Source organism: Salmonella sp. FC25216, assembly GCF_057751355.1.
In genome coordinates, this window is sequence record NZ_JBDGON010000003.1 from 344,975 (window position 1) to 401,684 (window position 56,710).

The following is a 56,710-nucleotide window of genomic DNA, read 5'->3' on the forward strand; positions in this document are numbered from 1 at the left end:
CACAGGACTTGATGATGGCATTACGAATGATATCGATCGTCGAGATCCCCATCAGAATTTTTTGGCACAGTATCCGCTCATAAGGCTCAGGAGTATCCATCACCACGTCAGACGCATTAGCGCCAGATTCTGCTGGCGGCGGTATTTTTACAACATTATTATTCCAGTGGCGCAAGCCTAATACTTTTTTAAACATATACCATTCTCCTTATTATATGTGGACATCCTGATCTATGCCTGGATAAAGTATTATCAACTCATGCTAACATAATGAAAAATCGGATGTCATCTGCCATAATCGTCCGTTCTATAGAATAAGACAAAACGTCCACTAAACTTAAATAATTACAGAGTAAATTATTCAACAATGCCATTAACAGCGATACTACAAGTAGCTTTACTTTACACAAAAATATCGCTTACAAGGCAAAAAAGGAGGCATAAATAATAATTAACAGCATTTATTTCTGTTTATTTACAGGTTTATCTAAGAATTACAGATAGGGTTTAAACACAAATTTTTGGAATAGAAAAATAACCTAACGTAAACTTTTTATATGACTAATAATGTCATTTGAACTCGTCAATATATTGTGTTGTCCGTTTATCAGCTAAACAGGCATGACCTAAATCCAAAGGGATGGGGGCGGCGTAATCGGCCGCAAAAAATACCGATTAGACGAAAATCAGGAAACGTATGCGCCAACGCGGCTAGCGTCGCCGCCTGCGCCAGAAAAGTTAAGAATAATTTGTGTTATTATTTCTCATATGTTACCAGTAAATGACGAGCTGATAGCCGTTCGTTGGTAAACACAGCAGGCGGGATATCGGCACCAACGCCGATATCCCGACGAGAATGACCCCGTTACGCTTTGATGACGATTAACGGTTCAATATCGCTCTCTTTTTTAATGACTAATGAATCATCGCCGCGCAGGCACGTACCGCCGTAGTTACCGCCCACGGTAAACGTACAGACCTGAATATACTTCCCGGCGACCTTCGGCAGGCACCACAACTGCTGATAGATATTTTTCTGCGTGGCGAACTTGCCGCTGGTTTTATCCAGGAGTTCTTCCTGATGGCTCACCAGATCAATATTACTACCGCAACGTCCGGCAATCGGTTTTACCGCATAGCCGGTCTGCACCAGCTCATCGTTAACGGTAAAATCCGTGTCGAGCAGATAGCGATGATGCGGGAAGAGCGACCACAGGATAGGCAGGATCGCTTTGTTACCCGGGATAACCGTCCACAGCGGTTCAAACACCAACACTTCCGGGCGCAGTAATACATCAATCAGCCGGACTTCATTTTCCGGGTGCCCGGTACGAATAGGCACTGCGGCGTACTCCGTCTCGCTGACTTCGCGTATCTGCTCCATCGCCGTTTCCCACGCCCAGGTTTTCCAGACACAATTAACCAGCCGTCCGTCGCCATCGATCAACTGCCCGGCTTCATCCCAACGCAACTCGCCCAGCCCGCGGAGAATTTTGCTCGCGAAACCGGCCTGATACAGCGCCTGCTGCATAAACTGCGCGTGATAGTCCTCCTCGATATCATCATCCTGCATGATATGGACAAAAGGACGCGCTTTACTGTGTTTCCAGGCACCTGCCAGCTCATTAATTAAGCCCTCCGCCGGGTTATGCCCCTTACCGGTATAGCCCTGCTCAGCCCATTTTTCGAGAATTAATCCCGCTTCGGTATGGCATGATGCGGAATCGGCATTGTATTCATAGACTTTCAGCCCACGTTCATCCATGCAGAAATCCATACGACCGGTGATCATATGATGACGACGGCGCTGCCAGGAGAGACGCAGGCGCGGCCAAAGAATTTTAGGGATATCGAATAGCGCCAGCAGATTATCGTCTTTTAAGACTTTGTCTGTGGCGTGCAGGTACATCAAATGCAACTCATTGGTCGCTTTGATAAGCTCCTGTTCGGCGCTCTCGGTGATCGTAAAATACTGGTACGGGTCCTGATTGATAACGTGTCCGTTCGCCTGTACATAGGCTTTTTGTAACGGATCGCGCTCATCCAGCCACTGACCGTCAAACTGACCTTTCTCTGGCAGCCTTGCGCCGCGAATCGCCAGCGACTGATTAGCGATGTCAGGCTGTGACAAACTGTATTGCGTGTCGTCGGTCTGGATCATCCAGCCTAAAATCGTCGTGTCATCAAAAGTGTCGCGCAGGGTGTAACACCCGTTTTCTACTACCATTTCCAGTTCGCGAGTCCATTGCTGCCCTGGCGGCAATGGCGTGTGGACAACGTTTTGCTCAGCAATACGAATTTTGTTATCCAGGAGTTGGGTGATAATCGCGACGTGACCGGTTTCGTTAAACTCGCCGCCCTTTTGCCAGATGAGCAGCGCCCCGGCCTCCGGCGCGCGCGGCGAACCGTTCGGGAAGGCCTGCAATGGCAAAATATTGTCATTCACGACCTCGCGCAGAAAACGCAGCGAGAAGATTTCCCAGGCCATGCCAACGTCAGTAAAAACAACGCCATAATTCAGAAAGAGAAAACGGCGGGCAAATTCCACGCACTGCCATTTATGCCCCATGTATTCATCGTCGATGTAGCTACGAAAAGCTGCGTCGTCGTCGTCCCGCGGATCGAGGGAACTGTAATCTGAAGAGTAGATCGCTACGCCGCCGGGGGCATAGCCCAATAATGTCCCGAAGGGGGCATCCTGACTGGTGGTTCCTTTGCTCATGCACCTTACCTCAAAACAATACCGCCTGAGCAGCCTGGCGTGATTTCGCTCTGATTGTCTGCTCTGTGACACTAACCGGACAGAGGTCGACATAATCATACACCTCAATAAGGCACACTGAGGCCAGAAGGTTAAAATTTCACTCGCCGGAATGTCCCAATCGGTTAAATGTCCGGTTAGCAAACTGCTACACTGCTTCAACACCACCACTCTGAAGGCAGGTCAATATGGCAGATAATACTTATCAACCCGCAAAAGTCTGGACGTGGGATAAATCCGGCGGCGGCGCGTTCGCTAACATTAATCGCCCGGTTTCCGGCCCGACGCACGACAAAACGCTGCCCGTCGGCAAACATCCGTTACAGCTCTACTCGCTGGGAACGCCTAACGGCCAGAAAGTGACCATTATGCTGGAAGAACTCCTGGCACAGGGTGTAAGCGGCACCGAATATGACGCCTGGTTGATTCGCATCGGTGAGGGCGATCAGTTCTCCAGCGGCTTTGTTGACATCAATCCGAACTCAAAAATCCCAGCGCTGCGCGATAACTCACACAACCCGCCAATTCGGGTTTTTGAGTCGGGCGCGATTCTTGTTTATCTGGCGGATAAGTTTGGCCATTTCCTGCCGCAGGATCTGGCTAAGCGCACAGAAACCCTTAACTGGTTGTTCTGGCTACAGGGCGCGGCGCCGTTTCTCGGCGGCGGTTTCGGTCATTTCTATCATTATGCGCCGGTAAAAATTGAGTACGCCATTAATCGCTTCACCATGGAAGCCAAGCGTCTGCTGGACGTGCTGGATAAGCAGTTAGCTCACAACCCGTATGTCGCGGGAGAGGAGTACACCATTGCCGATATGGCAATCTGGCCGTGGTTTGGCAACGTGGTGCTGGGGAATGTCTATGATGCAGCGGAGTTTCTGGATGCCGGCAGTTATCAAAACGTGCAACGCTGGGCGAAACAAGTAGCCGAACGTCCGGCGGTAAAGCGGGGGCGCATCGTCAACCGGACCAACGGACCGTTGAACGAACAGCTTCACGAACGCCATGACGCCAGCGACTTTGATACCAATACCGAAGACAAACGTCAGAGCTAAGCCATGATGCCGGATCAGATTTTAATGTCGCCATCCGGCATTGTATTGCCTGATAGCCTTCGCTTATCAACCCTGCGCGTTTGTGATATTCGGCGTTTAACTAAACCCATGTTGCATGAGAATTAACCTCGCTCGTGGCGACAGCAAAAAGTCGGCAAGCGTTTTTCCCTGCTCGCTCAGGCAGGCAAAGCCATATTCAGCCACGGGATTATAAGGTTCCGGGATATCAACCACTCGCAGCGAATTAACCCGCCGCAGACGGGGAGCATAGCTGGCATAGCCGATAAAGATATCGGTGTAATCATGATTGATGAGCCATTCCGCCGCCAGCCGGCCCGCCGGTAACGGCAAAGTCTGCCTGCCGCCAACCAACGCTACCGCGCGTTTTCGGACCACTTCGCCCTCGTTGCCCATACGCGAAAAAAGCTGCTGCGTATAATCGCCGGAAGGATCGCAACCTGCTGTTGATGTACCGATCCGCAGATCCCGCCGGGTTAATAGCGACAGCCAGTCCTCGCCTTCACGCATCGCCTGCGCCCGCACGCTCAGACACAAACGGTTCGTCGTAAAACGCGCGATCCGCAGCGCCCGCCCGGTCTCCAGCAGCGCCTGCGGATGCGCCAGGTTCGCCGAAGCAAAAAAGTCGCACGCTTCGCCCGCTTCGATACGTTCACGTAACAGCCCCGCCGGACCGAAATCACATACCGCATCCGCCTGAAACGCTGCCATTAGCTGCGGCCAGACGGCACGCAAACTCCCCGCTGCCAGTATTCGCATCACTGGACGCCCTGATAGTCAGTACGGTAAAAACGTTGATACCAGTCGTTAGCAGCCTTTTGCATGTCAATATCGTGGAATTTTTCCGGATAGAGCTTTTTCGCCATCCACAGTTCGCCGATTCCCACCGCCTCCGGCATCGGATATCCCCAGGCTTTGGCATAATCCGGCATCAGGTAAACCCGATGATACTTCACCGCGTCAATGACCTGCCACTGGGGACTTTGCAGGATCTCATTGACGACCTTTGGATAGCGATTCTGGACAAAGATCACCTGCGGATCCCAGGCGATCACCTGCTCCAGTGTTATCTGCTTAAACCCCTTCACGGTGGATGCCGCCACATTGAGCGCCCCCGCATGGGCCATCATCAGACCGGTATATTTACCGGAACCGTAAGTGGTCAGTTCCGGATTCGCCATATAGGCGCGAACCCGCTTATTTTCAGGAACCGACTGCAAACGGTCACTGACCATCTTGCGACCTTTCTCCATCGCCTCAATCAGCGCTTTCGCCTCCTGCGGTTTATTGACGATATCGCCAATCAGCGCGATTCCTTCACGCAGTCCGCGATCGTAAGCCTGCTCCTCATCCGCTATGGTCGGGTTCATTTTAGCCTGCTCGCCAGCAACATCATGGCGCAGCGAAATCGCCACCACCGGAATACCAAGACGGCTGATCTTGTCGATCATCTCCTGCGGAGCGTAATTCGTGACAAACACCACCTGCGGGTGCAGCGCCACCAGTTTTTCAGGATCAACGTGCGTTAGATCGCCCAGCGAGGCTTTTTGCGCCAGTTCCGGCGCCAGACGCGCATAGCCGTCGCCTAATTGCTGTTTCCAGTTCGCCATGACCCCAACGATTTTGTCAGTGGCATTCATTTGTACAAGGAGATTGAGCGTTTGATGCTGGAGCACCACCACTCTGTCCACGGTATCCGGAACCGTGACCTGGCGGCCAATTTGATCGGTAAAAGTACGCGCCGCCTGTGACATTAACGGCCAGCAAAAAAGCAACGCCAGCAGAGAGAGCTGGCGCAAAGATTTATTCATAGGTTTCGCCCCACAATCGATATATAAATAATTATACAACGATTATAGAGCGATATAATAGAGGTGATTAAGGGATCACGCGCTGGTGATGTCATACTCCATGCGGCGCAGCGCATCTAACGTGGCTTTCGCTTCGTCTTCGTCAATGATGCTCATCGCAAAACCAACGTGTACCAATACCCATTGCCCTACCAGCTCGGCTGGCTTACCTTCACAAATCAGAGCAATATTAACATCACGTTTGATGCCACACACTTCCACCTGCGCAAGCTGGTGAATATCATCACCGACGGCCAGCACCTGACCGGGGACGCCAATACACATAATTAACCACCTGAAATAAAATGCGGGTTATTCGACCTCAATACTTTTTACTTTCAACGAATCACCGGTATCCACCCGCAGGCGATCGCCATGGCAATGCGGACATTGCGCGTCATGCCTGAGAATTTCCACCACCTGACTGCAATCCCAGCACCAGGCCTGGGCCGGTCTGTAGTCGATGTGCAATTCGCACCCTTGCGCTAAAGTCCCCTGGCAGGCGATGTCAAAGCTGAAACGAACCGCGCGCTCTTCAACGCACGAAAGCGCGCCTATCTCCAGCCATACGCCGGTAACGCGCGCCACACCGTGCTGTTCTGCCTGCTGTTGGATAATTTCAACGGCGCTTTGGCAAAGGGACAGCTCATGCATTCTCACAGCTCCGACGGCCAAACAGCAACGCACGTCGGCTTGTCTGCGGCGCATCAGGATTGCTTACCGGTAGGGATAACAGCATTCGCGCGCAGTCATCCGCCAGCCGGACGCCCTCTTCCGGCGACAGACTACGGGAAAGCGGCGACATCAACGAGCAGGCGAGATATTGCGAAATGCCTTCCAGTTCGCCAACGGTAAAGGTCATCGTGCCATAAGGCAGTTGCAGACCGAGTTTTTCACCGATGGTACGCACCGGCCAGATCTGGTCCGGGCCAGGGAAGATTAACGCGCTCAACATCCACGGCGTAATTACCACGCCCGTCCATTGCCCTTCAAACAACGTAAAATCAGAGACATGCACCGGCATATTCGGATGCAGAAACGAAAGATCGTGCATCGAACGATGGGCTATCTCTTCAAACGCCGCCTGAACCCGGGCGACGGGCGCCGTGTCGAATCCCGAAAACGCTTCAGACATGCGCCGTCTCCTTAGGAATTGCTTCCACGCCGGATTCACGCAGCGCGGCAAGAACCTGCTCAAGCGCAGGTTCAATCATCGCTTCTACGGTTGGCGTTAAGCCGATGTGCGGTTCCAGCGACTGTGGAATAACGCCGACCAGGGTCAGTTTCTTCGGAAACTCGCCGGTAAAGCGGAGGGCCGACAATACGTCGGCCAGTCCAAGCTGATGGGGGGAAATTTTGTTGGTGAACAGCGCCGGAACTTCATCGTCGCGCAGTACCATAATGGTTCCCGGCGCGTTCTTTTTCGACACGATGGCGTCGGCAATGATCAAATGATCCCGACTCGCCATATCGCCAAGAAGTTCCATTCCCGCCGTACCGCCATCCAGAATCTCAACGAAATCCGGCAGGGTGTATCGTTGCTCTAACGTTTCAACAATACGCACCCCGATGGCTTCATCGGTCAGCAAAATATTGCCGACCCCTAAGACTAATATCCGCATTACAAAACCTTCACCGAGACGACTTCATTGCCATCGACGTCCACCACGTGCACCGCGCACGCCATGCAAGGGTCGAAGGAGTGAATCGTACGTACCACTTCCAGCGGCTTAGCCGGATCGGCGATCGGCGTGCCGACCAGCGACTGTTCGTACGGCCCCACGTCATCGTTGAAGTTACGCGGACCTGAGTTCCAGGTCGATGGCACCACCGCCTGATAGTTACTGATAATGCCGTCTTTAATCACCATCCAGTGAGACAGCATACCGCGCGGCGCCTCCAGGAAACCCACGCCTTTGAACTCGCCTGTCGCCGGAATGTTCGGCTTCACAAAAGTGGTGTAATCGCCTTTGCCGATATTCACAATCAGCGCATTGTATTGATCCTGCAAGACGTTTTGCAGTTCACAACAGTGAACGGTACGCCCGATGATACGACCCAGCGTAGAGTGAAGTTGCGCCATTTCCAGCGTTTTGCCGGTCAGCTTCTGATAAAGCGCAATGATTTCATTGAGCTTAGTCTGCGTGGATTCACGACCGGCGGCCAGTTTACACAGCATGTTCGCCAGCGGCCCGACTTCTACGGTTTTGCCGTAGAATGTCGGCGACTTGACCCATGAGTATTTACCGTCATCCGACCAACCGTCGTAAGCCGGAATGGTGGTGCCTTCCCACGGCGCCTGCGGCGCTTCATCTTTATACCAGGCGTGCTTCGCGCTCTCCTGAATACCTTTAATCAGGAACTCATCGGAGTGAGAGGTGATCGGACGGTATGTCGACAGATCGGCATTGGTAATGTAACCGCCCGGGAACAGGAAACTGCCGTTTTTACCGTCGGTCGGAAATTCCGGCGCGCTCAGGTAGTTCACCGCACCTTTGCCGCGCTCCAGCCATTCCGGATAGTAGGCCGCGATGACCGCGGTATCCACTTTATACACCTGCTCGACAAAATCGCTCAGCTTATCGATAAACGATTTGATATACATCAGGCGTTCAAGGTTCAGCGTAGCGATGCTGTCGAGATTGATCGGGTTCGCCACCCCACCGACTGCCAGGTTCTGGATATGCGGCGATTTACCGCCCAGCAACGCCACCACGCGGTTAGCGTCACGCTGACATTCCAGCGCCTGTAGATAGTGGGCGACCGCAATCAGGTTGACCTCCGGCGGTAACTGCATTGCCGGGTGTCCCCAGTAGCCATTGGCGAAAATACCCAACTGACCGCTGGCGACAAGATCCTTGATCTTGTTCTGAACTTTCGTGAACTCTTGCGCGCTGTTCAGGTGCCAGCTCGACACGCCATCCAGCATCGCGGAAGCTTTTGCCGGATCGGCTTTCAGCGCAGAGGTAATGTCCACCCAGTCCAGCGCAGAGAGCTGGTAGAAATGGACAATGTGGTCATGGGTGGTATGCGCCGCCAGAATAATATTACGGATATACTGCGCGTTGACGGGAACATCGATATTCAGCGCGCTTTCCGCCGCACGAACGGAGGAAATTGCGTGGGTTGTCGTACAAACGCCGCAAATACGCTGCACAATCATCCACGCATCGCGCGGATCGCGGTTCTTCACGATCTCTTCCATACCGCGCCACATGGTGCCGGACGCCCATGCTTTGGATACGACGCCGTTCTCAATTTCGCAGTCAATGCGTAAATGCCCCTCAATACGGGTTACCGGATCAATAGTAATTCTCTGGCTCATGCTTTGCTCGCCTCATGACGATTATGATCGTTTTGTTTTAAAGGAGGAAGTATCGGCAGTAGACGAATGAGTACGATGTATGCACAAATCTCAATAGCCACAAAACCAATAGAAATCAACAGTTCTTCCCAGGTCGGGAAGTAGTGGTAGCCGCCGCCCGGGTTGAATGCCACCAGCGAATAGGTCAGACGCCACGTCGCGCAGCCCAACAGCGCGCTCAGCGCCGACAGGTACAGCATACGAGAGTCATTACGCAGTTTCGCCACACGCAGCACCACTAACGGGAAGACCATCAGGACGACTTCAATCCAGAACATGGCGGAGTAAAAATCGCCGGCAAACGCATAGGACAGTTTATCGCGATAAATCAGTTCGCCAAAGCGCAGGACGACGAAAATCGCCAACAGCACGCTGATGGTATTTGTCAGCTTAATAAACAAATTTTTCTCGTCAGGACCGTTTCCTTTCAGACCTGCCTGAACCAACGAACCCTCAAATATGACAATGGAGAAGCCCATGATAAACGCGGTCAGAACCGAGAACAGCGGCAGCATTTCATAGCTTTGCCATAGCGGATGCACTTTATAACCCGCCGAGATCATCAATGACCCCATTGAGGACTGGTGCATCGTCGGCAGCAGAGCGCCCAGTGCGATAATAAAGAACATCACCTTGTTCAGACGCTTGAGCGACACTTTCCAGCCCAGACGTTCAAACAGGGCAGGCGCAAACTCCAGCGCCATCACACCGATGTAGATAGTCATACAGACCGCCGTCTCAAACAGTACCGAGTTCACGTTGAAGTGACCCGGAATGTAGAAATACGGCAGGTTCCAGTAACGACCAACGTCGATAGTGATCGACAGGCCACCCAGCGAGTAGCCAAACAGGCTTGCCAGCAACGCCGGGCGCACCAACGGATGGTATTGCCCACGGTTAAAGACATACACCGCCCATGCCAACGCCCAACCGCCGCAGGCAAAGCCGGTGCCGATCAACAGGTCAAAGGCAATCCAGACGCCCCACGGGAAACCACCGTTCAGGTCGGAAACGGAACCCAACCCGAAGACCAGACGCTTCACGATAAGAAGCATACACAGGACGATTAACGGCCCAAAGATAATGACCGGCTTACTGATGATTTTCCCGCCCAGCGGTTTTGGATCATGACTCATGATCGTCTCCTCCATCGTGATGGTCGTTTTTGCTATTACGACGAACCAGCACGGTTAAGCCCGCCAGCGCAGCCAGGGGTAGTATCATGCCTTTATAAAGCGTGTGTTGAACATGCTCGGAGCGCGCGCCGGTTGCAAGGTCATCCAGCTTCGGCAGATCCAGATCTTCATAAGGAACGCCTGTCAGCACCAGCACCTGTGTACCGCCGCCCTCTTTTTCACCATAGAGATGCGGGTAGTATTTAGGCACTGTATGCAGATAGGTGTCGTCCGTTTTCAACGTCTGGCGCGGATAGTGATATTCACTGCCTGGTTTGAGAGCCAGACGTTTTTTCGCTTCTGCCATCAGCTCTTCACGAGTACCGAAAATGACGGCCCCTGCCGGACAAACTTCCACACACCCCGGCAGACCGCCTTTATCCAGACGCTCAACGCCTTTCTGGTTACACAACTCACACTTGTGAAGCGCGCCAAACGGGTTGTTGTAGTCGTACTTAGGTACGTTGTACGGACAGGCGACCATACAGTAACGGCAGCCGGTGCAGACATCTTTGTCATAGTGGACGATGCCGGTTTTCGGATCTTTTTTCAGCGCCGACACCGGACAAACGGAAACGCAGTTAGGATCGACGCAGTGCATACACTGTTTCTTGATGTAGGCGTAGCCGTTCTCTTCCTGATCTTTGTTCACGCCCGTGCCGCTGCGCCATACCTGGATAATGTTATTGGTATACGGCGATAGCTTGTCGTTGTTCGACCAGGTCTGCTCCCCCTCCGGGTTACGCGCCGGGAAGTTGATATCCTGACATTTTGTGACGCAGGCCTGACAGCCCACGCACAGAGTGGAGTCGTACAGCATTCCCAACGAACCTGGAATCGGCGGACGGTTTTCTGCAGCCGCATGGCTGACGGAGGGCGCGGCGCCCAACAGCAATGCTCCACCGGAGGCTGCTTTAATAAAGTCACGTCTGTTCACGGTTATTCTCCCCGTGAGTCAGCGTTATCTTTCTTTTGCTGACGCCCCAGTTCACGTACCGCCATCACGCTGACGCCGGCAACCAGACCTACTACGCCGCCAAGCAGACCGACGGCACCCGCAGAGATGTTGCCGCCTTCTTTCATATTGACGTCAGGTTTCTCTGAACGCGGAGTTTGGTTTTCGACATGAGCAAGCTGGTGAATGCCCTTATGGAACCCGATACCTTCTTCGTTACAGCCATAGCAAGGATGACCGATCGCCACTGGCCAGACGCCGCCGACGTCGCAGAACTGTAACGTAGAACAGTTGCCCCAGGTTTCCGGCCCTTTACAGCCAAGATGGTAGAGACACCAGCCCTGACGGTGGCCTTCGTCGCCAAATTCTTTGGCAAAACGGCCTGCGTCGAAGTGCGGACGACGTTCGCAATGCTCATGAATCAGACGGCCATAGGCAAAGGTTGGACGATTTTTCGCATCCAGCTTCGGCGGCGTGCCGTAAGTGATGATATGCGCGACGGTCGCCAGGAAGTTATGCGGGTTTGGCGGGCAACCAGGAATATTGATAACCGTTTTGCCTGGTAAGACTTCCTGCAGGCTGACAGCGCCGGTTGGGTTTACGCCAGCCGCAGCAACGCCGCCCCATGCCGAGCAGGAACCGATTGCGATAATTGCGGCTGCGCCGTCGGCGGCTTTGCGGATGTGATCCACAATCGGCTCGCCGGCAACCATGCAGTAGATACCGTTATCTTTTAATGGGATAGAACCATCCACCACCAGAACATATTGCCCTTTATACTTTTCCAGAGCGTGATGTTTGTTTTCTTCGACCTGGTGGCCGAACGCGGCGGAAAGTACCTCGTGGTATTCCAGAGAGATGGTCTCCAGAACGAGATTTTCGACGGTTGGGTGTGTAGCACGAAGCAGTGATTCGGTACAACCGGTACACTCCTGAGCGCCAATCCAGATAACGGGCGGACGCTGTGGATTGGATACCGACTCTGCCATTTCTGCGGCGGCTTTGCTACTGAGCCCCATAGTAGCGGCCAGTGCTGCACAAAGCTTCATGAAATCACGACGGTTAATGCCGTGAGAAGTGATGAGAGTATTATCTCCAGTCATTTTATAGTTATTCCGTTACGAAGACCTGGCTTTTATTTTGCACTGTTCGCGAAGAAGTTATTGCGATCGGTGCGCCATTTACCACACTTTTTTTATGGTTATGTGCGCCATAATACTTCGACGGAACAGTAAAACGAAGGGAAGAGGCAATAGTGTAATTAATTAAAGCAAGATAATACCCCTGTTGGATCAACCTTCGAGTCGATAACCTGCCATAAAGAAGCGAATTGCCATCCCGGAATGATTCTCTTTAAAGAAATCCATCACCATTTCTTTATCCAGACCATAGCGACGCGTCAGAATTCCGGCCTCCCACGCGCTAAGTTGGCGATCGCCGGTCTTTTCGAACATACGGTGCGTAAAACCTAATATAAAGCCACGTTTATAATCAGAACAGAAATTCACCGCATTATGCGCGCTATATGCATATGGCGCGTTCAACCCGGCCATTAACCCTTTCCCAAAATGATTATTCATCTGACCTCCCCAGTCGCTATATAATAAATTATATAGCTACTAATTAAATGAAGGCCAGCGCATTACGCGCTTTTTTGCTTCACATCAGAAAGCTACCCATTCATCAGTAGCCTGCGCGGAAGCTGATGCCGTTCTCTGAATGCCAAGCGCCGCTTTCGCCGTTGCGCGCTGTTGCGGTTCACCAGCAGAAAGCCGGAACTGCTGTACAGAGCGTTGCAAATCCTCCGTCTGCCGCTCCAGCGCCGCCGCCGCCGCGGAAACCTGCTCCACCAGCGCGGCGTTTTGTTGCGTAACGCTATCCATTTGCGTAATCGCCACGCCAACCTGAGAGATACCTTTACTTTGCTCTTCGGAGGCGGACGCGATCTGTTTCATTATCGTCGTCACTTCTGTGACGCCGCGCAGGATAGCGTCCATCGTCGCTCCGGTCTCTTTAACCAGCTCCGCACCCTGCTCTACGCGGCGTACCGATTCGCCAATTAATGCTTCAATTTCTTTCGCCGCCCCCGCGCTGCGGCTGGCCAGATTACGCACCTCACCAGCGACCACCGCGAAGCCGCGTCCCTGTTCGCCCGCTCTGGCCGCTTCTACCGCTGCGTTCAAGGCCAGAATATTGGTCTGGAAAGCAATGCTATTAATCACCGTAGTAATTTCGGCGATCTGCTGCGAACTGGCGGAAATACCATCCATCGTTTCCACCACATCGGAAACCAGCTCACCGCCTTTTCCTGCCGTTACCGAGGCGGCATCCGCAAGTTGGCTGGCCTGGCGGGCGTGGTCGGCATTCAGTTTCACCGTTGCGGTAAGCTGTTCCATACTGGCGGCGGTCTCTTCCAACGCGGCGGCCTGTTCTTCCGTTCGGGAGGAGAGATCATTATTGCCGGTAGAAATTTCCGTCGCGCCGCGCCAGATATTGTCGCTTCCGGCGCGAATCGTACTCACAGCTTCCCGTAAACTGTCCTGCATCGCGCGCAGTAGCGGCACCAACCGACCTACGCAGTTACGCCCTAACGTTTCAATCGGCTGGCTAAGATCGCCTTGCGCGATGCGCTGAAATTGCTGACGGATGCGCTCCAGCGGTTTCACCATCATTGCAACCAGATAGCGATCGGTAAAAATCAGGATGCCAATACCCAGAATCACCGCCGTGATAAGCAGGATGCGGATGGTATAGGTTTTACCATCGACCATCACGCGGGTGTTATCCAGCATGGCGCCAGCTTCATGATTAAACCGTTCCGCGCTGGCGCCGAACGCGCGGCTGAGTGCAGGCGTGACCGTACTGGCATGTTCGCTCCAGGCGGTCAGCGATCCTTGCTGCGCCAGTTGCATTTGAGGAATAACGCCTTTCTCCAGCAAGGCCTGCCAGTTGGACAACACCGCCATTGAGATATCAGGGTTCATCGGCCCTGGCGATAACGTTTTCATCTCCTCCAGCTTCTGACGCATATTCTCGAGCGACTGCTGAGCGGGCGCAAAATCGGGCGTGCCGCCGCCGATTTTTACATCCATCGCGCGGCTAAGGCGGGTAACAAAGCGGAAATATTGATCGTTACCCTGGCTTAGCACTGTCATTTGCCGCACAAGATGTCGGTCAATATCATTTCCTTCCGAAACTTCGGATAATGCATGGACGCTGTATAACCCCACCCCCGACCAGAGTAGACAAAAAAGCCCCAGTATCGTCAGCATGACCATACGAATAGTAAAGTTTTGCAGCAAACGCATATGAATTTCCTTGCTGAATATAAGAGATTCGTCATCAGACGATGACGTACTCTCGTTATCGGCAAGGCGCGGAGAATATATAATGCATTCTCCATTTTTTTACAGTTATCGCCGTTTACGCGCGCACAGATGTTATATATCTGTGAACACAGAGAAAATCTTTCAGTGTTATTACTTAGCAAATGTATGGATGTAGTAGAAATATTGCGTAAGGCAGAAGGGACACGATTATCCGCCGTTAAAGAAGCGGCGTTTTACAGCCGGGCTCAGCGTCCTTTGCCCGACTGCTCCGCCGTTGACAACGGCTCAATGGTTATGCCGCGTCAACCTGTCAAGATAGCCCATCACGAACGCCGACAGGACAAAGGTTAGATGGATGATGACGTACCACATTAATTTGTTATCCGGGACGTTTTTCGCATCCATAAACACGCGTAACAGGTGAATGGAAGAGATAGCAACTATCGATGCCGCCACCTTATTTTTTAGCGAAGTCGCATCCATTTTCCCCAGCCAGTTCAGTTTCTCTTTGCCCGCCGAGATATCCAACTGAGAGACAAAATTTTCATACCCGGAGAACATGACCATTACCAGCAACCCGCCGACCAGCGTCATATCAACCAGCGATAACAGTACCAGGATCAGATCGGCCTCCGCCAGGGCAAAAACATTCGGCAGAACGTGTAGAATTTCCTGGAAAAACTTTAACGCTAAAGCGATCAGCGCCAAAGAGAGGCCAAAATACACCGGCGCGAGCAGCCAGCGAGACGCATACATTACATTTTCAAGAAAGCGTTCCATAGGGACCTGTCAGGTAACTAAAACCAGCAACAGTATATCTCAACCATGCAACATCAGATCAACATGCCAGTTAAATCTCATCCGGTTTAACCTGTGGGCGCTGATATTCAGGCCATACCAGCGCTACCAACGCCGGGTAGGCTTCAAGACTGAACTCCCGAAAACACTGACGTAAATTAAGGACGTCCAAATCCGAATACGGCACCTTTTCACCGTTCAGACAACGCTTCTTAATATTGTCGTAATACTTATAAACGGCAGAGTTAAGGTCGCTGCAACGGCGTTGAGCGTCAAATAATCCGGGCGTTTCATTCAACTCAGTCATTGTCATTCGTTTTATCGTTGCATGAAGGAAATCGATATATTCATGGTTAACGCGCCAGTACCATACCGGCGTTATCGAATTCATTAATACTGAAAAATGATCTTCACCCTCTTCCTTTGTCATGGGTTCAGTTTGATTTAAATTTACGGCTTTTCCACCAGGACGTTTTTTATTAACCTCCCACATCAGGAAGAGTATCGCGCCAGTCAGTAATAGCAATATAATAACAGAATAAAAAATACTGTTCATAGCAGGCTCCATTTTTTTTGATTTTAAAATTACACCATGTTATTGTCAACGAAACCTACACTATTAAAAATAGTATACCGCTGATCGTAAAGGATATTTAGTCATGCTTCCTGAGCATCTGGTTTCCTCTCATTTTCGCCTGTCATTGCCGCCCCCTGAAGCCACAGAAAACAGTAAAAATTTGGCTCAGGGAAAGACAAAACTCAGCGATTACGAGCCCGATATTTTAATTAGCGCTAACGCTGCCGGGCAACCCAGAAACGTATTATTTGAAGAACGCGACCGTCATATTAAAGAACGTCTGTATTGTGTGGCTAAAATTGAAACGTTTGCCCGTCTGATAAACGCACTACAGGCTGAAGGCGATATTGACGCCCAAACGCTAAGTAAAATACTGACGGATAAAACCGCAATGATAAATGAAAAAGGCAATGCCATTTGGCTTAATTTAATCACTCGCGAGACCAATACGCCGCTATTTTATTCACTGGAAGATAAAGATGAAAGAGGTCGAAGATAATAACGTTTATTTGGCTTTAGATAACCATAAAAGCGATGAATTTATCTTAAAGCAAAATCTTGCAGCACTAATCGCCAGTAAAAATGCCACTCTGGAAAAGGTAACGCAAGAAGTGGTATCCATACCGGCGGCGTTAGTGCGCCTGAAGTGGCAAAACCGACGGGAGATTTATGCATTACAGGTCAAAGAGGAGATTTATGGCGCGACCATCAATGCCATTATCGAGCAGCATCCTGAATTACGAGACAAAATTATGTCTCGTCTTGAAAGTGACTGGCAGCATCTGCTGGCTCGCGAGACGGCAACCTTACGTCTGACGCGTAAGCTTTCCGATGGCGACTACCGGACGCGCAACGTCGCCACCGTCGCACGGCAAGAAAAATAACCGTCATGGCTAGTTAACTCTGTTGTGAATACGGGCGAAGCATAAGGATCGTTCTGATTATCCCTCTTACGGTAGTAAAAGTGTCTACGCTTAAAAGGTGTTCAACCTGAAGGGAGAAGCTCAATGTCTCATCTATACGACCCTACCACGCAGTATTATACCGGCGAGTATCCTAAGCAAAAACAGCCGGCGCCCGGCGTCCAGGCGAAAATGACGCCTGTTCCTGACTGCGGCGAAAAAAGTTATGTCGGCAGTGGTCGCCTTAAAGATCGTAAGGCGCTGGTGACAGGGGGCGACTCCGGGATTGGGCGCGCTGCCGCCATCGCTTACGCGCGTGAAGGCGCAGATGTCGCGATCAACTATCTACCGGCGGAAGAAGAGGACGCCCAGCAGGTTAAAACGCTGATTGAGGAGTGCGGCCGTAAAGCGGTGTTACTGCCAGGCGATCTTAGCGACGAATCTTTCGCCCGTTCGCTGGTCCATAAGGCGCGTGAAGCGCTGGGTGGGCTGGACATTCTGGCGCTGGTAGCCGGTAAACAGACAGCAATCCCGGAGATAAAAGATCTGACCAGTGAGCAATTTCAGCAAACCTTCGCCGTTAACGTTTTTGCCCTGTTCTGGATAACCCAGGAAGCGATTCCGCTGCTGCCAAAAGGCGCCAGTATTATCACGACGTCGTCTATCCAGGCGTATCAGCCCAGTCCGCACCTGCTGGATTATGCGGCAACCAAGGCGGCAATCCTCAATTACAGCCGCGGCCTGGCGAAACAGGTGGCGGAAAAAGGAATTCGCGTGAATATTGTCGCGCCTGGCCCTATCTGGACAGCGCTGCAAATTTCTGGCGGCCAAACACAGGATAAAATTCCGCAGTTTGGCCAGCAGACGCCAATGAAGCGGGCCGGTCAACCGGCAGAGCTGGCCCCGGTGTATGTCTATCTGGCAAGTCAGGAATCAAGTTACGTTACCGCAGAAGTGCACGGCGTGTGCGGCGGGGAACATTTAGGCTAACGAATGGAGTAGATTAAGCTGGCGCAATTCTGTTAAGCAGAGCGCCATCTTAGGCAATAAAAAGCCGGGTAGCGGCTTCGCCTTACCCGGCCTACAGCGTCAGCAGAATACTTATTTCGCTTTTGCGGTCTCTTCGCCGACCAGACCAATCTTGAGATAGCCCGCCTGATGCAGCATATCCATCACTTTCATCAGGGTTTCATAATCTACGGTTTTATCCGCGCGGAAGAAAATCGTAGTATCCTTTTTCCCTTCCGTCAGGGCCGTTAGCTCGGCAATCATCGTATCATCCGTCACCGGATCGTTACCGATAAACATGGTGTTATCCGCTTTCACCGACAGATAAATCGGTTTTTCCGGGCGCGGCTGCGGCGTACTGGTAGAAGCGGGCAGATTCACCTTGACATCCACCGTCGCCAGCGGCGCAGCCACCATAAAGATAATCAACAGAACCAACATGACATCGATAAACGGCGTCACGTTGATTTCATGCATTTCACCGTTGTCATCCAGGTTTTCGTTAAGACGCATTGCCATGACGCATTACCCTACCCGTAATTTCTGCGCGGCGCGTACCGGCTGCGCGCAGGCGCTCGCATTCAGATCGAGATCGCGGCTTTGCAGCAGCAATACCTGCGCCGCTACGTCGCCCAGCGTTGCTTTGTAACTGCCTATCTGACGTGCGAAGATGTTGTAAATGACGACCGCCGGGATCGCGGCTACCAGCCCAATCGCCGTCGCCAGCAGCGCTTCCGCAATACCAGGAGCGACCACCGCCAGGTTGGTAGTCTGCGTTTGCGCAATACCGATGAAGCTATTCATAATGCCCCATACGGTACCAAACAACCCGACGAAGGGGGAAATGGCGCCGATCGTCGCCAGATAACCGTTGCCTCGTCCCATGTAGCGGCCAACCGCCGCGACGCGACGTTCCAGACGGAAGCCGGTACGTTCTTTAATCCCTTCGTTATCTTCGCTGCCCTGAGAGAGTTCCAGCTCATTCTGCGCTTCATTGATGAGCTGCGCGCTGAGGCTTTTTGCGCTGAAACCTGCCGCAATATCGGAAGCCTGATCTAAGGAGCGCGCATCGGCTAATTGCAGTTGTTCACGCTTTAAGCGGCGCTTTTGAGTGAAAAATTCAACGCTTTTACTGAAGAAGATAGCCCAGGTGACGACCGACGCCAGAATCAGACCAATCATCACGCACTTCACGACAATATCGGCGTGCTGATACATACCCCAGACGGAAAGATCCGTCTGCATCAAATTATTACCCACTCTGTATCTCCAGGACGCAAATCACAAAATCTGAGCATAATAATATCAAAACGACGTCGAATTGATAGTCGTTCTCATTACTATTTACATACTGCCGCACCTTTGATGCTTTTTCTTTGCGCTTACGCAGTAAAAAAGTCACCTGTTTTTATTTTGGCAAAATTTTCATCTGTATCACACGTAGCCAGGATGCAGATTGTTATATTCATGCTAGTTTAGACATCCAGACGGTTAAAATCAGGAAGCGCAACATGACGGATAAACAGTTGGATACCAAACTGGTAAACGCAGGACGCAGCAAAAAATACACGCTTGGCTCAGTGAATAGTGTGATTCAACGCGCTTCTTCACTGGTATTTGACACCGTCGAGGCCAAAAAACACGCCACCCGCAATCGCGCCAACGGCGAATTATTTTACGGACGTCGGGGAACGCTGACCCACTTTTCGCTCCAGGAAGCCATGTGTGAACTGGAAGGTGGCGCCGGATGCGCGCTCTTCCCGTGCGGCGCGGCGGCGGTCGCCAACACCATTCTGGCATTCGTTGAACAGGGCGACCACGTCCTGATGACTAACACAGCCTATGAACCCAGCCAGGATTTCTGCAGCAAAATTCTCGGCAAACTGGGCGTGACGACAAGCTGGTTCGACCCGCTCATCGGCGCGGATATCATGCAACATATTCAGCCGAACACGAAAGTCGTATTTCTGGAATCCCCCGGCTCTATTACCATGGAAGTACATGATATTCCGACCATTGTCAGTGCGGTGAGACGCGTCGCGCCAGAAGCCGTCATCATGATGGATAATACCTGGGCGGCTGGCGTTCTGTTTAACGCGCTGGAGTTCGATATCGATATCTCTATCCAGGCAGGCACCAAGTATCTGATTGGTCATTCTGACGCGATGGTCGGTACTGCCGTTGCAAATGCGCGCTGCTGGGAACAATTGCGGGAAAACGCCTATCTGATGGGGCAAATGCTCGACGCGGACACGGCTTACATGACCAGCCGCGGTCTGCGCACGCTCGGCGTCCGACTACGCCAGCATCATGAAAGCAGCCTCAAAATCGCCGCGTGGCTGGCGAACCATCCTCAGGTCGCGCGCGTTAATCATCCGGCCCTGCCGGGTAGCAAAGGTCATGCGTTCTGGAAACGAGACTTTACAGGCAGCAGCGGTCTGTTTTCCTTCGTGCTCAATAAAAAGCTGACCGAGGCAGAATTATCAGCCTATCTGGATAACTTTTCGCTGTTCAGTATGGCCTACTCCTGGGGAGGCTACGAATCGCTGATTCTCGCCAATCAGCCGGAACAGATCGCCGCGATTCGTCCCGCAGGCGGCGTAGATTTTACCGGTACGCTGGTCCGGGTGCATATTGGTTTAGAGAATGTTGATGATTTAATCGCTGATTTAGCCGCCGGATTCGCCAGAATTGTGTAAAGTTGCCGCAGATGGACATATATGCAGACAATTTCCGTGGAAAAGTCTGCGTTTGTTGCGTCCGGGATCAAGGCATCCCGGGCGATTCAGGAGTACAATAGGCACATAAAAGCGTAAATGCTGTTCCACAGGAAAGTTCATGGCTGTCATTCAAGATATTATCGCTGCGCTCTGGCAACATGATTTTGCCGCGCTGGCGAATCCACACGTTGTTAGCGTCGTCTACTTTGTCATGTTCGCCACGCTATTTTTAGAAAACGGTCTGCTGCCAGCGTCATTCTTACCCGGCGATAGTCTGCTGCTACTGGCAGGCGCGCTGATCGCCCAGGATGTGATGCATTTTTTGCCAACAATTGGCATTCTCACCGCCGCGGCCAGTCTCGGCTGCTGGCTAAGTTATATCCAGGGACGCTGGCTCGGTAATACGCGTACCGTCAAAGGCTGGCTGGCGCAGCTTCCGGCAAAATATCATCAGCGCGCCACCTGCATGTTTGACCGTCACGGTTTGTTAGCGTTGCTTGCCGGGCGTTTTCTGGCGTTTGTCCGCACTCTGCTGCCAACGATGGCGGGTATTTCCGGCCTTTCCAACCGCCGGTTTCAGTTTTTTAACTGGTTAAGCGGCCTGCTGTGGGTGACTGTCGTGACCAGCTTCGGCTACGCGCTCAGTATGATCCCGTTTGTTAAGCGCCATGAAGACCAGGTAATGACATTTTTAATGATCCTTCCCATCGCGCTATTGGTCGCCGGGCTGTTAGGTACGCTGGTCGTGGTGATTAAAAAGAAATACTGTAACGCCTGAGGCATCCATAACCGGCCAGGATGGCCCGGTTACGCTTCGTTGGCCTGTGGCGGGATGACCCACTTAGCTCCCTTGCATTGTCCGCATTCTTGCCGCATCTTCGCCCGGCGTCACGCCAAAATAACGTTTAAACTCCCGGCTAAACTGCGATGCGCTCTCATAGCCGACCCGCATCGCCGCGGCGCTGGCCTTCATACCGTCGTGAATCATCATCATCCGCGCCTTATGCAGTCGGTAGCTTTTTAAATATTGCAACGGCGAGGTGCTGGTGACCGCCTTAAAATTATGGTGAAATGCCGACACGCTCATGTTCGCTTCTGCCGCCAGTTGCTCAACATTCAGATTCTCAGTGTATTTCATTTCGATCTGTTTAAGTACGCGACTGATCAGGCTAAAGTGCGTCTGACGACTAACCAGTGCAAGCAGCGCCCCGCCGCGCGGCCCCATCAGCACATGATAAAGAATTTCGCGAATAATCTGTTTTCCCAGAATCCGCGCATCCAGCGGGCGCTCCATCACATCCAGCAACCTTTCCACCGCGCATAAAATCTCGTCCGACAGCGTGGCGGAGTTAATCCCGCTGGCCGCCATCGGCAACTGGAAACGCTCATCTTCGCCAATGTCCATGAGCAACTCTTGCAGTTGCAGCACATCAATGTCGATCCGAATACCGGCCAGCGGTATCTCCGGCGTCGCCCAGGTCTCGCATTCAAAAGGGAGCGGCACGGTCAGTAAAAGATATTCATTAGCGTCGTAACGAAACTCGCGTTCATTAATATAGCCAATTTTATGGCCGGAAAAGAGAAATATGATGCCAGGCTGATACATGACCGGCGTGCGCGGTCCCGGCTCAACGCCATATAACAGACGAATACCCGGTAGTCGCTCGCTGATTATTTTATCATTATTTTTCAAATAATTAATTTTATCCGCTAGCTGTAAGCAAATTGCTTCACGATTCATAACGCGCCATTCTTTTATCAAATCCACTCCGCTGGATTGTGCGCATTTTTAGCGATTTTCTCCAGCATTCTGGAGAAATAGGCAAAACATTGGCAGAAATGTGCATTGAGAGACATCTATCACAAGACCACAATGATGACCATCAGGCAGACAGCCGTCTGCCCTCTTTTTACCCATATAAGGGAATGAGCAATGAACAATTTTAAATTACATACACCTACCCGCATTCTGTTTGGTAAAGGCGCAATCGTCGATCTTCGCGATCAGATCCCGCAGGACGCCCATGTGCTGATTACCTATGGCGGCGGTAGCGTGAAAAAGACCGGCGTACTGGCGCAAGTTCAGGAGGCGTTAAAAGGGCTGGACGTTAGGGAGTTTGGCGGTATCGAACCGAACCCGTCCTATGAAACGCTGATGAAGGCCGTTCAGCTTGTACGCGACGAAAATATTACATTCCTGCTGGCCGTTGGCGGCGGCTCCGTACTGGACGGCACCAAATTTATCGCCGCAGCGGCGCAGTATGCGGACGGCGTCGATCCGTGGCACATTCTGGAAACCGGCGGTACTGAGATTCGTAGCGCAATCCCGATGGGGTCCGTGCTGACCCTGCCGGCAACCGGCTCAGAATCGAACGCCGGCGCAGTCATTTCCCGTAAAACCACTGGCGATAAACAGGCCTTCCACTCCTCGTTCGTGCAACCGGTATTTGCCGTACTCGATCCGGTCTACACTTATACATTACCGCCGCGCCAGGTTGCGAACGGCGTCGTGGATGCTTTCGTCCATACCGTTGAGCAGTACGTCACTTACCCGGTTAACGGCAAAATTCAGGATCGTTTCGCCGAAGGCATTTTACTCACACTGATCGAAGAAGGTCCCAAAGCGCTGCAAGAGCCTGAAAACTATGACGTCCGCGCTAACGTGATGTGGGCCGCCACTCAGGCGTTAAATGGCCTGATTGGCGCTGGCGTTCCGCAGGACTGGGCGACGCATATGCTGGGTCATGAGCTTACGGCGATGCACGGTCTCGATCATGCCCAAACGCTGGCTATCATTCTGCCTGCGCTATGGAACGAAAAACGCGACGTTAAACGCGCAAAACTCCTGCAATACGCTGAACGTGTATGGAATATCACCGACGGTTCCGACGACGAACGTATTGATGCCGCCATTGCCGCCACCCGCCATTTCTTCGAACAAATGGGCGTGCCTACACGCCTGTCCGATTACGGTCTGGATGGCAGCGCTATTCCGGCACTACTGGCCAAACTTGAGGCGCATGGATGCACAAATTTAGGTGAAAATCAGGATATTACGCTGGATGTCAGTCGTCGGATTTACGAAGCGGCGCGCTAAGGTTTTTTCGCCTCTGACTTTCGTTTTTGGCCATTTCGTCCAGACTTAAGTCACTTAGTCTCGCCGGACCCGACTCCGGCGAGCCAATTAAAAGAGGAACACATCATGGCTAATCCAACCATTATCAGGCTACAGGATGGCAACGTAATGCCACAACTTGGACTGGGAGTCTGGAAAGCAAGCAATGAAGAGGTGATCGCGGCGATTCATAAAGCGCTGGAGGTGGGCTATCGATCGATTGATACCGCCACTGCGTATCAGAATGAAGAGGGCGTCGGTAAAGCGCTAAAAGAAGCGAACGTAGCGCGGGAAGAACTGTTTATCACCACCAAGTTGTGGAATGACGATCAAAAACGTCCCCGCGAAGCCCTGCAGGAGAGTCTGAAAAAACTGCAGCTTGATTATCTCGATCTCTATCTGATGCACTGGCCCGTACCGGCTATCGATCACTATGTGGAAGCCTGGAAGGGCATGATCGCGCTGCAAAAAGAGGGGCTGGTAAAGAGTATCGGGGTCTGTAACTTTCAGATCCATCACCTCCAGCGTCTGATCGATGAAACCGGCGTTACCCCCGTAATCAACCAGATCGAGCTACACCCCTTGATGCAACAGCGCCAGCTACATGCGTGGAATGCGACGCATAAAATCCAGACCGAATCCTGGAGCCCGCTGGCGCAGGGCGGCGAAGGCGTATTCGATCAGAAAGTGATTCGCGAGCTGGCGGATAAATACGGCAAAACGCCCGCTCAGATTGTTATTCGCTGGCATCTGGACTGCGGGCTGGTCGTCATCCCGAAATCCGTCACCCCTTCCCGTATCGCGGAAAACTTTGCTGTCTGGGATTTCCGTCTCGATAAAGATGAATTAGGCGAGATCGCAAAACTGGATCAAGGAAAACGCCTCGGTCCCGATCCGGATCAGTTCGGCGGCTAAGCCGGACTTACCGCGCTTCATGCCCGACGATTTCGTCGGGCTTTTTTGCATTCCGAAATATTAAGAAACAATTGGCGCACATTTAACAGTATATTTCCCCCGCGCACAAGCGCAGCATTATTCTGATTTTATGAAAATTTATTCATATTAATTATCAGCTTACTTAATGCATATAAAATATTTATGGATGTGTGATTGTGGCGGAAAAAAAATCTCAGGGCGTCAAATGGCTCCCATTCATTCTTATTCTGGTGATCGCCGCCGGACTGTGGCAGCTAACGCCCCCTTCCGGGTTAAGCGCGCCGGCCTGGCATTCCGCGATTATTTTTGTCGCGACGATCGCCTCAATTGTGGCGAAAGTGCTGCCTATTGGCGCGGTCGGTATTATCGGCATCACCGTCTTTGCGCTCGCCTATGCCGCCGGCGATAAAACGGCCAGCGGCGCGATTACCACGGCATTGAGCGAGCTGAACAGTTCACTGATCTGGCTTATCGTCGTGGCATTTATGATTGCCCGTGGGTTTATCAAAACCGGGCTGGGTCGGCGTATCGCCCTACAAATGATCCGTCTGTTAGGTAAACGAACGCTGGGCCTGGCCTATGGCCTGGCGTTTGCCGATCTGATCCTCTCCCCCGCGATGCCCAGTAACACCGCGCGCTGCGGCGGCGTGATTTACCCGATCGCCGACTCGCTGGCGCGCAGCTTTGATTCACATCCGGAAGATGAGTCTCGCAGTAAAATCGGCACCTTTCTGATCACCTGTATTGGCAATGTTAACGACGTCACCGCCGCACTGTTTATGACCGGTTATACGGGTAATCTGCTGGCGGTAAAACTGGCGGCGAACGCCGGCGTTACGTTGAGCTGGGGAAGCTGGTTTATCGCAGCGCTCCTGCCTTGCCTGGTCTCTCTTCTTATCGTCCCGCTGCTGGTCTACTGGCTGACGCGTCCGGAGATTAAACATACGCCGAATGCGCCGGATCTGGCGCGCAAAGAGCTGGCGCAAATGGGCAATATGGCGCGCGGCGAGTGGCTCATGCTGGCGACCGTCGGCGTGTTACTGGTGCTGTGGATTTTTGGCGACACGCTTGGCGTGGATGCCACGACGGCCTCTTTTGTCGGTCTCTCGATTTTATTACTGAGCGGCGTGCTCACCTGGGAAGACGTTAAAAGCGAAAAAGGCGCCTGGGATACGTTGATTTGGTTCGCCGCGCTGCTGATGATGGCTAACCAGTTGAAGAAACTAGGATTCACCAGTTGGTTTGGCAACCTGATTGGCGACAGCATCGGCAGTACGATGCATGGAACCAGTTGGATGATCATCCTGCTGCTGCTTAACGCAGCCTATTTTTATACCCACTATTTTTTCGCCAGCGGCAACGCGCAAATCGCCGCGCTGTATGCGGTGTTTCTGGGCGTCGGTCTGCATCTGAATATACCGGCGGCGCCGATGGCGCTTATGCTGGCGTTTACCAGCAGCCTGTACTGCTCTCTTACGCAGTATACCCACGCACGCGGCCCTATTCTTTTTGGCGCCGGCTATGTACCGACGGGCGTCTGGTGGCGAACGGGATTTATTATCAGCCTCTTTAATCAGGCGGTCTTTTTGACAGTCGGCCTCGCATGGTGGAAAGTGTTAGGGTTGTATTAAACGCTTAACGCATCGATAAGCCCCTCGGTTAACGGAGAAATGGAATGACCTGCATTTTCTGTCAAATAGTTGAAGGTAAAGCGCCTTGTCATAAAGTTTGGGAAGATGAGCATCACCTGGCTTTTTTGTCCATTTTTCCGAATACCGATGGGTTTACCGTAGTGATCCCGAAAAAACATTACCCCAGCTACGCGTTCGATCTACCACCGCAGGCGCTGGCGGACCTGATGCTGGCGACGCAAAAAGTGGCGAAACTGCTGGATAAGGCGTTTGTGGATGTGGGCCGTACCGGGATGTTTTTTGAGGGATTTGGCGTCGATCATGTGCACAGTAAGCTAAGTCCGATGCACGGCACAGCTAATCTGAGTGAATGGAAACCTATCGAATCGCGACAGAATAAATTTTTCGAGCGCTACGAGGGGTATCTCTCATCGCACGATCATGAACGGGCGGGTGATGAAAAACTGGCCGCGCTGGCGGCCAGAATTCGGCAAATCCAGGCGTAATCGTTGCTGGATGGCGGCTTCGCCTTATCCAGCCTGATAGGATACCTGTAAAACCGTTTAACGCCCCGCGCCTTTCCCGCGCTTCTTATTAGCAGCAAGCCCCTGTCGCTGATGCGCCACTGGCGTATGTTTGGTCAACGCCGGGCGGGTGCTGCGGTTCTGGCGACGCGCTTCGCGCATCTCTTCAATGGTCGGCGCAGGCACCAGACACTCACGGCGACCGCCAATCAAATGTTTTTTCCCCATCGCTTCCAGCGCCTGGCGAATCAGCGGCCAGTTCGCCGGATCGTGATAACGCAGCAGCGCCTTATGCAGGCGACGTTGCTTATCTCCCTTCGGCACCACCACATCTTCACTCTTATAACCAATTTTACCCAGCGGGTTTTTGCCGGTGTAATACATGGTGGTCGAATTCGCCAACGGTGACGGGTAGAAGTTCTGCACCTGATCCAGACGGAAGCGGTGGCGCTTCAGCCACAGCGCCAGATTCACCATATCTTCGTCCCGCGTGCCCGGATGCGCGGAGATAAAATACGGGATCAGATACTGTTCTTTTCCGGCCTGTTTAGAGTAAAGGTCAAACAACTCTTTAAAGCGATCGTAGCTGCCCATACCCGGTTTCATCATTTTCGACAGCGGACCTTCTTCAGTATGCTCCGGCGCAATCTTCAGATAGCCGCCCACATGATGGCTCGCCAGCTCTTTAATGTAGCGAGGATCTTCCACGGCGATGTCGTAGCGCACGCCGGAGGCAATTAAGATTTTCTTAATGCCTTTCAGCTCGCGGGCGCGGCGATAAAGATTGATCGTCGGCGTATGGTCAGTATCCATATGCGGACAGATATCCGGATACACGCACGACAGGCGACGACAGGTCTGCTCCGCACGCGGCGACTTACAGCGCAGCATATACATGTTCGCGGTAGGACCACCCAGATCGGAGATCACGCCGGTAAACCCCGGCACCGTGTCGCGGATCGCTTCGATCTCGTTGATGATAGAGTCTTCCGAGCGGCTCTGAATAATGCGTCCTTCATGTTCGGTGATCGAGCAGAAAGAGCAGCCACCAAAGCAGCCACGCATGATATTGATCGAAAAGCGGATCATTTCATAGGCCGGAATGCGGGCATTGCCGTAAGCCGGGTGCGGTACGCGCTGATACGGCAGCGCAAACACGCTATCCATCTCTTCAGTGGAGAGCGGTATAGCGGGCGGGTTAATCCAGACATAGCGGTCGCCGTGCTTTTGCATCAGCGCCCGCGCGCAGCCAGGGTTAGTTTCGTGATGCAGAATACGCGACGCATGGGCGTACAGCACTTTGTCGCCTTTCACCTTTTCAAAGGATGGCAACAGGATATAGGTTTTTTCCCACGGCTTCGGACGCGGCGGCTGCACGGTAATCGCCTTAGCTTCCTGCTTTTTCGGCGCGACCGGCTTGTTATCCGCGCACGGCAGATCCTCGCCATAGGGATGGGGGATTGGATCGATTTTACCCGGCGTGTCCAGACGAGTGGAGTCGACGCCGCTCCAGCCAGGCAGAGCTTCTTTAACCATAATCGCAGTGTTACGCACGTCGCGAATCTGATCGATGGTTTCACCCATTGCCAGACGGTGCGCCACTTCCACCAGCGGACGCTCACCGTTGCCGAACATCAACATGTCGGCTTTGGAATCGACTAACACGGAACGGCGCACAGTATCAGACCAGTAGTCGTAATGCGCGGTACGGCGCAGACTGGCCTCAATGCCGCCGAGGATCACCGGTACATCTTTCCACGCTTCTTTGCAACGCTGGGTATAGACCAGAGTGGCTCTGTCCGGGCGCTTGCCCGCCACGTTATCCGGCGTATAGGCATCGTCGTGACGCAGCTTACGGTCGGCGGTGTAGCGGTTGATCATCGAGTCCATGTTGCCGGCGGTGACGCCGAAAAACAGGTTCGGTTTGCCCAGACGCATAAAGTCGTCTTTGCTGTTCCAGTCCGGCTGAGCGATGATACCGACGCGGAAGCCCTGGGATTCCAGCATACGGCCACAAATGGCCATGCCGAAACTCGGATGATCGACATACGCGTCGCCCGTCACCAAAATAATGTCGCAGCTATCCCAGCCAAGTTGATCCATTTCGTCACGTGACATCGGCAAAAACGGCGCCGGCCCAAAGCAGGCGGCCCAGTACTGCGGCCAGGAGAAAAGGTCGCGATCCGGTTGGATCAGGGATGTTGCGCTCATAGTGCTTCCAAAAATGGTAAAAAAATAATCAAAGGCCGGGGATTATAAGCCGGAACGAAGGAGAAATCGAAAGGTATTCACCTCTCGCCCTGACGGGCGAGAAAAGGATTATGGCGCCGGGTTTACCAGCATCTGCCCAATCGAGCCGCGATCCGCCATTTCCAGCGTCTGGCTGTTGAAATAGAACGGGAAGTGCGGCCAGGACGGCTGACCGTAGTAGACCAGCAATTCAACTTGCCCATCCACCCAGACGGTATCTTTCCAGCCTCTATCCTCCGGGAACGGCATAGCGCCGTTGACGTTACGAATCAGGAAAGAGACGCCCTCAATATGGAACGATTGCGGCATATCGGCGCGTACCGTCCAGCGCTCCCAGGAGCCTTGCTGGGCGGTAATATCAATGCGATTCACATCCCACAGTTGGCCATTGATCCCCGGATCGTCGCCAAGACTAATGTCCCGGCTGCGGATAGGCGCGCCGCTCATGATCTCCGTCGGCAACAGACGCATCGGCAGATTATCGGTCACCAGCGGCAGCAATCCGGTTGGCCGCAACGTCAGCACCAGGGTAGAAACCAGAATACTGGAAGGCTCAAAGAAACCGCGAATCCGATCGACTATGCTGGCCGCTTCCCCACAGGTGATCGAGACTTCATCCCCGTTAGTCATATCAACCAGGATCTCACGTCGCTCGCCGGGTGCCAGTGACAACTGTTTGACGGAAACCGGCGCAGGTAAAAAGCCCTGATCGCCTGAAATCACATGCAGCGCCCGGCCATCGCTCATCTGGAGCTGATACCGGCGCGAGTTCGAGGCGTTCAATAACCGTAACCGCACCCAGCCGCGGGACACTTCGACATAGGGGCTTTGCGCGCCGTTCACCAGCAACGTATCGCCGACAAAACCGCCGCTTCCCGGTTCGCTGTACTCCGGCGTCCCAAAGTTATCCAGCCGCTTATCCTGGATAATGACGGGAAAATCATCCACGCCGTAATGGTTCGGAATGGGCAGCGTTTTACTGATGTCGTCTTCGACCAGCCACATTCCGGCCAGGCCGTTATACACCTGCTGCGCAGTGCGGTTAGGCGTGTTGGCGTGATACCACAGCGTCGCGGCGCTCTGGCGAATCGGCAACACTGGTGCCCAGTCGGCGTTCGGCGACATCATACGCGCTGGCCCCCCCATCAGCGGCCCCGGCACCAGTAAACCAGCAACCGTCATGGAGACATTTTCCGCCAGACGGTTGCTATAGATGAGTTTAACGTCATCGCCTTTCCAGACGCGGATTGTCGGCCCCAGATAACGACCGTTTACTCCCCAAACCGGCGCGCGCGTGCCCTGCGTGAAAGACCAGTGCGCTCGCTGTAGCGTCATAAATAGCGGCTGTCCGCGACGGGACTCCAGCAACGGCGGAACAGGCAACGGCTGCTGCTGACCAGCAGCATTCGCCCTGAAGGGAATCGCGCCTGCACATAGTGCGATTCCCGATGCCTGAAGAAACTGACGCCGACTGAATGACATATAAGCTCCATGTAAAACAGGCTAAAGAGTTGTGCCTGAAAAAATGATTTCTACAATAACAGAGTAAGATCGCTTAAACCTTACCGGCCGCTTCACGTTCCGCAACCTCTTTATCAAGTTCCGCGATTTTTTGCTCCATTAACGCACGGCAATGGGCTGCCAGCTCGCGAACCTGATCTTTACCATATTCGCTGACGTCGACTGGCGGCAGCATTTCCACAATCACCAGTCCGTTGTTCAGGCGGTTTAGATTGACTTTGTTAGAGGTGTTGGAAACGCAGATAGGAATGATCGGCACGCCAGCCGCGATAGCCGCATGAAACGCGCCGGTTTTAAACGGCAGCAGACCGCGTCCCCGACTACGCGTACCTTCAGGGAACATCCAGATAGAAATACGGCGCTTTTTAAAATGGTTAACCACTGCCGCAATGGTGCTATGCGCTTTGGCGCGGTTATTACGGTCAATCAGCAGATTACCGGTCAGCCAGTACAGTTGCCCAAAAAACGGGATCCAAAGCAGGCTTTTTTTCCCCACCGTCACGGTTGGCGGTTGCACAATATTCGCCGCCGTGACCATATCATAATTATTCTGGTGGTTAGCGATATAGATAGCATTGCCATAGCTTTCCGCGTCTGCGGGTTTGCGGCACTCCACTTTCAGGCCAAACAGCGGGGCCAGGCGACCGAACATATGTCCAAACGTCGCCACGTGTTTTGGGTTACGTGGGCTGAAAAGGCAGTAAATAGAACCGAAAACACAGACCAGAATGGAGTAAATAACGGTAACAATAAGACGAAAAATATATAGCATAACAACCTCTGAAGGCCTAAGAGCCCGGCATTCTACGTCACCTGAAATTCAGGTTAGGATTTTGGTAAGTGTGGCTCTCTGGAAAAACGTATTGTTAATCGCAATGCACGAATAAACAACGGTTTTACGGGAAATTTTAATGTTAATCCGATCTGAAACCGTAGGCCGGATAAGACGCTACTGCATCATCATCCGGCAACGGCAGAGCGCCGGATGGCGGCATAAATGCCTTATCCGGCCTACGAGTGACACCTTCTTACTCTTCACTGTCGCCATGTCTTACGCGATGCGGTGAATCAATCTCAATACGATCGATACGCTGCAGGCCGCGCATTAATGTGCCGCGGCGTCCGCGTTCGCCGACCACCTTCTGTAACTCTTCAGGACGCAGTTTGATTTTGCGCTTCCCGACATGGATAGTCAGAGTGCTTTGCGGCGGCAACACGTACAGATGCGCCAGACCATCATCGCCTTTCGCCGCCTCCGCTGACGGAATATTAATGATCTTATTTCCTTTGCCTTTCGACAGTTGCGGCAGAGAGTCTACCGGGAACATCAACATACGTCCGGCCTGGGTAATCGCCAGCAGCATATCGTGCTCGTCTTCAATCACCAACGGCGGCATGACGTGCGCGTTTTCCGGCAGAGTAATCAACGCCTTACCGGCACGGTTACGGGCAACCAGATCGTTAAACGTACAAACGAAGCCGTAGCCCGCATCCGACGCCATCAGCAGTTTCTGGTCATCGCCTTCCATCAGCATATGCTCTACGGTCGCCCCCGGCGGCAGCGTCAGTTTGCCGGTCAGCGGCTCGCCCTGCCCGCGCGCCGACGGAAGCGTAATGGGATCAATAGCATAGCTACGCCCGGTGGTATCAATAAACACCACCGGTTGATTGCTCTTACCTTTCACCGCGGCTTTAAAGCTGTCGCCCGCTTTATAGTTAAGCCCCGGCGCATCAATATCATGACCTTTGGCGCTGCGCACCCAGCCCATCTGCGACAGCACGATAGTCACCGGTTCGGACGGCAGCATATCGTGTTCGCTCATCGCTTTAGCTTCTTCACGCTCATGCAGCGGAGAACGGCGATCGTCGCCATAGGCATCGGAATCCGCCTGTAGCTCTTTTTTCAGCAAGGTATTCATTTTGCGTTCGGACGCGAGAATGCCCTGCAACTGGTCACGCTCTTTTTCCAGCTCGTCCTGCTCGCCACGAATTTTCATCTCTTCCAGCTTGGCGAGATGACGCAGTTTCAGTTCGAGGATTGCTTCCGCCTGGGTCTCGGTGATGCCGAAACGCGACATCAGCGCGGGTTTTGGTTCGTCTTCGCTACGGATAATCTCAATCACTTCGTCGATGTTGAGAAACGCCACCAGCAGACCTTCGAGGATATGCAGGCGCTTGAGGACCTTCTCCAGACGATAGTTGAGGCGACGACGTACCGTATCGCGGCGAAACGCCAGCCATTCGGTCAGGATCTCCAGCAGGTTTTTCACCGCCGGGCGACCATCCAGACCGATCATGTTCAGGTTAATACGGTAGCTTTTTTCCAGATCGGTGGTGGCGAACAGATGGTTCATCACCTGCTCCATATCCACACGGTTGGATCGTGGCACAATCACTAAACGCGTCGGGTTTTCGTGATCCGATTCATCGCGCAGATCGTCCACCATCGGCAGTTTTTTATTACGCATCTGCGCAGCAATCTGCTCCAGCACTTTCGCGCCGGACACCTGATGCGGCAGCGCGGTGATCACCACGGCGCCGTCTTCTTTGGTCCATACCGCGCGCATGCGCACGGAGCCACGCCCGTTTTCGTAAATTTTACGAATTTCCGCACGTGGGGTAATGATCTCCGCTTCGGTCGGGTAATCCGGCCCCTGGACGATATCCAGCAACTGATCCAGCGTCGTTTTCGGCTGCTCAATCAGCGTAATCGCCGCTTTCGCTACTTCGCGCAGGTTATGCGGCGGAATATCTGTTGCCATCCCCACCGCAATACCGGTGGTGCCGTTCAGCAGAATATTCGGCAGACGCGCCGGTAACATTTTCGGTTCCTGCATGGTGCCATCGAAGTTAGGCACCCAGTCCGCCGTCCCCTGACCGAGTTCCCCCAGCAGGAGTTCCGCATATTTAGACAGGCGAGATTCGGTATAACGCATCGCGGCGAACGATTTCGGATCGTCAGGCGCGCCCCAGTTTCCCTGCCCGTCGACCAGCGGATAACGGTAAGAAAACGGCTGCGCCATCAGCACCATCGCTTCATAACAGGCGCTGTCGCCATGCGGATGATACTTACCCAGCACGTCGCCGACGGTACGGGCGGACTTTTTAAACTTGGCGCTGGCGTTAAGGCCCAGTTCAGACATCGCGTAGACGATGCGACGCTGAACGGGTTTCAGACCATCACCAATAAACGGCAACGCCCTGTCCATGATGACGTACATGGAATAATTCAGATAGGCGTTTTCCGTGAATTCATGCAGCGCAAGGCGCTCTGCCATCTCGCTCATTGATTGTGATTCCTCAACTGTTAGCCCGAACAATACCCGGTATCTCTCAGGCAATATTGCCGCAGATACTACCCTATCTGGCGCGTTGAGTCACAAAGAAAAGGGCCGCGAGCGCGGCCCTGATGGGGTTTATTTGGCAACTTTAGAGATCTGTTTTACGTCAATTTCAACGGAATTCCAGTCCTTATCCACTTCGCCCTGAATTTCAACGGTATCCTGCGGGGTTACGGTCAGGCCGTTCCAACGCTTGTGGTCAATATCCACATTGATAGTACCGGTAGCATCTTTAAACAGATACAGGTCGTCGGAAATGCGCTCGACGATATTCCCGCGCAGCGTTACCCACGCATCGTCACGCAGCGATTTAGCGCTCTCTACCGTCGTGCTGCTGCCGTTGGGGCCGACAAATCCGCCGCCTTGCGTTTGCGTCGCCGACGGGCCGGAGAAGCCGCCCTGCTGAGCCGCCAGAACCGGGGTAGAACACAATGCCATAACGGCAACGATTGCAGCTAATTTTTTCATGATTACTTTTCCCTTTCATGTCGTTTCAGATCCATTTAATAAGTTAATCCTTAACAACTTCTTAAGGCAAAAAAAGATTCTTTTTTTCTGTACATCGCCTGCGGCGACAAGGTTAACTGACGGTAACGCGAGTTACCGCAGGGAAGAACAGATGCGAATTTTACTGGTAGAAGATGACACACTTATTGGCGATGGCATAAAAGCGGGCCTGAGTAAAATGGGTTTCAGCGTCGACTGGTTTACCGAGGGACGTCCGGGCAAAGAGGCGCTTTACAGCGCGCCTTATGATGCGGTCATTTTAGATTTGACGCTGCCAGGGATGGACGGACGGGATATTTTGCGCGAATGGCGCGAAAAGGGTAAACAGGAACCGGTACTGATCCTGACGGCGCGCGATGCGTTAGCAGAGCGCGTCGAGGGGCTACGTCTGGGCGCCGATGACTATTTATGTAAACCTTTTGCGCTCATTGAGGTCGCAGCCCGTCTGGAGGCGCTGGTACGCCGCGCCAGCGGTCAGGCCAGTAGCGAATTGCGCCACGGCCAGGTGACACTCAATCCAGGTAATCTCGTCGCGACACTTGCCGGCGAACCTCTAGCCCTAAAACCGAAAGAGTTCGCGCTGCTGGAACTGTTAATGCGCAACAAAGGTCGCGTGCTGCCGCGCAAGCTTATTGAAGAGAAGCTGTATAACTGGGATGACGACGTGTCCAGCAATGCAGTGGAAGTCCATGTTCATCATTTACGCCGCAAGCTCGGCAGCGAATTTATTCGCACCGTACACGGCATCGGCTACACCCTGGGTGACGCATGAAATTGACGCAACGTCTTAGCCTGCGCGTCAGGCTGACGCTTATTTTCCTGATTCTGGTCTCCATCACCTGGGCAATTTCCAGTTTTGTGGCCTGGAGAAAGACGACGGATAATGTCGACGAGTTGTTTGACACACAGTTGATGCTGTTCGCCAGACGGCTTAGCACCCTCGATCTTAACGAGATCAACGCCCCGCAGCGCATGGCGCATACGCCAAAGAAATTAAAACATGGGCATATCGATGACGATGCGCTGGCGTTCGCCATCTTTTCCGCTGACGGCAAAATGTTGCTGCATGATGGCGACAACGGTCAGGATATTCCGTATCGCTATCGCCGGGAAGGTTTCGACAATGGCTATCTGAAAGATGACAACGACCTCTGGCGTTTTTTGTGGTTGAACTCGGCGGACGGTAATTATCGTATCGTCGTCGGTCAGGAGTGGGATTACCGCGAAGATATGGCGCTGGCGATCGTGGCGGCGCAATTAACGCCGTGGCTGATCGCCCTTCCCTTCATGCTACTGATTTTATTACTCCTGCTTCACCGCGAGCTCAGACCGTTGAAGAAGCTGGCGCAGGCGCTACGTTTCCGATCGCCGGAATCGGAGACACCGCTCGACGCCAAAGGCGTACCGAGCGAGGTTCGCCCACTGGTCGAAGCACTTAATCAGCTTTTTAGCCGCATCCACTCCATGATGGTGCGCGAACGGCGATTTACCTCCGACGCCGCCCATGAATTGCGCAGCCCGCTGGCCGCGCTGAAAGTACAAACCGAGGTGGCGCAACTCTCGGGCGACGATCCGCTGACGCGAGATAAAGCGCTGACCCAGCTCCATGCGGGGATCGATCGCGCCACGCGGCTGGTCGATCAGCTACTGACGTTATCGCGTCTCGACTCGCTCAATAATTTGCAGGATGTGGCGGAGATTTCGCTGGAAGAGTTGCTGCAGTCCGCGGTGATGGACATTTATCATCCGGCGCAGCAGGCGAATATCGACGTGCGTTTACAGCTTAACGCCCATGACGTCATACGTACCGGTCAGCCGCTACTCTTAAGCCTGTTAGTCCGTAACCTACTGGATAATGCGATTCGCTACAGTCCGCAGGGCAGCGTCGTCGACGTTACCTTACATGCCCGCAGCTTCACCGTCAGAGATAACGGCCCCGGCGTAGCGCCAGAGATTCTGACGCATATCGGCGAGCGTTTTTATCGCCCGCCAGGCCAAAGTGTGACCGGCAGCGGTCTGGGATTATCAATAGTCCGCCGCATCGCTACGCTGCACGGCATGACGGTGTCGTTTGGCAACGCCGCGGAAGGTGGATTTGAGGCCGTCGTACGCTGGTAGCAGATACTTTTGCCAAAAACGCAAAAGACTTTGCACATTTTGCTAATTTCACCGTACCGCCCGTCAGCGTAGAATCAGCAGCAAACGCATTCCTTAGAGGGAAAATAATGAGCAACATACTGATTATCAACGGGGCGAAAAAATTCGCGCACTCCAACGGCCAGTTGAATGACACCCTGACCGAAGTTGCCGATGGGCTTCTGCGCGATCTGGGTCATCAGGTTAAGATCGTCCGTGCCGACAGCGATTATGACATTAAAGAAGAGGTGCAGAATTTCGTCTGGGCTGACGTGGTGATTTGGCAGATGCCAGGCTGGTGGATGGGCGCGCCGTGGACAGTAAAAAAATATATGGATGATGTCTTTACCGAAGGTCACGGCACGCTCTATGCCAGCGATGGCCGCACGCGTTCCGATGCCGCTAAAAAGTACGGTTCCGGCGGTCTGGTGCAGGGGAAAAAATATATGCTGTCACTGACGTGGAATGCGCCAATGGAAGCATTTACCGAAAAAGATCAGTTTTTCCACGGCGTAGGCGTAGATGGCATCTATCTGCCATTCCATAAAGCCAACCAGTTCCTGGGCATGGACGCGCTGCCAACGTTTATTGCCAACGACGTGATTAAAATGCCGGATGTTCCGCGCTATACCGCAGAATATCGCAAGCATCTAAGCGAAATTTTTGCTTAACTGGTCATCCTGGAATTAGAAGGAGTTAACCATGCTTACCGTCATTGCCGAAATTCGCACACGTCCGGGCCAACATCACCGTCAGGCCGTCCTCGATCAGTTTGCGAAAATCATTCCAACCGTTCTTAAAGAAGAGGGTTGCCACGGTTACGCGCCGATGGTGGATCATGCCGCGGGCGTGAGTTTTCAGACTGTAGCGCCTGACTCGATCGTGATGATTGAACAGTGGGAAAGCGTTGCGCACCTTGAGGCGCATCTGCAAACCCCACATATGAAAGCCTATAGCGACGCGGTAAAAGACGATGTGCTGGAAATGAATATTCGTATTCTGGAATCCGGCGTTTAAGTTATTACCATCGTCTGACGTAGCCCTGATGAGATGCGCAAGTGTCGCCATCAGGCTACGGCGTCATGCCAGATTCGCTTATCCGGCCTGCGGTGTGCAGACCGGATAAAGCGTGCAACAACCGTTACACATCCAGATCCGCGAGATCGCCTTTTTCCTGTAGCCAGTTGCGTCGATCTTCAGAACGTTTCTTCGCCAGCAGCATATCCATCATCGTGTTAGTACGCTGATCGTCTTCATCGCTAATGGTGAGCTGCACCAGGCGGCGAGTATTCGGATCAAGCGTGGTTTCGCGTAACTGCATCGGGTTCATTTCACCCAGGCCTTTAAACCGCTGTACGTTCGGCTTGCCTTTCTTACGCTTCAGTTGTTCCAGTACGCCCGCCTTCTCTTCTTCCGTCAGCGCGTAATAGACCTCTTTACCCAAATCAATACGGTATAGCGGCGGCAGCGCGACGTAGACATGTCCATTCTTCACCAGCGCGCGGAAATGTCGGACAAACAGCGCGCAAAGCAGCGTAGCGATGTGCAAACCATCGAAGTCCGCATCCGCCAGGATACAGATCTTGCCGTAGCGCAACTGGCTCAGATCGTCGCTGTCCGGATCGATACCGATTGCCACGGAAATATCATGCACCTCTTGCGAGGCCAGCACTTCATCGGAAGAGACTTCCCAGGTGTTAAGGATCTTACCTTTGAGCGGCATGATCGCCTGATATTCGCGATCGCGCGCCTGCTTGGCGGAACCGCCCGCCGAATCCCCTTCCACAAGGAACAGCTCGGTCCGATTAAGATCCTGCGCGGTACAGTCCGCCAGTTTCCCCGGCAACGCCGGACCGCTGGTGAGCTTTTTGCGCACCACTTTTTTTGCGGCGCGCAGTCGCCGCTGCGCGCTGGCGATCGCCATCTCTGCCAGTTGTTCCGCCGCCTGCACGTTCTGGTTCAGCCACAGGCTGAAGGCATCTTTCACCACGCCGGAAACAAATGCCGCACATTGACGCGACGACAGACGCTCTTTGGTCTGCCCGGCAAATTGCGGGTCCTGCATTTTCACGGAGAGCACATAAGCGCAGCGATCCCAGATATCTTCCGCCGACAGTTTTACGCCGCGCGGCAGAATATTGCGGTATTCGCAAAATTCGCGCATCGCATCCAGCAACCCCTGACGCAGGCCATTCACGTGAGTACCGCCCTGCATGGTTGGGATCAGGTTCACGTAGCTTTCCGTCAGTAATTCGCCGCCTTCCGGCAGCCACAATAGCGCCCAGTCAACCGCTTCCGTTTCACCATTAAAATTACCGATAAACGGTTTTTCCGGCAGCGTCGGCAGGCCGTTTACCGCTTCGCCCAGATAGTCGTTCAGACCATCCTGGTAGCACCAGCGCTGCTCGCTGTTATTCACTTCATCTTTAAAAGTGATTTCCACGCCGGGACACAGCACCGCTTTTGCTTTCAGAACGTGCATTAAGCGAGAGACAGAAAAACGCGGGCTGTCGAAGAAACTTTCGTCCGGCCAGAAATGCACGCTGGTGCCGGTATTACGCTTGCCGCACGTTCCCGTCACCTGCAAATCCTGCACTTTTTCGCCGTTTTCAAACGCGATATTATAGACCTGACCGTCGCGGCGCACGGTCACTTCCACGCGCTTCGACAGGGCATTCACTACCGAAATCCCCACCCCATGCAGACCACCAGAGAACTGATAGTTCTTATTGGAGAATTTACCGCCGGCATGAAGCCGACAGAGGATCAGTTCTACCGCCGGAACCCCCTCTTCCGGATGGATATCCACCGGCATCCCGCGTCCGTCGTCAATAACTTCCAGCGATTGATCGGCATGTAAAATGACATCCACGCGTTTGGCGTGACCTGCCAGTGCTTCATCCACACTGTTATCAATCACTTCCTGACCCAGATGGTTGGGACGGGTCGTATCGGTGTACATCCCCGGGCGGCGGCGTACCGGCTCAAGCCCGGTGAGTACCTCAATGGCATCAGCGTTATAAGTTTGCGTCATGGTTTAATTAGCAATTCGAATTGATTGTCAGCAACTGTGCAGTCCAAGAAAATCGACAATCTGGTTGAAATAATCTTCGAAGCCCGTGAATGCGTGATTACCGCCCTCAGTCACTGTCTGACGGCAGGAGGCGTAATATGCCACCGCCTGGCGGTAATCCAGCACTTCATCGCCCGTCTGTTGCAGTAGCCAGATCAGGTCCGGCGCTTCCAGAGGGTCAATCTGCATGACTTTAAGATCGTAAATATGGCGAGACTCTAGCACATATTGCTGTCCGGTGTAGGGGTTCTCGTTCTGACCGAGATAGTCGGTCAGTAATTCAAAGGGCCGCACCGCCGGGTTGACGACCACAGCCGGTAGCATAAAACATTGCGACAGCCAGGTGGCGTAATAACCACCCAGTGACGATCCTACCAGCCCTAATGGCGCGCCGCCATGCTCAAGCACGAGAGACTCCAGTAGCTCCGCCGCATCGGCAGGATACGGCGGTAGTTGAGGGACGATCATCTCGACGTGTGGATGACGCTCCGCCAGCCAGTTTTTTAGCTGGCACGCTTTTGCCGAGCGAGGGGAACTGTTGAATCCGTGCAAATAGAGAAGCGTAGACATCAGTATCCTTCCGAAGCGGTATCGGGTCGGAACCGGGTATCCTGCAGGCGATGCACTTCCGTCTCCAGGACGCCGTTCGCCTGAAGCACCAGCGTACGCCAGCCCGGCGCGATAGTATCCAGCGTAAAGTTCGCGCAGTGCGGTTTAAACTGTACACAGGTTGACGGCGACGCCAACAGACGGCGTCCGTTCCAGTCGAGATCCAGCTCCTGGTGAATATGTCCGCATAACAGATACTTCACACGCGGGAAATTCGCCAGCACGCTATCCAGCTCACCGGCATTACGCAAGCTGTGCTGATCCAACCAACTGCACCCTGCCGGCAACGGATGGTGGTGCAAAAGGAGCAATGTCTGTCTCTCTGGCGCATCGGCGAGCTTACGCTCAAGCCATTCCAGTTGGAACTCGCTCAGTTCGCCATGCGGAACGCCAAACACTTGGCTATCCAGCAACAAAATCTGCCATTGTTCGCCGATTAACACGCGTTTAGCCGGGGAAATCCCCGCCTCTTGCAGCGCGCTGTACATTGCCGGCTGAAAATCATGATTGCCCGGCAGCCAAACGCAAGGCGCGCGAAAACTTGCGATACCCTCAGCAAAATGCTGATAAGCCGCAGCGGATTGATCCTGCGCCAGATCGCCGGTCGCCACGATCAGATCATATTCATACTGTTGCGCCCGAATAGCCTCCAGCACAGCCTGGTAACTTTCCCAGGTATTGACGCCTAACAGCGTTTCATGCTTTTCGGCAAACAGGTGAGTATCTGTAATTTGTAAAATCCTGACTCGGGCCTCACCAGCCAGAGGTAGGGTTAACAGGCTTTCCAAATGGTGTCCTTAGGTTTCACGACGCTAATAAACCGGAATCGCCATCGCTCCATGTGCTAAACAGAATCGTAGCCAGTCGGCCAGAAACTGATTAATTTGATGCTTTTCGTCGCGTTGATGCAACTTTTTATTTGGATAATCATACCGCGCTTTGAAGCGAAAGATCTGCTGGCTTGAACACACTTCAGCCACCATCGCATCATGGTAGAGGCGCACCGTCAGCGACGGCAGGCTCCAGTAGGTGATGGCTGGCGCCGTTTGCTCGATCGTTACAAGCGTAGTGTATCGGGTCGATTCCACAATCGTTAACCGATATTGTACGTTGCCCACCTGATAGCTCACCGTTTCACCGGGTGCGTCATTGCGCGGCAACAAGCGGCGCAATTGCGAAAAATTGGTTTCGCACAGACGCATCATTTCAGGGAAGTCAGGTGTATAACGCTTCATTTTTTCCACTCGTTTTTTAACTCTTGATGATGTAACTGAAGCCATTGCAAAGCGATGACCGCGGCTGCGTTGTCGATTTTCCCCTCTTCTACCCACTGGTATGCCTGCTCCCGGCTTACCACATGAACCCGAATATCTTCGTTTTCATCCGCCAGACCGTGAATACCTACCGCGGTCGTGGCGTCCACTTCACCCACCAGAATAGATGAGCGCTCGCTGGTTCCTCCAGGACTCGCCAGGTAACTGATAACCGGTCGGGTGCGGCCCACGGTCAGCCCCGCTTCTTCCATCGCCTCACGCCGGGCGACCGCCTCAATGGTTTCGCCTTCTTCTATCATGCCAGCGACCATCTCCAGCAGCCACGGCGTAACGCTTGTGTCATACGCGGCAATACGAATTTGTTCGACCAGCACCACCTCGTCGCGTTCAGGGTCAAAGGGTAGCAAGACGGCAGCGTGCCCGCGCTCAAAAATTTCGCGCTTTACTTCGCCACTCATTTCTCCGTTGAATAAACGATGGCGGAATCGATACATATCTAATGAAAAAAAACCGCGGTAGCGCGTTTCCCGTGCAATAATTTCTACATCGCTTTTGGTGAAAGTAACTGGCAAGTTGTCTGATTTACGCATTGTGCTGCCCTGCTAGCAATAATGATTAAATGATGAATTTCAAGGGTGGTTGACTGCTGTTTTATCACCCTTGTGGTAAATTGGTGCCAATTAAGGCTCGTATGGCACGTAACGCCAACTTTTTGCAGTGGCGGATTCTGCTAGAATCAGCAATTATTTTTACAAATTGATCAGCGCTAAATACTGCTTCACAACAAGGAATGCAAATGAAGAAATTGCTCCCCATCCTTATCGGCCTGAGCCTGTCGGGGTTCAGCACACTAAGCCAGGCAGAGAACCTGATGCAAGTTTATCAGCAAGCACGCCTGAGCAACCCGGAATTGCGTAAATCCGCTGCCGATCGCGATGCTGCATTCGAAAAAATTAACGAAGCGCGTAGTCCTTTACTGCCGCAACTGGGTTTAGGTGCCGACTACACCTACAGCAACGGTTATCGCGATGCGAACGGCATCAACTCCAATCAAACCAGCGCTTCTCTGCAATTAACGCAGACGCTGTTTGATATGTCGAAATGGCGTGGGCTCACCCTGCAAGAAAAAGCAGCAGGCATTCAGGATGTGGCCTATCAGACCGATCAGCAGACGCTGATTCTCAATACCGCGAACGCGTATTTTAAAGTATTGAACGCTATTGATATGCTTTCCTATACCCAGGCGCAAAAAGAGGCTATCTATCGCCAGTTAGATCAAACGACGCAACGTTTTAACGTGGGTCTGGTCGCCATTACCGACGTGCAAAACGCCCGCGCGCAGTATGATACCGTACTGGCGAATGAAGTTACCGCCCGCAACAACCTGGATAACGCGGTAGAAGAGCTGCGCCAGGTGACCGGCAATTATTATCCAGAGCTGGCCTCGCTTAACGTCGAGCATTTTAAAACCGACAAACCTAAAGCAGTTAACGCCCTGCTGAAGGAAGCGGAAAACCGCAACCTGTCGCTGTTGCAGGCGCGTTTGAGTCAGGATCTGGCGCGCGAGCAAATCCGCCAGGCGCAGGACGGTCATCTGCCGACGCTGAATTTAACGGCCTCGACCGGCGTTTCTGATACTTCGTATAACGGTTCTAACACCCACGGTCCAGGTAGCCAGTACGACGATAGCAACATGGGGCAGAATAAAATCGGCCTGAACTTCTCCCTGCCGCTGTATCAGGGGGGGATGGTTAACTCGCAGGTAAAACAGGCGCAGTATAACTTTGTCGGCGCGAGCGAACAGTTGGAAAGCGCGCACCGTAGCGTGGTGCAGACCGTGCGCTCCTCCTTCAACAATATTAACGCGTCTATCAGCAGCATCAACGCCTACAAACAGGCGGTCGTTTCCGCGCAAAGTTCTCTGGACGCGATGGAAGCTGGCTACTCAGTCGGTACGCGTACCATTGTTGACGTACTGGATGCCACCACCACGCTGTATGAAGCCAAGCAGCAACTGGCCAACGCGCGTTATACCTATTTGATTAATCAGTTAAATATCAAATATGCGCTCGGTACGCTGAACGAGCAGGATCTGCTCGCGCTTAACAGTACGTTGGGGAAACCTATCCCGACGTCGCCGGAAAGCGTAGCGCCGGAAACACCAGAGCAGGATGCTGCCGCAGACGGTTATAATGCCCATAGCGCCGCGCCGGCAGTACAGCCGACCGCCGCCCACGCCAACAGCAATAACGGCAATCCATTCCGGCATTGATAAGTTATTCGCTGGCGCTACGCTTATCAGGCCTATGCCCTTGTAGGTCTGGTAAGCGCGGCGCTACCTGTCATGAAGCCGCGCCTGAACGTAAGACAACGTAAAGATCCTGCTATTCCGCCGCATTCTCGCCTTTTCTCGCTTCAATTTCGACCAGTCATCCTCTATTCTGAACGCATGTTGTATTTACCACTGGGTCCTGGAAGACAAATATGAAACGGACAAAATCCATCCATCACGCATCGTTTCGCAAAAGCTGGAGCGCGCGGCATTTAACGCCGGTCGCCCTGGCGGTTACGGCTGTTTTTATGCTGGCTGGCTGTGAAAAAAGCGATGAAACCGTATCGTTGTATCAAAACGCTGATGACTGTTCAGCAGCAAATCCGGGCAAAAGCGCGGAGTGTACAACCGCGTATAACAATGCGCTGAAAGAGGCCGAACGTACTGCGCCTAAGTACGCTACACGCGAAGATTGCGTTGCCGAGTTTGGCGAAGGTCAGTGCCAGCAAGCGCCCGCACAGGCTGGCATGGCGCCGGAAAATCAGGCGCAGGCCCAACAATCCAGCGGCAGTTTCTGGATGCCGCTGATGGCAGGTTACATGATGGGGCGTCTGATGGGCGGCGGCGCAGGCTTTGCGCAACAGCCGCTGTTTAGCTCGAAAAACCCGGCCAGCCCGGCATACGGCAAATATACCGACGCGGCAGGTAAAAACTACGGCGCGGCACAACCGGGCCGGACAATGACCGTACCGAAAACCGCTATGGCGCCGAAGCCTGCGACCACAACAACCGTTACCCGCGGCGGTTTTGGCGAATCCGTCGCCAAACAGAGCACCATGCAGCGTAGCGCTGCCGGTACTTCAACACGTTCGATGGGCGGCTGATACGCATGGAAAGAGTCAGTATTACCGAGCGCCCGGACTGGCGCGATAAAGCGACTGAATACGGGTTTAATTTTCACACGATGTATGGTGAACCGTACTGGTGTGAAGACGCTTATTACAAGTTAACGCTCGCCCAGGTGGAAAAACTGGAAGACGTTACCGCCGAGTTGCACCAGATGTGCCTCAAGGTGGTAGAACGCGTCATCGCCAGCGATGAGCTGATGACGAAGTTTCGTATTCCAAAACATACCTGGGGTTTTGTTCGCCAGTCCTGGCAAACGCAACAACCGTCGCTCTATTCCCGCCTCGATCTGGCCTGGGACGGCATCGGCGAGCCTAAGCTGCTCGAAAATAATGCCGACACGCCAACGTCACTGTATGAAGCGGCGTTTTTTCAGTGGATTTGGCTGGAAGATCAGATCAACGCGGGCAATCTGCCGGAAGGCAGCGATCAGTTTAATAGCCTGCAGGAAAAGCTGATTGAACGCTTTGCTGAACTTCGCGAACAGTACGGTTTTCAGTTGCTGCATCTCACCTGCTGTCGCGATACGGTTGAGGATCGCGGCACCATTCAGTATTTACAGGATTGCGCTGCCGAAGCGGAAATCGCCACCGAATTTCTCTATATCGAAGATATTGGTCTGGGGGAAAAAGGCCAATTTACGGATCTGCAGGATCAGGTCATTGCGAACCTGTTCAAGCTCTATCCGTGGGAATTTATGCTGCGCGAGATGTTTTCCACCAAGCTGGAAGATGCCGGCGTGCGCTGGCTGGAGCCGGCCTGGAAAAGCATTATCTCCAATAAAGCGTTGTTGCCGCTGTTGTGGGAAATGTTCCCGGACCATCCAAATCTGTTGCCTGCGTATTTCGCCGAAGACGAACATCCGCCAATGGATAAATATGTCGTGAAACCGATCTTCTCCCGCGAAGGGGCGAACGTATCGATTATTGAGAACGGTAAAACGATCGAATTCGTGGAAGGCCCGTATGGCGAAGAGGGTATGATCGTGCAACAGTTCTATCCGCTGCCAAAATTCGGCGACAGTTATACCCTGATTGGTAGCTGGCTGATTAACGATCAACCCGCCGGAATTGGTATCCGTGAAGATCGGGCGCTGATCACCCAGGATCTCTCCCGCTTCTATCCGCATATTTTTGTCGAAGGATAGATTCTCCTGTCGGCCCGATGAGCGTAACGCCATCGGGCAATCATTCAGCGCCTTATCCGGCCTACCCCACCTGCACCGACAACATACTTATACTGCCCATCTCAATACCGTCTGCCGGAACCGAGATACGTTCCTTGCCATCCCAGGCGCCAAGTACATACAGCAAAGGTAAAAAGTGTTCCGGCGTCGGGTTCGATAAGGCGCCCCCTTCATGTTGCAGATAATTCACCAGCGGGTGCTGTTCTACCGGCCCCTGCCATGCCAGGTTCGCCTTTACATACTCATTAAACGAGACGGCCCATGGATAAGGCGCATTCTCACCGTGCCAACGCACAGTCCGCAGGTTATGAACCACATTCCCGCTAGCTACCAGCATCACGCCTTCGTCACGCAGCGTCGCCAGTTTACGACCCGCCTCAAAATGCCATGCCGCCGGCTTGGTACTATCAACGCTAAGCTGCACCACCGGAATATCCGCATTCGGGTACATCTTGATCAATACGCCCCAGGAGCCGTGATCAAATCCCCACGCCTCTTTATCGAGCGCGACGGGAACGGGCGCCAACAATTCAACCAGACGCTGCGCCAGCGCAGGCGATCCAGGAGCCGGATAATGCGTGTCATACAGCGCCTGCGGAAAACCGCCAAAATCATGGAGAGTTTGCGGCCTTTCCATCGCTGTAACGCCCGTCCCGCGGGTGTACCAGTGCGCCGACACCACCACTATCGCCTGTGGTCGCGGTAAGGCTTCCCCCAATCGCCGCCAGGCGCGGGTATAATCGTTATCGTCCAGCACGTTCATCGGGCTGCCATGCCCCAAAAACAATGCTGGCATACGCGTTAAAGACATGATGTTATCCTTACAGGAAAGACATTTTGTTAACATCACCATACGCTTTCTTCACAGAGGAAGAACTCAGATAACCATGATGAAGATCATCAGTTATTTTGAAGGTCAGGTTCGGACGGCAAATTGATAAGGAGTAATGAATGTCAGTACCACTTATTCTGACCTTACTGGCGGGCGCCGCCACCTTTATTGGCGCGTTTCTTGGCGTTCTCGGCCAAAAACCGTCTAATCGCGTGCTGGCTTTTTCGCTGGGCTTCGCCGCAGGCATCATGTTGCTCATCTCGCTGATGGAGATGCTGCCCGCCGCGCTTGACACCGATGGAATGTCGCCCGTACTGGGCTACGGGATGTTTATTATCGGCCTGTTAGGCTACTTCGGGCTGGATCGCCTGCTTCCTCACGCTCACCCGCAGGATCTGGTGCAAAAAAGGCAGCAGCCGATTCCCGGCTCAATAAAACGTACCGCGATTTTATTGACGCTCGGCATTAGCCTGCACAACTTTCCGGAAGGGATCGCCACCTTTGTCACCGCCAGCAGCAATCTGGAACTGGGTTTCGGCATCGCACTGGCGGTGGCGTTGCACAATATTCCTGAAGGTCTGGCGGTCGCGGGCCCGGTTTATGCCGCGACGGGCTCAAAACGTACCGCGATTTTTTGGGCCGGAATCTCCGGCATGGCGGAGATTCTTGGCGGCGTGCTGGCGTGGCTGATTTTGGGCAGTCTGGTTTCGCCGATCGTCATGGCGGCTATCATGGCGGCGGTCGCTGGCATTATGGTGGCGCTCTCCGTCGATGAACTGATGCCGCTGGCAAAAGAGATCGATCCTAACAATAATCCCAGCTATGGCGTGCTTTGCGGCATGTCCGTCATGGGGCTTAGTCTCGTCATTTTGCAGACGATAGGCATCGGTTAAGAGAAACGTCGCGCCGGATGTAACCCTTTAGTCAGGCAACATCCGGCTGCCCGGCGAGGATATGCGCTATTTCTGCTCATTCATCACGCTGCCGCCTTCGTTCGTCTGGTGAAAACGTTTCGTTCGCGCTTCAAGTAATGCATCTCTGTCCTGCCGAAACGCTCTGCAATAACGCTTCATATGGCAAACATACCCTATCACCACAAGAGCAATTAATATTATCCAGTACCAGGCAATAAACATCCTTTTTACCCTTAAAATTTAACAACACTAAACATTTAACGTTAAAATTTTACATACCATTATTTTGACGTATTCATATACTGGCATATTTGTGGAACAAATAAATGATTTTGATCATATAAATCAGTAGTGAAATCCAATAATGAAAAAAGTATTAAGCAGAAAACAATGTCGATAATGTCACACTTTACACTAATTTATAGTGTTCTTAAAATACCCTTCTCCTACTGTCAACTCATAAACGAAATTAAAGAATATGGATGCAGAGTATATTTTAAAATAAGCAATAGCATCATGCCTTATATTTAAATACCAATCATTTATCATCCATAAAAAATAGCATATTTATAAGTATTATATTTAGAAGTTGTACATAAGGATATATATCTATCCTTGACCAATACCGAAAAAAATACTTATCGGCGCAGACCGCAGGAATATTAGGCGCAGTCGTTGTCGATCCTTACAGAAATGCCCCGCTCACCGCACTGATGGAATTAGATAGCCATATTATTTCAGACGTCAAAGTTACTGCACATGGCAGAGAGGAAGACGTGTTCCTGTTACTATACCGTTGAGAAAGAGACTTTAGAAACATATGATGGTATTCCTATTTTTGGCCTTTACCAGAAATTTTCCAACAACGTCACGGTAGAATATAAAGGAAACGGCAAAGCTATGAAGGATAACTATGTGGTGCAGACGTCCACCATCGTCAACCATTATATGGATAACCGTTTTATTTCAGATAGCCAGCAAACGAAAGTTATTACGATGACTGGTACCTGCTCCCGCCCTGGCACTTTATGAATATGGCGCAGGCATGCCTGTTGGCCTCTGGGCTGTACCTGATTCTGCTGGTCATAAGCGACACCTGGGTGATAAAACTCTCCAGAGGTAAAACCCGCGCGTAATAACAAAAAACCGAAGCGTTTTAGCTTCGGTTTTTTTCATCATGACGACAGACGTCGCCATCCGATTAACTCACCTTACGCTCATGCGCCAGACGATAAGCCACCAGATCTTCAATCGTGACAACAGCCATATTATGCTGGGCTGCAAACGCGATACACTCCGGCGCACGCGCCATCGTCCCATCGTCGTTAGTCAGCTCGCACAGTACGCCTGCAGGTTTAAAACCGGCCAGCGTCATCAGATCGATGGTCGCCTCCGTATGGCCGCCGCGCGTCAGCACGCCGCCCGCCTGAGCGCGCAGTGGGAAAACGTGACCCGGACGGTTAAGATCGGACGGTTTTGCGCCATCTGCGATGGCGGCACGCACCGTCGTCACACGGTCAGCGGCGGATACGCCGGTAGTCACGCCTTCTGCGGCTTCAATGGTCACGGTAAAACCAGTGCCGTAGGCGCTGGTGTTGTTTTCCACCATCATTGGCAAGTCAAGCTGCTTACGGCGCTCTTCAGTAATGCACAGGCAAACAATACCGCTACCGTGACGAATGGTTAACGCCATCTGTTCTACGGTCATCGTCTCTGCGGGGAAAATCATATCGCCTTCGTTTTCACGGTCTTCATCATCAAGCACCATGACACCGCGTCCTTCACGCAGCGCATCCAGTGCAAGTTCAACACGGTCAAAAGGCGTACCAAAAGAGGAAAGTAGCGTCTGATTCATGGTAAAAAAACCTCATTAACATTATGGTTACCAGAATCAGGGCAGTCTTAGGAGTGCCGACAAGCGGCAAAAAAATAACGTGAGCGGGTCCATGCCCGACTGGATCGTTACCCTCTCCCATCCGGACTTTAACCGTCGGCCCCGGAATTACACCGGATCTGCTGACCTTTTCGCTATTGCAAAAAGCGCTCGCGGGCTTTCAACCCGTTCTTCGCATTTCGTCACGGCGCACCGTAATGAGAAACGCGTTAAACATCGTTGATTTACCGCCGGTGGGGAATTTCGCCCCGCCCTGAGAATAAGCGGGTTAACTATAACGCTATTGACTACCTTCATCAACGCCTTTACTCCGTATAGCGTCACACAATTCTGGTTTATGGCGTCCACATATCGCACTACAATAAGAGCTAACACTTACCAGTTCAGGGAAACCACAATGATTGACCCGAAAAAAATTGAGCAAATCGCACGCCAGGTTCATGAATCAATGCCGAAAGGTATTCGCGAGTTCGGGGAAGATATCGAGAAGAAAATCCGTCAAACGCTGCAATCTCAACTGACGCGTCTCGATCTGGTGAGCCGCGAAGAGTTTGATGTCCAGACTCAGGTTTTGCTGCGCACCCGGGAAAAACTGGCGCTGCTGGAGCAACGCCTCAGCGAACTGGAAGCTCGCGACAAACCACAGGAAGTAAAACCTGCGCCCGCCATTCCGCCAGTCGATCCACAAGAGTAAAAACGTGAACGGGCCTGACGGCCCGCTCATATAAGATCTTAATCATGCCCTGCGCCGGTAAAGGGAGCCAGGGTTAGTGTTCTAATTCTAACTTTTTCGCCTGAGTCGCCTGCTGACAGTAAAGCGCGTAACGCTTGCAAAACCAGTCGCGGTGCTCCTCGTCCATATTGCCGGTTACAGCCTGGATATCAACAGGACGCCCCTCCGCCTGCATTCTGGCAAAGCTGCGCGCCAGAAAATCGAAATTATTTAATGAATAGACGTTATTATTGTTCATCAGCATACCCTCCAGTGATTGAATTCTGTTAAGGCTATATGCTTTTTCTAATTTCAGTATTTCTCTATATGTACGACGGTTTTATACATAACGTGCGCAAATTTAATGCGCAAAATCACAATTTCCACCAAATATGACGGCGTATAAATATCTTGCGGGCTTAAGAGCTGGACGCTCACCAACAATCGCGATATCAGCAAGGGGCTGAAACGGGAACCCCCTACCAAAGAAGTGGCTTTAATAAGGAAAGGGTTATGATGCAACAGGTCATCATACTGATTGGTCTGTTACCGATAAGTTTCGCAGCTTACTAACAGCCAATCAGAGGGGGAGAGATCCCCTCTCACCCTTATTCCTTTATTTTAGGTCGAAAAAAAGCAGCGTTAACCGCGATATACGCGTCGAAACGAAATGTCCGACGCGCCTTCAAATTCAGCGCCCACAGCGTCTGTAACGCCTGATGGCGCGATTTTACTTCTCGCTCTCAGTCTGGATCTTTTTGATGATATTGGTCGTTGAACAACCATCTTCGAAGTTCAGCACCATGACTTCGCCGCCGTTGGCCCAGACCTCTTCGCTGCCCGCAATCTCTTCCGGCTTATAGTCACCGCCTTTTACCAGCAGATCTGGCAGAATACCGGCAATCAGTCGTTGCGGCGTATCCTCTTCAAATGAGACAACCCAGTCAACCGACTCCAGCGCACCCAGCACGATCATACGCTGTTCGAGCGGATTAACCGGACGGCTTTCGCCTTTCAGACGTTTGGTCGAGGCGTCACTATTGACCGCAACAATCAGGCGGTCGCCCAGTTTGCGCGCGTTCGCCAGATAAGAGACGTGGCCCGCGTGCAGAATATCGAAAACGCCGTTGGTCATGACCACTTTCTCGCCACGCTTACGCGCGCTGGCGACGGCCTGTTTCAGCTCCTCTTCGGTCATGACGCCGAAGCCGGTATCCGCGCGTCCGCGCACTGCGTTTTCCAGCTCAATAGGGGAAACCGTTGACGTCCCGAGTTTACCCACCACTACGCCCGCCGCCGCATTGGCGAAATAGCACGCCTCTTCCAGAGTATTTCCCGCCGCCAGCGTCGCCGCCAGCACGCCGATCACCGTATCGCCCGCACCGGTAACATCATAAACTTCCTGCGCCTGCGTCGGCATATGTAGCGGCGCTTTATTCGGTTGCAGCAGCGTCATTCCCTGCTCGGAACGCGTGACCAACAACGCGGAAAGGTCGTAATCGGCAATGAGCTTCATGCCGCGTTCAACCAGTTCGTCTTCACTTTTACATTTCCCCGCGACCGCCTCAAATTCAGAAAGGTTTGGCGTCAGTAGCGTAGCGCCGCGGTAACGTTCAAAATCCGTTCCTTTCGGATCGATGAGCACCGGCACGTCCGCCTGGCGAGCCAGGGCAATCATAGTCTGCACGCTGGTCAGAGCGCCTTTGGCATAATCGGACAATACCAGCGCGCCGATCGATCCCAGCGCCTGGTTGATACGCTCATGTAACGGCTGCGGGTCCACCCCCTCAAAGCCTTCTTCAAAATCAAGACGAATGAGCTGCTGATTACGTGACAGCACGCGCAGTTTGGTAATCGTCGGATGCGTCGGCACAGAAACGAAGTCGCACTTCACATTGACCTCCGCCAACGTTTTGCTCAGCGCGCGCGCGGCGTCATCAATACCCGTCAGGCCGACCAGACGGGCGTTCGCTCCCAGAGACGCAATGTTCATCGCCACGTTCGCCGCGCCGCCCGGACGTTCCTCAACGGTATTCACCTTAACAACCGGCACCGGCGCTTCCGGTGAAATACGGCAAGTAGGGCCATACCAGTAGCGATCCAGCATTACATCACCCACAACCATGACGCCTGCACGTTCAAACGCTGGCAGATTTACTTTCATTCCTGTCTCCTGAGAGATTCAAAATTTGCGCGCGATAATAGCATAATTCAGACGGCTACCAGCCACTTCCGCCAGCTTGCCTGCACCAGCGCGCGCTCTTTACTAAAACACGTCTGCGCCACATGGCCGGGAAGCTCCTGCAACGCCAGATGATGCAGTTCATCACGCAGTGTGGTGTAGGCTACCGTCAGCGCCTGCGCTTCCTGTTCATCCATAATGCCGTTTTGCGCCAGAAGATCCAGGATGCGCACGTTATCAGACCAGCGCGTTAATTTAGGTTTTTCATGAGCGTAGCGCAGTACCAAATATTGCGCGATAAACTCAATATCCGTAATACCGCCTTCATCAGCTTTAATATCAAAACGATCGCGATACTTATTGCCGAGATGTGCCCGCATTTTCTCACGCATTTCACGCACTTCAGTCTGCAATGTCTTGCCGTCGCGCGCCGTCGTCATGATAGTGCGGCGTACCGCATCAAACTGTGAGGTAAGCTGCGGGTCGCCATATACCACGCGAGCGCGCACCAACGCCTGATGTTCCCAGGTCCAGGCTTCATGCTGCTGATAATCGGCAAACGCGTCCGCTGAAGTCACCAGCATTCCCGCCGCGCCAGAGGGGCGTAGACGCGCATCCACCTCATACAAAATGCCGGAGGAGGTGCGCGTACTGAACAGATGCATAATGCGCTGCGCCAGGCGCAGATAAAACTGTCGCCCATCGATTTCGCGTTCGCCGTTAGTCATAACGTCCATCGGACAGTCATGCAGGAAGATAAGATCCAGATCGGAACTGTAGCCCAGCTCCCATCCGCCCAACTTGCCATAGCCGACGACCGCGAATCCCCGCCCCTGACGATCATCCAGATGCGTTGGTTGACCATAACGCGCGACCATCTGCGTCCACGCCTGCTGTACTACAGCATCAATCATCGCCTCCGCCAGCCAGGTGAGGTGATCGCTCACTTTCATCACTGGCAGCGTACCGGCAATATCCGCCGCCGCAATCCGCAAAAGCTGCGCCTGTTTAAACTGGCGTAATGCTTCCAGTTGCTGTTCTTCGTCCTCTTCCGGCACGCGCAGCAAATATTGGCGTAATTCGTCGCGGTAAGCGTCGGTAGCCGTCGGCTGATAAAGCGTACCGGGGTCGAGCAGTTCATCAAGCAACAACGGATAGCGCGCCAGTTGGCTCGCTATCATTGGCGAAGCGGCGCAGAGCATAATCAGGTGTTTCAGCGCGCCGGGAAATTCACTCAGCAGCTCCAGATAGGTGGTGCGGGTGACAATCCCCGCCAACAACGGCGTGATACGCGATAGCGTAACGGCGGCGTCTTTGCGGGAACAGACGTCGGCAAGCAAGTGCGGCATCAGTTGGTCCAGCACCTGCCGCCCGCGCGGGCCGATAGGGCGTTTATCCAGTTCCTTACGGAAGTCAGCGATGAGGGTCAGAACCTGTCGCCGATCCTCATCGGCTAAATGCGCCAGCACTGGCGTCGAATCATCCTCCTGTAGCGCATCCTGCCATACTTCACGCCACGGCTCTGAACGCTCTTCCTCCTGCGGGGTATCGGCCTCATCATCGCCAATTAATTCGTTGAATACGCGGCGTACGTTAGCCATATGATCCGTCAGTTTACCAACAAGCTGCGGCCAGTTATTCGTATTCATCCCCCAGGCCAGCCGCGCCCGATTCAGATCGTCGGCAGGCAACGTTTGCGTCTGTTCGTCATTGATGCTTTGCAGCAGATTCTCCAGGCGACGTAAAAAAAGATAGGCCGCACGCAATTGCGCCACGTCATTCTCAGGCAGCAAATGCAACGCCGTGATAGCATTTAACGTCGGCAGTAACGAACGCGACTGTAGCGACGGCTCGCGTCCGCCGCGGATCAACTGGAATACCTGCACGATAAACTCAATTTCACGAATACCGCCCGCGCCAAGTTTAATGTTGTCTTTCAAACCGCGGCGGCGCACTTCGCGGGCGATCATCCCTTTCATATTGCGTAGCGACTGGATGACGCTGAAATCGATATAGCGGCGGAAAACGAAAGGCCGCAGCATGGCGCGTAATTCACGAGACCAGGCGTCGTCGTTATCGCCCATGAGCCGCGCTTTCACCATGGCGTAACGTTCCCAGTCACGTCCTTGTTCCTGATAGTAATCCTCCAGCGCGGCAAAACTCAGCACCAGCGGGCCGCTGTCGCCAAACGGTCGCAGGCGCATGTCAACCCGATAGACAAAACCATCCATTGTGGGCTGATCCAGCGCTTTGATCAGCCGCTGCCCGAGACGCGTAAAGAACTGGGCGTTATCGAGTTCACGACGCCCACCCCGGGTCGCGCCATGTTCCGGCCAGACGAAAATCAGATCGATATCAGAAGAAAAATTCAGTTCGCCGCCGCCCAGCTTGCCCATGCCTAAAATCAGCAGCGGTTGCGGAACGCCCTGCGGGTTACAGGGGGTCCCCCATTCGCGGCAACAGGCGGCATACAGCCAGTCGCGCGCGCCAATAATGAGCGTCTCCGCCAGATGGCTCAACTGCTGTAAAATAGTCTCATCTTCCACCAGCGACAGCGCCTGCGCCCAGGCGATGCGTACCATAATGCGACGACGAAAAAGCCTCAGTTCACGCATCAGCGAGGCGTCGTCACAGACACCTGCCAATGCCTCCTGTAACCAGCCAGCATAATGTTGCCATTCATCAGCCTGCGGCGATGCGGATTCCAGTTCGGCAAGCCACTCTGGATGCGCTATCACGCTGTCCAGCGCAAAATCGCTAAATGTAAGTACTGACTTCGCCTGCGCGCTAAGCGATGTCTCAGTAAATCCTTCTGGTAGGCGCTCAACAACGGTCTGCCAGTACTGCGATAAGGGTGAAGAGAGCGGCGTCATTTAGGGATATCCTTTAAATAATGCCAGATGGCGGCGTTTCGCCTTATCCGGCCTACAAGTCCGCATACCGTAAGCCTGATAAGCGCAGCGCCATCAGGCACTTTCTACGGTTCTGATTATCGTTTTCCGCTGTGCAACCAGAACGGTTGCTGGTTAATGGCCTCATTACGGAAATGTTCAATTTCAATACGTTGCCCGGTAATAATGGCGTGACGCAATCCCTGCCAGTTCTCCAGCCATGCCTGCGCAACCATCGCATCATAATATCCCGCCAGCAGTAAAACGCTGTCGATATCGCGAGTCAAACGCGGCAACTGGTCGCGATACTTATCACCCAGCGGTTGTCCAAAAACGTTTTTTAATTCAGCAGCATGACGAGAAAGATGAATGTCGGCGAAACGCTTAAAAGAGTCGGCTATTCTGGCCTGCGCCTTCGCGTCCAGAAATGGCTGCCAGGCTTTCGTCACCAGCCATTCCGTCAACGCCAGTTTCGCCATCGCCGTTTGCGTACTATAAACGGCTGTGACGGCGGACACCGCTGATGTCATCGTCGCTTCCGCCTGGGTAAGCAGATCACGTAAGTGAGCGCTCGCTTTACGCGGAACAATGCCACCAAAGAGCATTAAGGCATGGCGCACCAACCCTATTGCGTCCAGCACGTGCTCTTTCGCTGACTCGTCGCCGCGCAGCCAGAGCTCTTCATGGTACTGCCACTGTGACAACGCCAGATCCAGCGAGGCCTCCAGTCCTTGTTCTACAGTGGCTTTTGCGGCAGTCCGCAGAATTGCCGTTGGTGTATTCTCTCGCGGCGCATTCCCCTGCGCCAGGTGATAACCTCGCGCCGCCTTACTCAGACTGCCCTGACGCAAACCGATTTGCGACAGCAGTTGCTTCGCCAGCTTTAATACGGCGCGCGTATCGCCGCGAAGCAACTCAAGCTCCAGTTCACAAATCGGTTCGGCAAACTCGCCCGCTTTTACGTCGCCGAGATCGAGCGCAATTTCAATCTTGCTACCGTCAACGTCCAGGCACCATTTTTCGCGGTAAAAATCGGTGCTGAACAGCGGTTGTACGCTTGATGCCAGGCCAACGGGCAGTTTGCCGTCCGGCCAGACCTCCGCCGGGAGTTGCGTCAGATCCAGAACGGGTTCGCTTAGCGCGACATTGTATTCGGGTCGCTGGTGCAGCCCGCCGGTTACCCGGCCGGCAATTTTCATGGTCATTTCATAGCGCCCATTTTCACCACGAATACGCAGTCCCATATCGTGGCGGCGTAGCCAGTTATCAGGCGTTTCGTAGTAGATATTCAGCAACTGGCTGGGCGCATGATGCTCGCCGCCGAGCGTATGAAGATGATTTCGCAGCGCATCTACGGCGTCGTGATTGACGATAAACTTTAATTCGATTTCCTGAGCCATGGCCTTGTACTTATTGGTTATGTCACATATGGGAAGATTGTTGGCGAACTTACCCGCATTATTTTTGTCAGTAGATAGTATTTTGCGCCAAA

The 56,710-nt window shown here is 53.0% G+C and carries 54 protein-coding genes, 3 pseudogenes and 1 riboswitch (1 of these 58 only partly in view); of the genes and pseudogenes, 21 read left to right on the plus strand and 36 right to left on the minus strand.

Features of this window, described 5'->3' with window-relative positions:
* On the minus strand, positions 1-196 hold the 5' portion of the coding sequence (locus AC3G3F_RS07880; protein WP_023248538.1) for a methyl-accepting chemotaxis protein. The gene continues 860 nt to the left of window position 1, outside the view; 196 of the gene's 1,056 nt are visible here — the first part of the coding sequence; it begins with the start codon at positions 194-196; the stop codon falls past the left edge of the window.
* 669 nt (positions 197-865) lie between these two features.
* Positions 866-2,722, minus strand: a complete 1,857-nt coding sequence (gene gss, locus AC3G3F_RS07885; RefSeq protein ID WP_053508190.1) for a bifunctional glutathionylspermidine amidase/synthase — start codon at positions 2,720-2,722, stop codon at positions 866-868.
* 227 nt (positions 2,723-2,949) lie between these two features.
* Between gss and yghU the strand changes: the two genes are divergently transcribed.
* Entirely contained in the window at positions 2,950-3,816 is an 867-nt protein-coding gene (gene yghU / locus AC3G3F_RS07890; protein WP_063390826.1) for a glutathione-dependent disulfide-bond oxidoreductase, read from the plus strand.
* A gap of 96 nt (positions 3,817-3,912) precedes the next feature.
* On the opposite strand, the gene AC3G3F_RS07895 is transcribed toward yghU, so the two are convergent.
* The 14 genes from AC3G3F_RS07895 to AC3G3F_RS07960 all read right to left on the minus strand — a co-directional run bounded on the left by AC3G3F_RS07895 (position 3,913) and on the right by AC3G3F_RS07960 (position 15,861).
* A complete protein-coding gene (locus AC3G3F_RS07895) occupies positions 3,913-4,593 on the minus strand; it encodes a molybdate ABC transporter substrate-binding protein (RefSeq protein WP_053508195.1) in 681 nt (226 codons plus the stop codon).
* Positions 4,593-5,645 carry an ABC transporter substrate-binding protein gene (locus AC3G3F_RS07900; protein ID WP_053528744.1) on the minus strand — a complete coding sequence of 351 codons (1,053 nt, stop codon included), beginning with the start codon at positions 5,643-5,645 and terminating at the stop codon, positions 4,593-4,595. Before AC3G3F_RS07900 ends, AC3G3F_RS07895 begins: the two co-directional genes overlap by 1 nt.
* Before the next feature lie 75 nt (positions 5,646-5,720).
* Positions 5,721-5,969, minus strand: coding sequence for a hydrogenase maturation factor HybG (gene hybG, locus AC3G3F_RS07905; RefSeq protein ID WP_000334891.1), 249 nt, complete (start codon positions 5,967-5,969; stop codon positions 5,721-5,723).
* A gap of 27 nt (positions 5,970-5,996) precedes the next feature.
* Positions 5,997-6,338: a hydrogenase maturation nickel metallochaperone HypA gene (gene hypA / locus AC3G3F_RS07910; protein WP_000544945.1), complete on the minus strand. Its 342-nt coding sequence runs from the start codon at positions 6,336-6,338 to the stop codon at positions 5,997-5,999.
* Positions 6,331-6,819 (minus strand): hydrogenase-2 assembly chaperone, encoded by a 489-nt coding sequence (gene hybE, locus AC3G3F_RS07915; RefSeq protein ID WP_023248543.1) that lies wholly within the window; start codon positions 6,817-6,819, stop codon positions 6,331-6,333. The genes hypA and hybE overlap by 8 nt, the downstream gene beginning before the upstream one ends.
* Complete coding sequence (locus tag AC3G3F_RS07920) at positions 6,812-7,306, minus strand: HyaD/HybD family hydrogenase maturation endopeptidase (RefSeq protein WP_070803589.1); 495 nt, start codon at positions 7,304-7,306, stop codon at positions 6,812-6,814. Before AC3G3F_RS07920 ends, hybE begins: the two co-directional genes overlap by 8 nt.
* Complete coding sequence (gene hybC, locus AC3G3F_RS07925; RefSeq protein WP_070803590.1) at positions 7,306-9,009, minus strand: hydrogenase 2 large subunit; 1,704 nt, start codon at positions 9,007-9,009, stop codon at positions 7,306-7,308. The genes AC3G3F_RS07920 and hybC overlap by 1 nt, the downstream gene beginning before the upstream one ends.
* Positions 9,006-10,184 carry a Ni/Fe-hydrogenase cytochrome b subunit gene (gene hybB / locus AC3G3F_RS07930; RefSeq protein WP_023248546.1) on the minus strand — a complete coding sequence of 393 codons (1,179 nt, stop codon included), beginning with the start codon at positions 10,182-10,184 and terminating at the stop codon, positions 9,006-9,008. The genes hybC and hybB overlap by 4 nt, the downstream gene beginning before the upstream one ends.
* Complete coding sequence (gene hybA, locus AC3G3F_RS07935) at positions 10,174-11,160, minus strand: hydrogenase 2 operon protein HybA (protein ID WP_023248547.1); 987 nt, start codon at positions 11,158-11,160, stop codon at positions 10,174-10,176. Before hybA ends, hybB begins: the two co-directional genes overlap by 11 nt.
* Before the next feature lie 2 nt (positions 11,161-11,162).
* Positions 11,163-12,281, minus strand: a complete 1,119-nt coding sequence (gene hybO, locus AC3G3F_RS07940; RefSeq protein ID WP_023248548.1) for a hydrogenase 2 small subunit — start codon at positions 12,279-12,281, stop codon at positions 11,163-11,165.
* Positions 12,282-12,470: 189 nt separating this feature from the next.
* The gene (locus tag AC3G3F_RS07945; RefSeq protein ID WP_053508201.1) at positions 12,471-12,758 is read right to left on the minus strand and encodes a DUF2623 family protein; all 288 of its coding nucleotides are present in this window, start codon (positions 12,756-12,758) and stop codon (positions 12,471-12,473) included.
* A gap of 84 nt (positions 12,759-12,842) precedes the next feature.
* On the minus strand, positions 12,843-14,486 hold the full coding sequence (locus AC3G3F_RS07950; RefSeq protein ID WP_488394764.1) for a methyl-accepting chemotaxis protein: 1,644 nt from the start codon (positions 14,484-14,486) through the stop codon (positions 12,843-12,845).
* A gap of 306 nt (positions 14,487-14,792) precedes the next feature.
* Positions 14,793-15,287: a TIGR00645 family protein gene (locus tag AC3G3F_RS07955; RefSeq protein ID WP_000439335.1), complete on the minus strand. Its 495-nt coding sequence runs from the start codon at positions 15,285-15,287 to the stop codon at positions 14,793-14,795.
* 70 nt (positions 15,288-15,357) lie between these two features.
* Complete coding sequence (locus AC3G3F_RS07960) at positions 15,358-15,861, minus strand: ESA_00282 family adhesion-associated protein (protein WP_023248551.1); 504 nt, start codon at positions 15,859-15,861, stop codon at positions 15,358-15,360.
* Between the two features lie 103 nt (positions 15,862-15,964).
* Between AC3G3F_RS07960 and AC3G3F_RS07965 the strand changes: the two genes are divergently transcribed.
* The 3 genes from AC3G3F_RS07965 to AC3G3F_RS07975 all read left to right on the plus strand — a co-directional run bounded on the left by AC3G3F_RS07965 (position 15,965) and on the right by AC3G3F_RS07975 (position 17,774).
* Entirely contained in the window at positions 15,965-16,381 is a 417-nt protein-coding gene (locus AC3G3F_RS07965) for a hypothetical protein (protein WP_023248552.1), read from the plus strand.
* Positions 16,362-16,766 carry a hypothetical protein gene (locus AC3G3F_RS07970; RefSeq protein ID WP_023248553.1) on the plus strand — a complete coding sequence of 135 codons (405 nt, stop codon included), beginning with the start codon at positions 16,362-16,364 and terminating at the stop codon, positions 16,764-16,766. Before AC3G3F_RS07965 ends, AC3G3F_RS07970 begins: the two co-directional genes overlap by 20 nt.
* 123 nt (positions 16,767-16,889) lie before the next feature.
* Positions 16,890-17,774, plus strand: a complete 885-nt coding sequence (locus tag AC3G3F_RS07975) for an SDR family oxidoreductase (protein ID WP_023248554.1) — start codon at positions 16,890-16,892, stop codon at positions 17,772-17,774.
* A 111-nt stretch (positions 17,775-17,885) separates the two neighbouring features.
* On the opposite strand, the gene exbD is transcribed toward AC3G3F_RS07975, so the two are convergent.
* The gene (gene exbD, locus AC3G3F_RS07980; RefSeq protein ID WP_023248555.1) at positions 17,886-18,311 is read right to left on the minus strand and encodes a TonB system transport protein ExbD; all 426 of its coding nucleotides are present in this window, start codon (positions 18,309-18,311) and stop codon (positions 17,886-17,888) included.
* Between the two features lie 6 nt (positions 18,312-18,317).
* Positions 18,318-19,052 carry a tol-pal system-associated acyl-CoA thioesterase gene (gene exbB / locus AC3G3F_RS07985; protein ID WP_023248556.1) on the minus strand — a complete coding sequence of 245 codons (735 nt, stop codon included), beginning with the start codon at positions 19,050-19,052 and terminating at the stop codon, positions 18,318-18,320.
* 251 nt (positions 19,053-19,303) lie between these two features.
* Between exbB and metC the strand changes: the two genes are divergently transcribed.
* Together metC and yghB are read left to right on the plus strand one after the other, a co-directional pair.
* Entirely contained in the window at positions 19,304-20,491 is a 1,188-nt protein-coding gene (metC, locus tag AC3G3F_RS07990) for a cystathionine beta-lyase (protein ID WP_023248557.1), read from the plus strand.
* A 139-nt stretch (positions 20,492-20,630) separates the two neighbouring features.
* The gene (gene yghB, locus AC3G3F_RS07995; RefSeq protein WP_023248558.1) at positions 20,631-21,290 is read left to right on the plus strand and encodes a DedA family general envelope maintenance protein YghB; all 660 of its coding nucleotides are present in this window, start codon (positions 20,631-20,633) and stop codon (positions 21,288-21,290) included.
* A 63-nt stretch (positions 21,291-21,353) separates the two neighbouring features.
* On the opposite strand, the gene AC3G3F_RS08000 is transcribed toward yghB, so the two are convergent.
* The gene (locus AC3G3F_RS08000) at positions 21,354-22,253 is read right to left on the minus strand and encodes an AraC family transcriptional regulator (RefSeq protein ID WP_023248559.1); all 900 of its coding nucleotides are present in this window, start codon (positions 22,251-22,253) and stop codon (positions 21,354-21,356) included.
* A 192-nt stretch (positions 22,254-22,445) separates the two neighbouring features.
* On the opposite strand from AC3G3F_RS08000, the gene yqhD reads away from it, so the two are divergent.
* From yqhD to AC3G3F_RS08020, 4 genes and pseudogenes are all read left to right on the plus strand, one after another.
* Positions 22,446-23,609, plus strand: a complete 1,164-nt coding sequence (yqhD, locus tag AC3G3F_RS08005) for an alcohol dehydrogenase (RefSeq protein ID WP_023248560.1) — start codon at positions 22,446-22,448, stop codon at positions 23,607-23,609.
* 105 nt (positions 23,610-23,714) lie between these two features.
* On the plus strand, positions 23,715-24,542 hold the full coding sequence (gene dkgA / locus AC3G3F_RS08010; protein WP_000013103.1) for a 2,5-didehydrogluconate reductase DkgA: 828 nt from the start codon (positions 23,715-23,717) through the stop codon (positions 24,540-24,542).
* A 166-nt stretch (positions 24,543-24,708) separates the two neighbouring features.
* Positions 24,709-26,194, plus strand: a pseudogene (locus tag AC3G3F_RS08015) (DASS family sodium-coupled anion symporter).
* Between the two features lie 44 nt (positions 26,195-26,238).
* The gene (locus tag AC3G3F_RS08020) at positions 26,239-26,700 is read left to right on the plus strand and encodes an HIT family protein (protein ID WP_023248562.1); all 462 of its coding nucleotides are present in this window, start codon (positions 26,239-26,241) and stop codon (positions 26,698-26,700) included.
* Positions 26,701-26,757: 57 nt separating this feature from the next.
* Here AC3G3F_RS08020 and AC3G3F_RS08025 read toward each other — a convergent pair whose 3' ends face one another.
* From AC3G3F_RS08025 to AC3G3F_RS08045, 5 genes are all read right to left on the minus strand, one after another.
* Complete coding sequence (locus AC3G3F_RS08025) at positions 26,758-28,929, minus strand: YgiQ family radical SAM protein (protein WP_488394769.1); 2,172 nt, start codon at positions 28,927-28,929, stop codon at positions 26,758-26,760.
* Between the two features lie 108 nt (positions 28,930-29,037).
* A complete protein-coding gene (gene ftsP / locus AC3G3F_RS08030) occupies positions 29,038-30,450 on the minus strand; it encodes a cell division protein FtsP (protein ID WP_023248564.1) in 1,413 nt (470 codons plus the stop codon).
* A gap of 73 nt (positions 30,451-30,523) precedes the next feature.
* Positions 30,524-31,261: a 1-acylglycerol-3-phosphate O-acyltransferase gene (gene plsC, locus AC3G3F_RS08035; RefSeq protein ID WP_002954469.1), complete on the minus strand. Its 738-nt coding sequence runs from the start codon at positions 31,259-31,261 to the stop codon at positions 30,524-30,526.
* 256 nt (positions 31,262-31,517) lie between these two features.
* Positions 31,518-33,776 carry a DNA topoisomerase IV subunit A gene (gene parC / locus AC3G3F_RS08040; protein ID WP_053508214.1) on the minus strand — a complete coding sequence of 753 codons (2,259 nt, stop codon included), beginning with the start codon at positions 33,774-33,776 and terminating at the stop codon, positions 31,518-31,520.
* Positions 33,777-33,905: 129 nt separating this feature from the next.
* A complete protein-coding gene (locus AC3G3F_RS08045; protein ID WP_023248566.1) occupies positions 33,906-34,298 on the minus strand; it encodes a YgiW/YdeI family stress tolerance OB fold protein in 393 nt (130 codons plus the stop codon).
* A gap of 151 nt (positions 34,299-34,449) precedes the next feature.
* Between AC3G3F_RS08045 and qseB the strand changes: the two genes are divergently transcribed.
* The 4 genes from qseB to AC3G3F_RS08065 all read left to right on the plus strand — a co-directional run bounded on the left by qseB (position 34,450) and on the right by AC3G3F_RS08065 (position 37,490).
* A complete protein-coding gene (gene qseB / locus AC3G3F_RS08050) occupies positions 34,450-35,109 on the plus strand; it encodes a quorum sensing response regulator transcription factor QseB (RefSeq protein WP_053528749.1) in 660 nt (219 codons plus the stop codon).
* Positions 35,106-36,455: a quorum sensing histidine kinase QseC gene (gene qseC / locus AC3G3F_RS08055; RefSeq protein ID WP_023248568.1), complete on the plus strand. Its 1,350-nt coding sequence runs from the start codon at positions 35,106-35,108 to the stop codon at positions 36,453-36,455. The genes qseB and qseC overlap by 4 nt, the downstream gene beginning before the upstream one ends.
* Positions 36,456-36,562: 107 nt before the next feature.
* On the plus strand, positions 36,563-37,144 hold the full coding sequence (locus AC3G3F_RS08060) for an NAD(P)H-dependent oxidoreductase (RefSeq protein WP_053528751.1): 582 nt from the start codon (positions 36,563-36,565) through the stop codon (positions 37,142-37,144).
* A gap of 31 nt (positions 37,145-37,175) precedes the next feature.
* Positions 37,176-37,490, plus strand: a complete 315-nt coding sequence (locus tag AC3G3F_RS08065; protein ID WP_000958589.1) for a putative quinol monooxygenase — start codon at positions 37,176-37,178, stop codon at positions 37,488-37,490.
* Positions 37,491-37,614: 124 nt separating this feature from the next.
* Here the strand turns inward: AC3G3F_RS08065 and parE are convergent, their stop codons facing one another.
* Genes parE through nudF form a run of 5 tightly spaced genes read right to left on the minus strand, consistent with a single transcriptional unit; the run spans position 37,615 to position 42,019 of the window.
* Positions 37,615-39,507 (minus strand): DNA topoisomerase IV subunit B, encoded by a 1,893-nt coding sequence (parE, locus tag AC3G3F_RS08070; protein WP_488394772.1) that lies wholly within the window; start codon positions 39,505-39,507, stop codon positions 37,615-37,617.
* A gap of 27 nt (positions 39,508-39,534) precedes the next feature.
* Positions 39,535-40,116 (minus strand): esterase YqiA, encoded by a 582-nt coding sequence (yqiA, locus tag AC3G3F_RS08075; RefSeq protein WP_000105725.1) that lies wholly within the window; start codon positions 40,114-40,116, stop codon positions 39,535-39,537.
* The gene (cpdA, locus tag AC3G3F_RS08080; RefSeq protein ID WP_023248569.1) at positions 40,116-40,943 is read right to left on the minus strand and encodes a 3',5'-cyclic-AMP phosphodiesterase; all 828 of its coding nucleotides are present in this window, start codon (positions 40,941-40,943) and stop codon (positions 40,116-40,118) included. The genes yqiA and cpdA overlap by 1 nt, the downstream gene beginning before the upstream one ends.
* A 24-nt stretch (positions 40,944-40,967) precedes the next feature.
* The gene (locus AC3G3F_RS08085; protein WP_000833404.1) at positions 40,968-41,390 is read right to left on the minus strand and encodes a DUF1249 family protein; all 423 of its coding nucleotides are present in this window, start codon (positions 41,388-41,390) and stop codon (positions 40,968-40,970) included.
* Entirely contained in the window at positions 41,387-42,019 is a 633-nt protein-coding gene (gene nudF, locus AC3G3F_RS08090; protein ID WP_023248570.1) for an ADP-ribose diphosphatase, read from the minus strand. The genes AC3G3F_RS08085 and nudF overlap by 4 nt, the downstream gene beginning before the upstream one ends.
* Positions 42,020-42,219: 200 nt before the next feature.
* Between nudF and tolC the strand changes: the two genes are divergently transcribed.
* From tolC to AC3G3F_RS08105, 3 genes are all read left to right on the plus strand, one after another.
* On the plus strand, positions 42,220-43,701 hold the full coding sequence (gene tolC, locus AC3G3F_RS08095) for an outer membrane channel protein TolC (RefSeq protein WP_079813161.1): 1,482 nt from the start codon (positions 42,220-42,222) through the stop codon (positions 43,699-43,701).
* 212 nt (positions 43,702-43,913) lie between these two features.
* Complete coding sequence (locus tag AC3G3F_RS08100) at positions 43,914-44,585, plus strand: DUF1190 family protein (RefSeq protein ID WP_000831528.1); 672 nt, start codon at positions 43,914-43,916, stop codon at positions 44,583-44,585.
* Positions 44,586-44,590: 5 nt separating this feature from the next.
* On the plus strand, positions 44,591-45,754 hold the full coding sequence (locus AC3G3F_RS08105) for a glutathionylspermidine synthase family protein (RefSeq protein WP_220573038.1): 1,164 nt from the start codon (positions 44,591-44,593) through the stop codon (positions 45,752-45,754).
* 61 nt (positions 45,755-45,815) lie between these two features.
* Here the strand turns inward: AC3G3F_RS08105 and ygiD are convergent, their stop codons facing one another.
* Positions 45,816-46,604: a 4,5-DOPA-extradiol-dioxygenase gene (ygiD, locus tag AC3G3F_RS08110; protein WP_023248573.1), complete on the minus strand. Its 789-nt coding sequence runs from the start codon at positions 46,602-46,604 to the stop codon at positions 45,816-45,818.
* A gap of 140 nt (positions 46,605-46,744) precedes the next feature.
* Between ygiD and zupT the strand changes: the two genes are divergently transcribed.
* Positions 46,745-47,518 (plus strand): zinc transporter ZupT, encoded by a 774-nt coding sequence (gene zupT, locus AC3G3F_RS08115; RefSeq protein WP_023248574.1) that lies wholly within the window; start codon positions 46,745-46,747, stop codon positions 47,516-47,518.
* Between the two features lie 66 nt (positions 47,519-47,584).
* Here zupT and AC3G3F_RS08120 read toward each other — a convergent pair whose 3' ends face one another.
* The gene (locus AC3G3F_RS08120; RefSeq protein WP_023248575.1) at positions 47,585-47,761 is read right to left on the minus strand and encodes a hypothetical protein; all 177 of its coding nucleotides are present in this window, start codon (positions 47,759-47,761) and stop codon (positions 47,585-47,587) included.
* A 422-nt stretch (positions 47,762-48,183) separates the two neighbouring features.
* Between AC3G3F_RS08120 and AC3G3F_RS08125 the strand changes: the two are divergent.
* Together AC3G3F_RS08125 and AC3G3F_RS08130 are read left to right on the plus strand one after the other, a co-directional pair.
* Positions 48,184-48,532 (plus strand): annotated as a pseudogene (locus tag AC3G3F_RS08125) (aryl-sulfate sulfotransferase N-terminal domain-containing protein); the annotation flags it as partial.
* A gap of 2 nt (positions 48,533-48,534) precedes the next feature.
* Positions 48,535-48,675, plus strand: a pseudogene (locus AC3G3F_RS08130) (protein-disulfide oxidoreductase DsbI); the annotation flags it as partial.
* 65 nt (positions 48,676-48,740) lie between these two features.
* Here the strand turns inward: AC3G3F_RS08130 and ribB are convergent.
* On the minus strand, positions 48,741-49,394 hold the full coding sequence (ribB, locus tag AC3G3F_RS08135) for a 3,4-dihydroxy-2-butanone-4-phosphate synthase (RefSeq protein ID WP_023248578.1): 654 nt from the start codon (positions 49,392-49,394) through the stop codon (positions 48,741-48,743).
* A 105-nt stretch (positions 49,395-49,499) separates the two neighbouring features.
* Positions 49,500-49,698, minus strand: a riboswitch (FMN riboswitch).
* Between the two features lie 132 nt (positions 49,699-49,830).
* Here ribB and ubiK point away from each other — a divergent pair.
* Entirely contained in the window at positions 49,831-50,127 is a 297-nt protein-coding gene (gene ubiK, locus AC3G3F_RS08140; protein WP_023248579.1) for a ubiquinone biosynthesis accessory factor UbiK, read from the plus strand.
* Positions 50,128-50,200: 73 nt separating this feature from the next.
* Here ubiK and glgS read toward each other — a convergent pair whose 3' ends face one another.
* From glgS to AC3G3F_RS08160, 4 genes are all read right to left on the minus strand, one after another.
* Positions 50,201-50,410: a cell surface composition regulator GlgS gene (gene glgS / locus AC3G3F_RS08145; protein WP_000928925.1), complete on the minus strand. Its 210-nt coding sequence runs from the start codon at positions 50,408-50,410 to the stop codon at positions 50,201-50,203.
* A gap of 465 nt (positions 50,411-50,875) precedes the next feature.
* Positions 50,876-52,309: a bifunctional D-glycero-beta-D-manno-heptose-7-phosphate kinase/D-glycero-beta-D-manno-heptose 1-phosphate adenylyltransferase HldE gene (hldE, locus tag AC3G3F_RS08150; RefSeq protein WP_023248580.1), complete on the minus strand. Its 1,434-nt coding sequence runs from the start codon at positions 52,307-52,309 to the stop codon at positions 50,876-50,878.
* A gap of 47 nt (positions 52,310-52,356) precedes the next feature.
* Entirely contained in the window at positions 52,357-55,200 is a 2,844-nt protein-coding gene (gene glnE / locus AC3G3F_RS08155; RefSeq protein WP_063390834.1) for a bifunctional [glutamate--ammonia ligase]-adenylyl-L-tyrosine phosphorylase/[glutamate--ammonia-ligase] adenylyltransferase, read from the minus strand.
* 116 nt (positions 55,201-55,316) lie between these two features.
* Positions 55,317-56,618: a CYTH domain-containing protein gene (locus tag AC3G3F_RS08160; protein WP_488394777.1), complete on the minus strand. Its 1,302-nt coding sequence runs from the start codon at positions 56,616-56,618 to the stop codon at positions 55,317-55,319.
* Positions 56,619-56,710 lie beyond the last annotated feature (92 nt).

What these genes read in the sequence shown, in the direction of transcription:
- gss (WP_053508190.1), bottom strand. Translation starts at nt 2,722, where the DNA reads ATGAGCAAAGGAACCACCAGTCAGGATGCCCCCTTCGGGACATTATTG.
- yghU (WP_063390826.1), top strand. Translation starts at nt 2,950, where the DNA reads ATGGCAGATAATACTTATCAACCCGCAAAAGTCTGGACGTGGGATAAA.
- AC3G3F_RS07895 (WP_053508195.1), bottom strand. Translation starts at nt 4,593, where the DNA reads ATGCGAATACTGGCAGCGGGGAGTTTGCGTGCCGTCTGGCCGCAGCTA.
- AC3G3F_RS07900 (WP_053528744.1), bottom strand. Translation starts at nt 5,645, where the DNA reads ATGAATAAATCTTTGCGCCAGCTCTCTCTGCTGGCGTTGCTTTTTTGC.
- hybG (WP_000334891.1), bottom strand. Translation starts at nt 5,969, where the DNA reads ATGTGTATTGGCGTCCCCGGTCAGGTGCTGGCCGTCGGTGATGATATT.
- hypA (WP_000544945.1), bottom strand. Translation starts at nt 6,338, where the DNA reads ATGCATGAGCTGTCCCTTTGCCAAAGCGCCGTTGAAATTATCCAACAG.
- hybE (WP_023248543.1), bottom strand. Translation starts at nt 6,819, where the DNA reads ATGTCTGAAGCGTTTTCGGGATTCGACACGGCGCCCGTCGCCCGGGTT.
- AC3G3F_RS07920 (WP_070803589.1), bottom strand. Translation starts at nt 7,306, where the DNA reads ATGCGGATATTAGTCTTAGGGGTCGGCAATATTTTGCTGACCGATGAA.
- hybC (WP_070803590.1), bottom strand. Translation starts at nt 9,009, where the DNA reads ATGAGCCAGAGAATTACTATTGATCCGGTAACCCGTATTGAGGGGCAT.
- hybB (WP_023248546.1), bottom strand. Translation starts at nt 10,184, where the DNA reads ATGAGTCATGATCCAAAACCGCTGGGCGGGAAAATCATCAGTAAGCCG.
- hybO (WP_023248548.1), bottom strand. Translation starts at nt 12,281, where the DNA reads ATGACTGGAGATAATACTCTCATCACTTCTCACGGCATTAACCGTCGT.
- AC3G3F_RS07945 (WP_053508201.1), bottom strand. Translation starts at nt 12,758, where the DNA reads ATGAATAATCATTTTGGGAAAGGGTTAATGGCCGGGTTGAACGCGCCA.
- AC3G3F_RS07950 (WP_488394764.1), bottom strand. Translation starts at nt 14,486, where the DNA reads ATGCGTTTGCTGCAAAACTTTACTATTCGTATGGTCATGCTGACGATA.
- AC3G3F_RS07955 (WP_000439335.1), bottom strand. Translation starts at nt 15,287, where the DNA reads ATGGAACGCTTTCTTGAAAATGTAATGTATGCGTCTCGCTGGCTGCTC.
- AC3G3F_RS07960 (WP_023248551.1), bottom strand. Translation starts at nt 15,861, where the DNA reads ATGAACAGTATTTTTTATTCTGTTATTATATTGCTATTACTGACTGGC.
- AC3G3F_RS07965 (WP_023248552.1), top strand. Translation starts at nt 15,965, where the DNA reads ATGCTTCCTGAGCATCTGGTTTCCTCTCATTTTCGCCTGTCATTGCCG.
- AC3G3F_RS07970 (WP_023248553.1), top strand. Translation starts at nt 16,362, where the DNA reads ATGAAAGAGGTCGAAGATAATAACGTTTATTTGGCTTTAGATAACCAT.
- AC3G3F_RS07975 (WP_023248554.1), top strand. Translation starts at nt 16,890, where the DNA reads ATGTCTCATCTATACGACCCTACCACGCAGTATTATACCGGCGAGTAT.
- exbD (WP_023248555.1), bottom strand. Translation starts at nt 18,311, where the DNA reads ATGGCAATGCGTCTTAACGAAAACCTGGATGACAACGGTGAAATGCAT.
- metC (WP_023248557.1), top strand. Translation starts at nt 19,304, where the DNA reads ATGACGGATAAACAGTTGGATACCAAACTGGTAAACGCAGGACGCAGC.
- yghB (WP_023248558.1), top strand. Translation starts at nt 20,631, where the DNA reads ATGGCTGTCATTCAAGATATTATCGCTGCGCTCTGGCAACATGATTTT.
- AC3G3F_RS08000 (WP_023248559.1), bottom strand. Translation starts at nt 22,253, where the DNA reads ATGAATCGTGAAGCAATTTGCTTACAGCTAGCGGATAAAATTAATTAT.
- yqhD (WP_023248560.1), top strand. Translation starts at nt 22,446, where the DNA reads ATGAACAATTTTAAATTACATACACCTACCCGCATTCTGTTTGGTAAA.
- dkgA (WP_000013103.1), top strand. Translation starts at nt 23,715, where the DNA reads ATGGCTAATCCAACCATTATCAGGCTACAGGATGGCAACGTAATGCCA.
- AC3G3F_RS08020 (WP_023248562.1), top strand. Translation starts at nt 26,239, where the DNA reads ATGACCTGCATTTTCTGTCAAATAGTTGAAGGTAAAGCGCCTTGTCAT.
- AC3G3F_RS08025 (WP_488394769.1), bottom strand. Translation starts at nt 28,929, where the DNA reads ATGAGCGCAACATCCCTGATCCAACCGGATCGCGACCTTTTCTCCTGG.
- ftsP (WP_023248564.1), bottom strand. Translation starts at nt 30,450, where the DNA reads ATGTCATTCAGTCGGCGTCAGTTTCTTCAGGCATCGGGAATCGCACTA.
- plsC (WP_002954469.1), bottom strand. Translation starts at nt 31,261, where the DNA reads ATGCTATATATTTTTCGTCTTATTGTTACCGTTATTTACTCCATTCTG.
- parC (WP_053508214.1), bottom strand. Translation starts at nt 33,776, where the DNA reads ATGAGCGAGATGGCAGAGCGCCTTGCGCTGCATGAATTCACGGAAAAC.
- AC3G3F_RS08045 (WP_023248566.1), bottom strand. Translation starts at nt 34,298, where the DNA reads ATGAAAAAATTAGCTGCAATCGTTGCCGTTATGGCATTGTGTTCTACC.
- qseB (WP_053528749.1), top strand. Translation starts at nt 34,450, where the DNA reads ATGCGAATTTTACTGGTAGAAGATGACACACTTATTGGCGATGGCATA.
- qseC (WP_023248568.1), top strand. Translation starts at nt 35,106, where the DNA reads ATGAAATTGACGCAACGTCTTAGCCTGCGCGTCAGGCTGACGCTTATT.
- AC3G3F_RS08060 (WP_053528751.1), top strand. Translation starts at nt 36,563, where the DNA reads ATGAGCAACATACTGATTATCAACGGGGCGAAAAAATTCGCGCACTCC.
- AC3G3F_RS08065 (WP_000958589.1), top strand. Translation starts at nt 37,176, where the DNA reads ATGCTTACCGTCATTGCCGAAATTCGCACACGTCCGGGCCAACATCAC.
- parE (WP_488394772.1), bottom strand. Translation starts at nt 39,507, where the DNA reads ATGACGCAAACTTATAACGCTGATGCCATTGAGGTACTCACCGGGCTT.
- yqiA (WP_000105725.1), bottom strand. Translation starts at nt 40,116, where the DNA reads ATGTCTACGCTTCTCTATTTGCACGGATTCAACAGTTCCCCTCGCTCG.
- AC3G3F_RS08085 (WP_000833404.1), bottom strand. Translation starts at nt 41,390, where the DNA reads ATGAAGCGTTATACACCTGACTTCCCTGAAATGATGCGTCTGTGCGAA.
- nudF (WP_023248570.1), bottom strand. Translation starts at nt 42,019, where the DNA reads ATGCGTAAATCAGACAACTTGCCAGTTACTTTCACCAAAAGCGATGTA.
- tolC (WP_079813161.1), top strand. Translation starts at nt 42,220, where the DNA reads ATGCAAATGAAGAAATTGCTCCCCATCCTTATCGGCCTGAGCCTGTCG.
- AC3G3F_RS08100 (WP_000831528.1), top strand. Translation starts at nt 43,914, where the DNA reads ATGAAACGGACAAAATCCATCCATCACGCATCGTTTCGCAAAAGCTGG.
- AC3G3F_RS08105 (WP_220573038.1), top strand. Translation starts at nt 44,591, where the DNA reads ATGGAAAGAGTCAGTATTACCGAGCGCCCGGACTGGCGCGATAAAGCG.
- ygiD (WP_023248573.1), bottom strand. Translation starts at nt 46,604, where the DNA reads ATGTCTTTAACGCGTATGCCAGCATTGTTTTTGGGGCATGGCAGCCCG.
- zupT (WP_023248574.1), top strand. Translation starts at nt 46,745, where the DNA reads ATGTCAGTACCACTTATTCTGACCTTACTGGCGGGCGCCGCCACCTTT.
- AC3G3F_RS08120 (WP_023248575.1), bottom strand. Translation starts at nt 47,761, where the DNA reads ATGTTTATTGCCTGGTACTGGATAATATTAATTGCTCTTGTGGTGATA.
- ribB (WP_023248578.1), bottom strand. Translation starts at nt 49,394, where the DNA reads ATGAATCAGACGCTACTTTCCTCTTTTGGTACGCCTTTTGACCGTGTT.
- ubiK (WP_023248579.1), top strand. Translation starts at nt 49,831, where the DNA reads ATGATTGACCCGAAAAAAATTGAGCAAATCGCACGCCAGGTTCATGAA.
- glgS (WP_000928925.1), bottom strand. Translation starts at nt 50,410, where the DNA reads ATGCTGATGAACAATAATAACGTCTATTCATTAAATAATTTCGATTTT.
- hldE (WP_023248580.1), bottom strand. Translation starts at nt 52,309, where the DNA reads ATGAAAGTAAATCTGCCAGCGTTTGAACGTGCAGGCGTCATGGTTGTG.
- glnE (WP_063390834.1), bottom strand. Translation starts at nt 55,200, where the DNA reads ATGACGCCGCTCTCTTCACCCTTATCGCAGTACTGGCAGACCGTTGTT.
- AC3G3F_RS08160 (WP_488394777.1), bottom strand. Translation starts at nt 56,618, where the DNA reads ATGGCTCAGGAAATCGAATTAAAGTTTATCGTCAATCACGACGCCGTA.